Source organism: Rhodococcus sp. PD04, from assembly GCF_035918275.1.
Lineage (GTDB): Bacteria > Actinomycetota > Actinomycetes > Mycobacteriales > Mycobacteriaceae > Rhodococcus > Rhodococcus rhodochrous.
Map to the genome: position 1 here is coordinate 1,196,639 of NZ_CP142143.1, position 57,671 is coordinate 1,254,309.

33 protein-coding genes (2 of these 33 running past the window's edge) are annotated in these 57,671 nt (G+C 69.9%); 23 read left to right on the forward strand and 10 right to left on the reverse strand.

Features of this window, described 5'->3' with window-relative positions; translation table 11 throughout:
* Window positions 1-149, forward strand: partial view of a hypothetical protein gene (locus U9J23_RS05680; protein WP_167388353.1) — the 3' portion only. Its footprint begins 28 nt before the window's first position; 149 of the gene's 177 nt are visible here — the last part of the coding sequence; its start codon lies beyond the left edge, outside the window; it ends in the stop codon at window positions 147-149.
* 44 nt (window positions 150-193) lie between these two features.
* On the opposite strand, the gene U9J23_RS05685 is transcribed toward U9J23_RS05680, so the two are convergent.
* Entirely contained in the window at window positions 194-1,213 is a 1,020-nt protein-coding gene (locus U9J23_RS05685) for a magnesium transporter CorA family protein (RefSeq protein ID WP_085469010.1), read from the reverse strand.
* 57 nt (window positions 1,214-1,270) lie between these two features.
* On the reverse strand, window positions 1,271-4,771 hold the full coding sequence (locus tag U9J23_RS05690) for a serine/threonine-protein kinase (RefSeq protein WP_106200466.1): 3,501 nt from the start codon (window positions 4,769-4,771) through the stop codon (window positions 1,271-1,273).
* A 159-nt stretch (window positions 4,772-4,930) separates the two neighbouring features.
* Here U9J23_RS05690 and U9J23_RS05695 point away from each other — a divergent pair, with 159 nt between their 5' ends.
* The 9 genes from U9J23_RS05695 to U9J23_RS05735 all read left to right on the forward strand — a co-directional run bounded on the left by U9J23_RS05695 (window position 4,931) and on the right by U9J23_RS05735 (window position 14,509).
* Window positions 4,931-5,287 (forward strand): hypothetical protein, encoded by a 357-nt coding sequence (locus U9J23_RS05695; protein WP_059381592.1) that lies wholly within the window; start codon window positions 4,931-4,933, stop codon window positions 5,285-5,287.
* A 7-nt stretch (window positions 5,288-5,294) separates the two neighbouring features.
* Window positions 5,295-6,422, forward strand: coding sequence for a class I SAM-dependent methyltransferase (locus U9J23_RS05700; RefSeq protein ID WP_059381591.1), 1,128 nt, complete (start codon window positions 5,295-5,297; stop codon window positions 6,420-6,422).
* Between the two features lie 96 nt (window positions 6,423-6,518).
* On the forward strand, window positions 6,519-7,361 hold the full coding sequence (locus U9J23_RS05705) for a Bax inhibitor-1/YccA family protein (protein WP_059381590.1): 843 nt from the start codon (window positions 6,519-6,521) through the stop codon (window positions 7,359-7,361).
* 117 nt (window positions 7,362-7,478) lie between these two features.
* Window positions 7,479-8,864: a cystathionine beta-synthase gene (locus U9J23_RS05710; protein ID WP_016691267.1), complete on the forward strand. Its 1,386-nt coding sequence runs from the start codon at window positions 7,479-7,481 to the stop codon at window positions 8,862-8,864.
* Between the two features lie 13 nt (window positions 8,865-8,877).
* The gene (locus U9J23_RS05715) at window positions 8,878-10,029 is read left to right on the forward strand and encodes a cystathionine gamma-synthase (protein WP_059381589.1); all 1,152 of its coding nucleotides are present in this window, start codon (window positions 8,878-8,880) and stop codon (window positions 10,027-10,029) included.
* Between the two features lie 111 nt (window positions 10,030-10,140).
* Entirely contained in the window at window positions 10,141-10,551 is a 411-nt protein-coding gene (locus U9J23_RS05720) for an SDR family oxidoreductase (RefSeq protein ID WP_218775624.1), read from the forward strand.
* Complete coding sequence (locus U9J23_RS05725; protein ID WP_197700692.1) at window positions 10,488-11,015, forward strand: hypothetical protein; 528 nt, start codon at window positions 10,488-10,490, stop codon at window positions 11,013-11,015. Before U9J23_RS05720 ends, U9J23_RS05725 begins: the two co-directional genes overlap by 64 nt.
* A gap of 71 nt (window positions 11,016-11,086) precedes the next feature.
* The gene (locus U9J23_RS05730) at window positions 11,087-12,997 is read left to right on the forward strand and encodes an SEC-C domain-containing protein (protein ID WP_326601805.1); all 1,911 of its coding nucleotides are present in this window, start codon (window positions 11,087-11,089) and stop codon (window positions 12,995-12,997) included.
* 150 nt (window positions 12,998-13,147) lie between these two features.
* Window positions 13,148-14,509, forward strand: coding sequence for a C40 family peptidase (locus U9J23_RS05735; RefSeq protein WP_059381587.1), 1,362 nt, complete (start codon window positions 13,148-13,150; stop codon window positions 14,507-14,509).
* A gap of 92 nt (window positions 14,510-14,601) precedes the next feature.
* On the opposite strand, the gene greA is transcribed toward U9J23_RS05735, so the two are convergent.
* Complete coding sequence (gene greA / locus U9J23_RS05740) at window positions 14,602-15,096, reverse strand: transcription elongation factor GreA (RefSeq protein ID WP_006553878.1); 495 nt, start codon at window positions 15,094-15,096, stop codon at window positions 14,602-14,604.
* A 247-nt stretch (window positions 15,097-15,343) separates the two neighbouring features.
* On the reverse strand, window positions 15,344-15,772 hold the full coding sequence (locus U9J23_RS05745; RefSeq protein ID WP_272267770.1) for a DUF4307 domain-containing protein: 429 nt from the start codon (window positions 15,770-15,772) through the stop codon (window positions 15,344-15,346).
* A 180-nt stretch (window positions 15,773-15,952) separates the two neighbouring features.
* Between U9J23_RS05745 and mca the strand changes: the two genes are divergently transcribed.
* Genes mca through U9J23_RS05760 form a run of 3 tightly spaced genes read left to right on the forward strand, consistent with a single transcriptional unit; the run spans window position 15,953 to window position 19,171 of the window.
* Window positions 15,953-16,813: a mycothiol conjugate amidase Mca gene (mca, locus tag U9J23_RS05750; protein ID WP_016691272.1), complete on the forward strand. Its 861-nt coding sequence runs from the start codon at window positions 15,953-15,955 to the stop codon at window positions 16,811-16,813.
* Window positions 16,810-17,133 carry a hypothetical protein gene (locus tag U9J23_RS05755; protein WP_060651825.1) on the forward strand — a complete coding sequence of 108 codons (324 nt, stop codon included), beginning with the start codon at window positions 16,810-16,812 and terminating at the stop codon, window positions 17,131-17,133. Before mca ends, U9J23_RS05755 begins: the two co-directional genes overlap by 4 nt.
* Before the next feature lie 43 nt (window positions 17,134-17,176).
* Window positions 17,177-19,171 (forward strand): thioredoxin domain-containing protein, encoded by a 1,995-nt coding sequence (locus U9J23_RS05760; RefSeq protein WP_326601813.1) that lies wholly within the window; start codon window positions 17,177-17,179, stop codon window positions 19,169-19,171.
* A 4-nt stretch (window positions 19,172-19,175) separates the two neighbouring features.
* Here the strand turns inward: U9J23_RS05760 and U9J23_RS05765 are convergent, their stop codons facing one another.
* Entirely contained in the window at window positions 19,176-19,838 is a 663-nt protein-coding gene (locus tag U9J23_RS05765) for a TetR/AcrR family transcriptional regulator (RefSeq protein ID WP_016691275.1), read from the reverse strand.
* Between the two features lie 187 nt (window positions 19,839-20,025).
* On the opposite strand from U9J23_RS05765, the gene U9J23_RS05770 reads away from it, so the two are divergent.
* Window positions 20,026-22,134, forward strand: a complete 2,109-nt coding sequence (locus U9J23_RS05770; protein ID WP_283480223.1) for an ABC transporter permease — start codon at window positions 20,026-20,028, stop codon at window positions 22,132-22,134.
* Here U9J23_RS05770 and U9J23_RS05775 read toward each other — a convergent pair.
* Window positions 22,131-23,048: a mechanosensitive ion channel family protein gene (locus U9J23_RS05775; protein WP_283480224.1), complete on the reverse strand. Its 918-nt coding sequence runs from the start codon at window positions 23,046-23,048 to the stop codon at window positions 22,131-22,133. The two genes, U9J23_RS05770 and U9J23_RS05775, sit on opposite strands and share 4 nt — an antisense overlap.
* Before the next feature lie 74 nt (window positions 23,049-23,122).
* On the reverse strand, window positions 23,123-23,791 hold the full coding sequence (trhA, locus tag U9J23_RS05780) for a PAQR family membrane homeostasis protein TrhA (RefSeq protein ID WP_059381583.1): 669 nt from the start codon (window positions 23,789-23,791) through the stop codon (window positions 23,123-23,125).
* A gap of 157 nt (window positions 23,792-23,948) precedes the next feature.
* On the opposite strand from trhA, the gene U9J23_RS05785 reads away from it, so the two are divergent.
* Window positions 23,949-24,716 carry an isoprenyl transferase gene (locus tag U9J23_RS05785; RefSeq protein ID WP_059381582.1) on the forward strand — a complete coding sequence of 256 codons (768 nt, stop codon included), beginning with the start codon at window positions 23,949-23,951 and terminating at the stop codon, window positions 24,714-24,716.
* A gap of 73 nt (window positions 24,717-24,789) precedes the next feature.
* Here the strand turns inward: U9J23_RS05785 and coaA are convergent, their stop codons facing one another.
* Entirely contained in the window at window positions 24,790-25,722 is a 933-nt protein-coding gene (gene coaA, locus U9J23_RS05790; RefSeq protein WP_016691280.1) for a type I pantothenate kinase, read from the reverse strand.
* 151 nt (window positions 25,723-25,873) lie between these two features.
* Between coaA and U9J23_RS05795 the strand changes: the two genes are divergently transcribed.
* From U9J23_RS05795 to U9J23_RS05805, 3 genes are all read left to right on the forward strand, one after another.
* Window positions 25,874-27,064 (forward strand): DUF885 domain-containing protein, encoded by a 1,191-nt coding sequence (locus U9J23_RS05795; RefSeq protein WP_326601821.1) that lies wholly within the window; start codon window positions 25,874-25,876, stop codon window positions 27,062-27,064.
* Window positions 27,065-27,159: 95 nt separating this feature from the next.
* Window positions 27,160-28,455, forward strand: coding sequence for a serine hydroxymethyltransferase (gene glyA, locus U9J23_RS05800; RefSeq protein ID WP_071934514.1), 1,296 nt, complete (start codon window positions 27,160-27,162; stop codon window positions 28,453-28,455).
* Between the two features lie 161 nt (window positions 28,456-28,616).
* The gene (locus tag U9J23_RS05805) at window positions 28,617-29,303 is read left to right on the forward strand and encodes an isochorismatase family protein (RefSeq protein ID WP_085468921.1); all 687 of its coding nucleotides are present in this window, start codon (window positions 28,617-28,619) and stop codon (window positions 29,301-29,303) included.
* A gap of 66 nt (window positions 29,304-29,369) precedes the next feature.
* Here U9J23_RS05805 and U9J23_RS05810 read toward each other — a convergent pair whose 3' ends face one another.
* Complete coding sequence (locus tag U9J23_RS05810; protein ID WP_059381577.1) at window positions 29,370-30,245, reverse strand: siderophore-interacting protein; 876 nt, start codon at window positions 30,243-30,245, stop codon at window positions 29,370-29,372.
* Between the two features lie 136 nt (window positions 30,246-30,381).
* Between U9J23_RS05810 and U9J23_RS05815 the strand changes: the two genes are divergently transcribed.
* The 5 genes from U9J23_RS05815 to U9J23_RS05835 all read left to right on the forward strand — a co-directional run bounded on the left by U9J23_RS05815 (window position 30,382) and on the right by U9J23_RS05835 (window position 57,373).
* Complete coding sequence (locus U9J23_RS05815) at window positions 30,382-41,037, forward strand: non-ribosomal peptide synthetase (RefSeq protein WP_326601825.1); 10,656 nt, start codon at window positions 30,382-30,384, stop codon at window positions 41,035-41,037.
* 76 nt (window positions 41,038-41,113) lie between these two features.
* A complete protein-coding gene (locus tag U9J23_RS05820) occupies window positions 41,114-53,377 on the forward strand; it encodes a non-ribosomal peptide synthetase (protein ID WP_326601827.1) in 12,264 nt (4,087 codons plus the stop codon).
* A complete protein-coding gene (locus U9J23_RS05825; RefSeq protein ID WP_059381574.1) occupies window positions 53,374-54,417 on the forward strand; it encodes an ABC transporter substrate-binding protein in 1,044 nt (347 codons plus the stop codon). The genes U9J23_RS05820 and U9J23_RS05825 overlap by 4 nt, the downstream gene beginning before the upstream one ends.
* A gap of 10 nt (window positions 54,418-54,427) precedes the next feature.
* Window positions 54,428-55,681, forward strand: a complete 1,254-nt coding sequence (gene entS, locus U9J23_RS05830; protein WP_059381573.1) for an enterobactin transporter EntS — start codon at window positions 54,428-54,430, stop codon at window positions 55,679-55,681.
* Window positions 55,682-56,008: 327 nt separating this feature from the next.
* Window positions 56,009-57,373, forward strand: coding sequence for a PhoH family protein (locus U9J23_RS05835; RefSeq protein WP_174479589.1), 1,365 nt, complete (start codon window positions 56,009-56,011; stop codon window positions 57,371-57,373).
* Between the two features lie 55 nt (window positions 57,374-57,428).
* On the opposite strand, the gene U9J23_RS05840 is transcribed toward U9J23_RS05835, so the two are convergent.
* Window positions 57,429-57,671 carry the 3' portion of a carboxymuconolactone decarboxylase family protein gene (locus tag U9J23_RS05840; protein WP_059381615.1) on the reverse strand. The gene runs 186 nt beyond the window's last position, so the window shows 243 of its 429 coding nt (coding positions 187-429); the start codon falls outside the window, past its right edge; its stop codon occupies window positions 57,429-57,431.

Consider the following 57,671-nt stretch of genomic DNA (forward strand, 5'->3'; position numbering starts at 1 on the left):
AGAACAACGATCCGATCGGGGACGCTCCCGACGCCGATCCCGAGCTCGTCCGTGACGGGCCGGTGCAGCGCCGGCGTTCGGCAGGTGCGGTGATCGCCGCCGTCGCGGTGGTCGTCGTGATCGTCGTACTGCTCGTCGTCTTCCTCTGAGCAGCGTCTTCCTTCCGGCAGCGTTCCCCTGAACGGGGTGGGGATCACAACCAGTCGCGGCGCTTGAACAGCACGTACAGCACGATCGCAGACACCACCATGATCCCGACCCCGCTCATCAGTCCCCACCACTCGCCGACTCCGGGATAGGGCACGTTCATGCCGTACCAGCCGGTGACGGCGGTGGGGACCGCGATGATCGCGGCCCACCCCGTCAGTTTCTTCATGACGATGTTCAGGCGCGCGTCCTGCAGCGACAGGTTCGTCTCGAAGACGGTGTTCACCATCTCGCGCAGTGAGTCGGTCCACTCCGCGGCGCGCATCACGTGGTCGTAGAGGTCGTTGTAGGAGCTGTCGAGTTCGGGGTGGCGGTGGCTCTCGGCGCGGGTCCGCAGGACGGCGTTGACGACCTCGCGCATCGGCAACACGACCCGCCGGAGCTGCACGAGTTCCTTGCGGAGCCGGTAGACGCGTTGCTGGATCTGCCGGGTGGAGGCGCCGTCCTCGAAGAGGCAGTCCTCGAGGTCCTCTGCGGCGTCGTCGAGTTCCTGGATGGTCTCGAACTGCCCGTCGACGACCGTGTCGAGCAGTCCGTGGATCAGCGCGCCGGGCCCGTACTGCAGCAGGTCGGCGTTCTCGTCCCACCGGCGCACCACTTCGTCGATGTCGAACGGAGTGCCGCGGCGAACGGTGATGATGCCGCGAGGCAGGACGAAGGCGGAGATCCGCGTGGTGCGGAGCCGGGACTCGTGCGCCTGATCCTCGTCCTCGGAATCCGGGAACAGGTGTGTCGCGTAGACCGTCAGGAAGGTGTGGGTGGCGTAACGGGTGGCCTTCGTGCGCTCGCCGTGCGCGAGCGAATCCTCGACCGCATACGGGTCGAGGTTCCATTCCTCGGCGAGTTCGAGCAGAGCCGTGTGCTCGGGATCCCACAGATCCACCCAGACGAGGGCCTCGGGATCGGCGAGATGCTCCGGGACGGCGGAGAGCGGGAACCCCTCGTCGACGAGTTTCCCCTGGGTCCACCGCCGGGTCCGGATGGAGTTGTCGTATCGGTTCGTCACCTCGGCAGTGTCCCCGAAATCGGCGGGCTTCACACCACGTTCCCGTGACGACCGGGCTCACACGACCGGGCGATGCGGCGTCTCCACCAGTCGCAACGCCTCGCGGACGAACTCGACGTCGATCTGCGGCCGATGGGCCGGCCACCGGCCCTGTTCGATCCGTTCCCGGATCGATGCGAGCGTGGAGATCACGTGCGGTCCGCCGTCGGTCAGGTAGCGCACCATCCCGCGCGCCGCGCACGCGTCGATCACGACGGCCAGGGTGTCCTCGGCCTCGTCGATGCGTCCGGCCGCGTGCAGGCAGGACGCGAGCAGGCGGTGGGCCTGCAGGTGGGCGCGGGGACGCGAGGCGGTGCGCTGCACCCACATCCGCGCCCATTCGACGGCCTGTTCCGCCGCGCCGGGTTCACCGCTGTCGCTGAGCAGCCGGATCGCGGTGGCGTCCTCGATCTGGAGGGTGATCTCGACGGTTCCGTCCGGATGGGGTGTGGTTTCCTCCGGCATCGTGCGGGTCGGCGTTCCGGGTGCCATGAGCCCGAGCCGGACCTGCTCGTTCTCGAGGCGTGCCCGCAGGCGCGGCAGTCCGTGCAGGGCCGCGACCCGCAGTCCTTCGGCGAGCAGGGCGACGGCGGCATCCCGGTTTCCCTGCAGCATCTTCAGGCGGGCAGCGGTACCGAAACGGGCGATGAGGAAATCCGTTCCGCCGCCTTCTATTCCGAGCAGGTTGCTCTCGTCGAGCAGTGCCTCGGCCTCGGCGATCCGTCCCTGTTCGTAGAGCAGTTCCCCGAGCATGGCAGCGGCGAGGCGCCCTCCGTGGGTGTGGACCCCGCCGTTGCGCCGTGCTCGGCGCAGCGCTGTGCGGAAGTACTTCTCGGCCGCGGCGACGTCGAGTCGTTCGTTCGCGGCGATACCGCACAGGCACTGACCGTAGATCGACGCGAAGGGCCCGCGGGTCTCGCGGTGATAGGGCTCCGCCCATTCCTGCCGCCGGATCGCGGAGGCGAAATCGAAGCGGAAGATGTCGGCGTACGACGCGAAGTCGGCTGCGGCCGCCACCACCCACGGGTGCACGGACGTCGGATCCTCCAGACACGGCGCGATGAGTTCGTAGATACCGTCGATGCGGTCGGAGTTCATCAGGACCGACGCCTCGACAGCGTCCGCCTCGATGCGGAGTGCTTCGACGTCGTAGCCGTCCGGCACCCCACGATCGAGCAGTTCCCGCACTGCCGCGAGGGTTCTGCGGCACCGGTCCAGTCGCAGCAGCGCACTGTTCGCCCAGGCCTGCGCGAGCAGCAGGCGCGGATCGTTTACGACGGCCCTCGGCGGCAGTTTGTCGATCAGGGCGAGCAGCGTGGCGATGTGGCCGTGCTCCATCAGGTACATGCCGTCGTCGGCGAGCAGGTCGACGGCGAAGTCGGTGTCGTCGGCGGCGAGGGCGTGGTCGACGGCCTCCTGCAGCATGCGGTTGCGGGCGAACCAGTCGGCGGCGGTGCGGTGCAGGTCGGCGACCTTGTCGGGATGGTCGCGTTCGAGACGCCGCCGCAGGAAGTCGAGGAACAGGTGGTGATAGCGGAACCACACGCGTTCGTCGTCGACATGGCGTAGGAACAGGTCGCGTTCCTCCGCCTCCTCGAGCATCGCCTGGCTGTGCGGATCGCCCGTGAGTGCCGCGGCGAGTCCGCCGCTGATCGATTCGGTGATGCTGGTCGCGAGGAGGAACTCGTACATCCGGGGTTCGAGGCCGGCCAGGACGTTGTCGGCGAGGAACTCACCGATCGCGTGGTGCCGGCCGGTGATGTTCTCGATGAGCCACGACGGATCGTCGCTGTCGCGCAAGGACAACGATGCGAGTTGCAGGGCCGCGGCCCACCCTTCCGTGGTGCGAGTGAGATCCTCCACGTCCTCGGGGTCGAGGTCTATCCCGCCGATGTCGCGCAGGAAGGCGTCGGATTCGTCCACGCCGAATCGCAGTGCCGTCGAGTCGATCTCGACCAGTTCGTCGCGAACCCGCATGCGGCTGAGCGGAAGTCCCGAACGGTTGCGGCTCGTCACCACGATCTGCAGGTGATGGCATCCGCGGTCGAGCAGGAACTCGAGGGCGGCGACGGTCTCCTTCGACGTGACACGGTGCCAGTCGTCGATCACCAGTGTCGCCGCGGTGTCGGTGCGGTGCAGTTCGTCGATGAGGGTGCACAGCACGTACCGTTCGGCCTCGTCGCCGTGCGCGTCGAGGATCTGTCCGAGCTCGCGCGCGAGAACGGGCCGGATCTGTTTCATGGCCTCGACGAGGTGCGCGAGGAACCACAGGACATTGTTGTCGTCGCTGTCCACCGTCAACCACGCGACCGGCACTCCGTCGGCGGCGAGCACGTTGCGCCACTGCGCCGCGAGGGTGGACTTGCCGAAGCCGGTGGGGGCGTGGATGGCGATGAGGCGGCGTCGTCCCCCCGCCCGCAGGAACGAGATCAGACGGCTGCGTTCGATCAGGGGACGGGACGTCGAGGGCGGCCGGAACCTGGTCGACGGTGCGGTGGACGGACCGGTGCGTCCGGAGATCGTGGACGACGGGCCGGAGACCGTGGAGGCCGGCCCGGTGACCGGTGGCGCCGAACGTGGCGGGAACGGGCCGGACGGCGGTGACCCGGGCAGCGCCATCTCGTCGATCGGCAGGTTGTGGGCGCGCTGGACGTCGCGGAGCAGATCGCCGAACTCGGCGGCGGTCTGCGGCCGGTCCTCGGACTCGGTCGCCATGCCGCGCTCGAGGACCTCGCACACGTCGTCGGGGATGCCCTCGCCGCGCAGGTCGGGGACGGGCTCGGAGGTGATGCGCACGAACTGCGCGACGATCTTCTCGCCCTCCTTCCGCTCGAAGGCGGCGTGACCGGTGATCGCCGCGAACAGGGTCGCGGCGAGGCCGTAGACGTCGGCGGCCGGAGTCGGTGCGTGCCCGCGCAGCACCTCGGGTGCCGTGAACGCAGGGGAGCCGGTGATCTCACCGGCGGTGGTGCGGAAGCCGCCCCCGATGCGGGCGATCCCGAAGTCCGTCAGTTGAGGCTCGCCGTACTCGGTGAGCAGGATGTTGCCGGGCTTGATGTCGCGGTGCAGGACGTCGGAACGATGCGCCGTCTCGAGTGCACCGGCGACCTTCACCCCGATCCGGACGGCCTCCGGCCAGGTGATCGGTCCGTGCCGCCGGATACGGGTGTCGAGGGAGTCGTGTGGGTGGTAGTGCATCACCAGATAGGGCAGGCCCGTGTCCGTCGCGCCGGCCTGCAGCACGGTGACGATGTTGGGGTGGGCGGAGAGTCGTCCCATCGCGCGTTGCTCGCGCAGGAAGCGTTCGAGATCGGCGGGTTCGGGAGAGCGGCGCAGTACCTTCACCGCGACGTCGCGGTCGAGTTCTGCCTGCCGGCAACGATAGACGACACCGAAGCCGCCGCGGCCGATCTCCACAGCGTCGGTGAAGCCGGCATCGTGCAGCGCGCGCACGATGTCGGTCTCTGCGACGTCGACAATCGGCGCGCGCTGAGTGGCGGCCGGATCGTTCTCGGTCATCGGCGCAATCACCTCGGGAAGCCGTTTCCCCAGGATAGTCTCGAAATGTGCACGCCCGCTGCAGATCGTGCGTCGCCCCTGGTCTAACGTGGTCCGGCCGGACCACGGTGCCTCACCGGGAACGGACGAAACGACACTGCGACCAGAAGTGGGACATAGATGAAGAAGACTCTCGCGGCGCTGTTCGGTGCAGGTGTGGTCCTGCTTGCGGCGGCGTGTGGATCCTCGGACGGATCCGACTCGGCCGAGGAGACCACCACCACGACGACCACCTCGGCTTCGGCGGAGGCCGGCACCACGGGCACCAGCGTCGAACTCGGCAAGAGCTACGAGGAGAACTGCGAGGCTCTGCTGCCCTACCTCGACGAGCTCGAGGAGTGGGGCCAGGACCGCGCGGCAGCGGCCCAGGCCGTCGCCGACGCCCAGCAGCAGCTCCCGGCCTGGCAGGACCTCAGCGAGGAGGAGCAGGCCGACACCCTGCGTGCCATCGAGAACGCCGGAAAGGGCGAGTGCTGACGGTCGAGTGTTGATCGACGAGTTGTACGACAGGTTGAGGCGCTTCCCGGATGTGGAAGCGCCCAACCTGTTCGCCGTCGACGGGGCCGATCGTCTGCTCCTCGACGAAGCCGCCTCCGCGCTGGAATCCGCGGCGCCCGGCACGGTCGTGGTCGTCGACGACCAGTACGGCGCCCTCACACTGGGTGCGGCCGTCCGGTTCGGCGCGGAGCGGATCCGGGTGCACCAGGACTCGGTGGTGGCCGAACGTGCCCTGGCCGCGAACGCCGAACGCGAGGGTTTCACCGACCGCTACCGTTCCTGCGGACTCGACGCGGATCTGCTCGCCGGTACCCGGGTGGTGCTGCTGCGTCTTCCCCGCTCGCTCTCGGCGCTGACCGAGATCGCCGAGACCGTGGCCCGCCACGCCGACCCCGAGGTCGTCGTGTTCGCCGGTGGCCGCGACAAGCACATCGGCCTTGCGATGAACGACGTCCTCGCTGCGTCCTTCGCCGAGGTGCGCGCGTCGCGGGGACGGCAGAAATCGCGGGTGCTCACCGCGCGCGGAGCCACCCCCGGACCGGCCTCGTATCCCGTCCGCGAGCGGCTCGACGAACTCGACCTCACCGTCGTCGCGCACGGAGCTGCCTTCGCCGGCCCGCGCCTCGACATCGGCACCCGTTTCCTCCTCGAACACTTCCCGAACCTCGACGCGGACGCGCGGCTCGCGGTGGACCTCGGCTGCGGCACCGGCATCCTCGCCGCGATGCTCGCCCGGCAGCTGCCCGCCGTCCGGGTGATCGCGACCGATCAATCCGCCGCCGCCGTCGCCTCCGCCGCGGAGACGGCCGCCGCGAACGGGCTTGCCGACCGGATCGACACGCTCCGCGACGACGCTGCGAGCTCGGTCGCCGCCGGGTCGGTCGACCTCGTGGTGTGCAATCCGCCCTTCCACATCGGTGCCGCCGTGCACACCGGCGCGGCCCGCAAGATGTTCGACGCCGCGGCCCGGATCCTCCGCCCGGGAGGACAGATGTGGACGGTCTACAACCGGCACCTCGACTACCGCCCCGCGCTGGCGGGCATCGTCGGACCGACCCGCGTCGAGGGCCGCAACCGCAAGTTCACCGTGACCCGGTCGGTGCGGAGCCGGTAGAGTCCGTTTCGTCCGAGCTTTCTCGACGAAACGGGAACTCGTGAGGTCACTGCCTCGTTGAACGGACAGAAGCGACCACGAGAAGGGAAGTGCACGGTGCGCACCACCAGTAACCCGGTGTTCCGCAACCTGCCCAAGCAAGAGGGCGGCGGATACGCCACGTTCGGCTCTGCGACAGCGGGCGCCGCGCAGGTCACCCAGCAATTCGGTCAGCCGCAGACGGATCCGTGGGCACGCCCCACCGACCAGCGGACGATGACCATCGACGACGTCGTCACCAAGACCGGCATCACGCTCGGTGTGCTCACCGTGTCGGCACTCATCTCCTACGTGCTGGTCAACTCCAACGTCGGTCTGGCGGCTCCGTTCGTCATCGGCGGCGGTCTGATCGGTCTCGTCCTGGTGCTGGTCGCGACGTTCGGCCGCAAGATGGACAACCCGGCGATCGTCCTCGCCTACGCGGTGGCGGAAGGCTTCTTCCTCGGCGCGCTGTCGTTCATGTTCACCGACATCACGTTCGGTGGCGCAGGCGGCGCGACTCTGATCGCGCAGGCCGTCCTCGGTACCTTCGGTGTGTTCTTCGGCATGCTCGTCGTGTACCGCACCGGTGCCATCCGCGTCACGCCGCGCCTGACCCGCATGATCGTCGGCGCCCTCGTCGGTGTCCTGGTCCTGGCGCTGGGCAACCTGATCGCCGGCTTCTTCATCGACGGTGGCCTGGGTCTGCGCGACGGCGGCCCGATCGCCATCATCTTCAGCCTCGTGTGCATCGGCATCGCGGCGTTCAGCTTCCTGCTGGACTTCGACTCCGCCGATCAGCTGATCCGCGCACAGGCTCCGGAGAAGGCTGCCTGGGGCGTCGCCCTCGGCCTGACCGTCACCCTGGTGTGGCTGTACGTCGAGATCCTGCGACTGCTCAGCTACTTCCAGAACGACTAGCAGAACGCCACGAAGACCCCGGGCCACGGTCCGGGGTCTTCGTCGTTTCGCGGAGGTCGTTTCCCGGGGTGTACACCGTCACCCTGCCGGAAAGTCACGACGTGGGAACATGGAGTCATGCGCATTGCGGATTCCGTCATCGACCTCATCGGAAACACCCCCCTCGTCAAGCTCAACACGGTGGTGAAACCCGGATCGGGGCTCGTAGCGGCGAAGATCGAATACCTCAATCCCGGCGGCAGCTCCAAGGACCGCATCGCGGTGAAGATGATCGATGCGGCCGAAGCCTCGGGCGAACTGAAGCCGGGTGGGACGATCGTCGAGCCCACCTCCGGTAACACCGGCATCGGCCTGGCCCTGGTCGCGCAGCAGCGCGGCTACAAGTGCGTGTTCGTGTGTCCCGACAAGGTCGGCGAGGACAAGCGCAACGTGCTGCGGGCCTACGGCGCCGAGGTGGTCGTGTGCCCGACCGCCGTCCCGCCGGAGCACCCCGACAGCTACTACAGCGTCTCCGACCGTCTCGCCCGCGAGCTCCCCGGCGGCTGGAAGCCCAACCAGTACTCCAACCCGGGTGGCCCGGCGAGCCACTACGAGACCACCGGCCCGGAGATCTGGAACGACACCGACGGCAAGATCACGCACTTCGTCGCGGGCGTCGGCACCGGCGGCACCATCTCGGGCACCGGCCGGTACCTCAAGGAGGTCTCCAACGGTGCGGTGAAGGTCGTCGGCGTCGACCCCGAGGGCTCTGTGTACTCGGGCGGCACCGGCCGGCCGTACCTCGTCGAGGGTGTGGGTGAGGACTTCTGGCCCTCCGCCTACGACCCGTCGATTCCCGACGAGATCATCGCCGTCTCCGACGCCGACTCGTTCGAGATGACCCGTCGCCTCGCCCGCGAGGAGGGCCTGCTCGTCGGTGGCTCGTGCGGCATGGCCGTCGTCGCCGCGCTGCAGGTCGCCGAGCGTGAGGGCCCCGACGCGGTCGTCGTCGTGCTGCTGCCCGACGGTGGCCGCGGCTACATGTCGAAGATCTTCAACGACAAGTGGATGGCCAGCTACGGCTTCCTGCGCGCGCCGCTCGACGGCAAGCCCGACGACTCCACCGTCGGCGACGTGCTGCGCGGCAAGAGCGGCGACCTGCCCGACCTCGTGCACACGCACCCGTCCGAGACGGTGCGCGACGCCATCGAGATCCTCCGCGAATACGGCGTCTCGCAGATGCCGGTCGTGGGTGCCGAGCCGCCCGTCACCGCAGGTGAGGTGGCCGGTTCGGTCAGCGAGCGCGAACTGCTCAGCGCGGTCTTCGAGGGTCGCGCGCATCTCGCCGATCCGGTCGAGAAGCACATGAGCCCGCCGCTGCCGAACATCGGCGTGGGCGAGTCGATCGACGCCGCCACGAAGGCGTTCGGCGACACCGACGCGCTCATGGTGATCGACGACGGCAAGCCCGTCGGTGTAATCACCCGCCACGACCTGCTCGGATTCATCTCTCAAGGCCGATAGGACACAGATCTTCATGACAGACCAGAACCAGCACGGTTTCGCGACCCGCGCCATCCACGCCGGGTACGAGCCCGACCCCCAGACCGGTGCCGTCAACGTGCCGATCTACGCGTCCTCGACCTTCGCCCAGGACGGTGTCGGTGAGATGCGCAACGGCTTCGAGTACGCCCGCACCGGCAACCCCACCCGTCGTCCCCTCGAGGCGAACCTCGCCGCGCTCGAGAACGGCGCCTACGGCCGGGCGTTCGGCTCGGGCATGGCCGCCACCGACTGCCTGCTCCGTTCGGTGCTGCGTCCGGGCGACCACCTCGTCATCCCGAACGACGCCTACGGCGGCACCTTCCGTCTCATCGACAAGGTGTTCACGCAGTGGGGGATCGAGTACACCCCCGCCGCCGTCAACGACGCCGACGAGGTGCGCGCGGCCGTGCGCCCGAACACCAAGCTCGTGTGGGTCGAGACGCCCACCAACCCGCTGCTCAACATCGGCGACATCTCCGCGCTCGCCGACATCGCGCACGAAGGTGGTGCCAAGCTCGTCGTCGACAACACCTTCGCGTCGCCGTACCTGCAGCAGCCGCTCACCTTCGGCGCCGACGTCGTGCTGCACTCGACCACCAAGTACATCGGTGGTCACTCCGACGTCGTCGGTGGCGCACTGGTGACGAATGACGAGGAGCTCGACACCGCCTTCGCGTTCCTGCAGAACGGTGCGGGTGCCGTGCCGGGCCCGTTCGACGCCTTCCTCACGCTGCGCGGCATCAAGACGCTCGCGGTGCGGATGGAGAAGCACTCCGACAACGCCGAGAAGCTCGTCGACTTCCTGTCGGGCCACTCCGCCGTGAGCAAGGTGCTGTATCCGGGTCTCGAATCGCATCCGGGCCACGAGTACGCGGCCAAGCAGATGCGTCGCTTCGGCGGCATGATCTCCGTGCGCCTCGCCGGTGGCCGTCAGGCCGCGCTGGACTTCTGCAAGCGCACCGAGATCTTCACCCTCGCCGAGTCGCTCGGTGGTGTGGAGTCGCTCATCGAGCATCCGGGTGCGATGACCCACGCCTCCACCGCCGGGTCGCTGCTCGAGGTGCCCGAGGATCTCGTGCGGCTGTCGGTGGGCATCGAGGACGCCGCCGACCTGCTCGCCGACGTCGAACAGGCGCTCGGCTGACACACCGGCCGTAGAAGACACGAGAAGAAGGCGTCCGGGAGGGCGCCTTCTTCTCGTATCGATCGAGGAAAACATCGACGCATCGCCTTCCGTTTCGGGAGAGTCGGAGGCATGACCGTCGCCATCACCACACCGACCGGGAACGTCGGGCGCCACGTCGTACGGCTGGTCGTGCAGGCCGGACTCCGTCCCCGCGTCCTGCTCCGGCATCCGTCCGCCCTGCCCTCCGATGTGCGCGAGTACGTCGACGTCGTTCGCGTGGACCAACTGGATGCGAACTCGGTCGTCGACGCCACGGAGGGGATCGACGCCCTGTACTGGGTAGACCCGCCGACCTCCCTGCCCGACCCGCTCGACGGCTACCGGTCGGCCACCGAGAGCCTCGTCGCCGCCGTCCGAACCAACGGGATCCGCAGGGTCGTCTTCCAGTCGAGCGTCGGCGCCGAACGCAGACGGGGATGGGCGACATCGACGGTCTTGCCCTCACGGAGACCGCCCTCGACGAGCTGGGCATCGACGTGACCCACCTGCGCTGCGGGTACTTCTTCACCAATCTGCTCTTCGACCTCGAGTCGATCCTCGCGGGCACGCTCACGACGGCGATGGACGTCGACCGTCCGCTCCCGTGGGTGGCGCCCGAGGACATCGCCGCCGTCGCGACCGCCCGGTCGCTCTCCTCCGACTGGTACGGACGGCACGTCCAAGCGGTGCACGGTCCGGAGGACCTGTCGTTCCGGGAGGTCGCCGCCGTGCTCGGCGAAGCGCTGGATCGCTCCGTGGCGGTCCGTCAGGTCTCGGACGACGACGTCCGCGCCGAACTTAGGGCCGCCGGGCCGACTCCGCAGCAGGTGGCGTCGATCGTCGACATGACGGCCGGTATCCGGGACGGATTCGTGCCGGAGAACCCCCGCGAGTACACCACGACGACACCGACCACGCTGGCCGGTTGGGCCCGCACCCGACTGAAGGCCGTCTGCGATGCGTGATGCGTGACGACGAGGTGCGGAAGGAACCGCATAGCCCCCGGAAGCGCTGTCGGGGGCCGTACGATCACGTGGTGACGGACAGCGAACATCCCGAATCGGCCCTGTGGGACACCGTGCTCGACACGGTACGGCGCCACGGACCCATGACGATCGACGAGGTGGCAGATCATCTCGAGGAGCACGGATTCGGCTCCGCCGAGCAGGTGATGATCGATCTCGAACAGTCGGAGCCCCATCCGCTGCTGCTGTGGTTGTCCGACGACCGTGTCGCGGCGACGGATGCGCTGTTCGAGGGCAGGATGCTCACACACCGCCTCACCGCGGACGAACTCGACCGGCACGCGATCCCCGTCGACGACATCGAACCGCTCCTGTTGCTCGTCTCCGAGGACGACGAGTTCGATCTCGTGCAGCCCGGTGGATCCGAAGATGCTGCCACGCAGACCGATCCGGATTCGGATGGGGTCGCCGGCCGCGAGACGATCGTCCTTCCCGAAGGTGCCCTGTCGGGTTACCGGCCGGGAGGTCTGCTCGCGCTCACCGTGCGGGACGGTCGCCTGTCGTTCGCTGTGGTCGACGACGAAGTCCGGAGCGGTGAGAGCGAATTCGTGCATGCGCTCGAACAGGGCATCGCCCGCGAGCAGGTGGCGAGCCTCGAGGGCACCTTCCTCGACGTGCTCGCCGACGCTCCCGACGCGTTCTCCGCGCCGTCCCTGCCGCTCGGGGAACTGCTCGCCGAGGCCGGCCTGGTCCGCAGTGGAGACCTGGTGGCACCGAACGGATTCGACTTCGACGGCTACTCCGACCGGGCGATGTTCGAGACCTATGCCGAACAGCTCGGCATCCCCGTCGACGCCGTGCCCGGCGTGGCCCTGTTCGCATCGCTCGTCGAAGCCCTCGAACGCGGCGACGACACCGAACTCGACGAGCGTTTCGCCGTGGGCAAGTCGGGTCTGTACTCGGTGCTGTCCGATCCCGAGATCGCCGAGACCGTCTACGACGAACTGGTGGGGGAGAAGCTCGCGCCCGAGGCGATCGAGCAGGCCGCGTTGTGGTTGCTCGACCATGCGCCGCGACGCGCGGCGGGGGCGGCGCACTGGATCGCCGGTCGCGCGGCCGAATCGACCGGACGCATCGCGGAAGCCGAACGGCACTACGAACGTTCGGCCGATCTCGACTCCGCATTCGACCTGCCGTTGTTCGACCTCGCGCGCTTCGCCTCCGACCGTGGGGACGCGATCCGGGGACTGTCCCTGCTCGCCCGGGTGCCGGGTGGTGACGAGCATCCCCTCCGCGAACTGCTCGAACGGTACCGGCCGAAGGAGGTCCCGGGGCTCGGCCGCAACGACCGCTGCTGGTGCGGGTCGGGCCGCAAGTACAAGGCGTGCCATCTCGGGCGCGCCGAGCACTCGCTCGAGGAACGCTCCGACTGGCTGTACATGAAGGCGGCCATGCACGCCCTCGAACCCGGGTGGGCCGAACAGCGGGTCGCGTTGGCGGAGGCGCGTTCCGGTTACGGGGACGACGACGCGGTGGCCGAGGCCGTCACCGATCCTCTCGTCGAGGACGTCCTGCTCTTCGATGCCGGCGCGTTCGCGGATTTCGTCGAGCGTCGCGGTGAGTTGTTGCCCGAGGACGAGACCGAGCTCGCCCGTTCGTGGCTGGCGGTCGAGCGTTCGGTCTTCGAGGTCGAGGCGAGTGCGCCGGAGGAGTCGCTCACGCTGCGCGACGTGCGCAGCGATCGGGTGGTCGAGGTGTCCGCGCCCTGGCTCGCAGGTGAGGTGCCTGCCGGTACGTTGCTGTGCGCCCGCGTGATGCCGGTGGGTGAGGGCCGATGGGTGATGCCCGGCGGCTGCGAACCGGTGACGGAGGACCAGCGGGACACGCTCGTGGCGCTGCTCGCCGAGGGCACGGTCGATCCGGTGGACATCATGGACGTCCTGACCCATCCCGATGCTGCGGACTTCTATCCGGAACCGTAACTCTGGTCACTCGGGAAACACGGATCCCACTGGTCCCAGTACTAGAACGTGTTCCTGAATATATGTGATAAGAACATCCGGAAGCCGTACTGGTGATCGAACTCACAGCTACGGTGAGAGCGGTTTGATGGATGGATGTGGGGGTAGCGGATGTCGGTGGACCCGTCTGCGGTCATCGTGGCAGTGGCTACGGCAGCAAGTGCGCTCGTTCAGGGTGTGGACTTACCAGCAGAGATCAAGGATCAGATCAACGGGGCGATCGAGTCGTTCGAGGCAACTGCGGAGAACGCCGACACGGACGTGGCGAATTTCGTCGCGTCGTTGCCGGAGCCGATGCAGCAGGGAGCCCAACAGGCGGTCGCGGATGCGACGACGGCGGTCGCGGGGGCGATCGAGCCGCATCTGCCCGAGGAGGCGGCCGCGGCACTGCACCCCGCCGATCCGGAAGCGGCTCCGCCCGCGCTGGCGCCCGAACCGCCGGCCGCCCGGCCCGGGCCCTTCGGGATACCGGTCCAACCGCCGGCGAGCGGCGCGGTCGGGAACCCGCAACCGGGTCCCACGATCCCCGGCACCGGGATCGCACTGCCGTCGATCCCGGCGATCCTTCCCGGAACGCGACTCGCACCCATCGGTGCGATCGCCGTGTTCGCGCCGTGGCTGAAGAAGGCCGGGGAACTGTGCGACGGGATCTCCGCGCCGGTCCTCGCGGCCCTCTACTCCGCCGAGAACGGTTTCCGGTACGGCCCGACCGCGCCGGTCTCGCCGGTCGGCGCCCGCGGTCCGGGACAGTTCATGCCCGGCACCTGGGACCAGTACGGCAAGGACGCCGACGGTGACGGCAAGGCCGACGTCCTCGGTATCGCCGACCCGGTCATGGCATCGGGCAACCTCCTGTGCGACAACTACAAGCTCATCGACGACTGGAAGAAGCGCGGTCTGGTCGAGGGCGACACCCTCGATCTGACCCTCGCGGCCTACAACGCCGGCGTCGGCGCGGTGAAACGCTCGGGTGGCATGCCGTCCGGTCATCCCGACTACGAGAACCAGACGAAGCCCTACGTCGCGAAGATCCGCGCGACCGAGCACGTCTTCGCCCGCATGCTCTCGCCGTTCCTGGGTCTGGGCATCGGAGGCGGGGCCGGCGACATCGGCAATCGCATCGTCGACCTGGCGTTCAAGTACCTCGGCCTGCCGTACGTCTGGGGTGGCGGCAACATCAACGGGCCGTCCGGCGGCGGTTTCGACTGCTCCGGCCTGACGTCGTACGCGGTCTTCGCCGCGACGGGCATCACGCTGCCGCGCACGTCCGAGACACAGTGGCACATCGGCACCGAGGTGCCGCTGTACGCGGCGCGCCCCGGCGACCTGCTGTTCGGCAACTGGCAGGCCGGGGGACCGGGTCACGTCGCCATCTACATCGGCGGCGGGCAGATGGTGCACGCACCCACCACCGGCGACGTCGTGCGGGTGGGGCCGGTCTTCCCCGACATGAAGGCGCGGCGCATCTTCTGATACCTGCCGTGAACAAACGAAATGCCCGACCGGAGAATCCGGTCGGGCATTTCGGCTGCGGAGGGGATCAGCCGCGGTAGGGTACTCGGCGATCAGCCGCGGTACGGCTCCGCGCTCACCAGGGTCACCTTCATGGTGTTGCCGTTGGGCAGCGTGTACTCGCGGGTCTCGCCGACCTTCGCGTCGATCAGGGCGCCACCGAGGGGCGAGCTGGGGGAGTAGGTCTCGAGCTCGCTGTTGCGGGCGCCTTCTTCGCGGGTCGCGATCAAGAACGTCTCCGTGTCGGTCTCGTCGCCGGCGTAGTAGACGGTGACGACGGAACCGGGGAGGGCCACGCCCGACTCGGTCGGAGCGACGCCGACCTTGGCGGTGCCCAGCAGCTCCTGGAGCTGACGGATACGGGCTTCCTGCTGGCCCTGCTCCTCGCGGGCCGCGTGGTAGCCGCCGTTCTCCTTGAGGTCGCCTTCCTCGCGACGCTCGTTGATCTCGGCGGCGATGACAGGACGATTCGCGATGAGCTGGTCCAGCTCGGCCTTGAGTCGGTCGTACGACTCCTGCGTCAGCCAGGTCACCTGGGTCTCGGTCATCCTCGATCACTTCCTTCGGGTTGGAGCCCCCGGCTCCGTGGACAAGTCGTGCACATGCAACGACCGCGACAGCACGACCCCCGTCGTCCCCCCTGGTTGTCAGGCTGAACGGAAGTCGTACTGTCTGTTGATGCTCTTATGCAGCAATACACGGCCCCAAAGGGTGGAACCGTGTATCCGGCTATTTTAGCATCACTACCGTCGCTGCTCCGGAAAAGCGCAGGAAGCCGCTGGTCGCGGCAGTTTCCTAGGGTGCGCGGAGGTAGTCGGGAGCCTCGGTGCTGCAGCCGTAGGTATCGCCCATTCCGGGGCGTTGTGACGTCTTGACCGTGGAGGTCAGCACGACCGTCTGCGAATCGGACGCCGGGACGAGGACCTCGCGTCGTCCGGTCTCGCTGCCGTCCTTCGACCGTGCCCGGATGATGCAGACGGCATCCTCGGACGGATCGTCCCGCGTGACCTTGAGCTGGATGTCGATGGTGCTGTCGTCGATGATCTCGAAGGCGACGACCTCCGATTCGATCGGAGCCGAGTTGTTCTGGAACAGCACGAACGCCACGACGAGCCCCGCGAGCAGACCGGCGATGGTGAAACCCCAGCGCTTGCCGCGTGTCGACACGCGGGGTCCGGGGTACCGGGAGGAGGGGTACCGGTCGGTGGGCACGGTGTTGCTCATCACTTTGCTTTCACAGCGGAACGATGGATCGGGCGTCGCCGCAGGGTCACGGCTGACGTCGGAATTATCAGGTGGAACTATAGAGGACGGATCCGTAGCGACCGCGACGCGGGCGCAGGGTCGGTTCCGGCGAAGCAGACGACGTGAGGTGGAGGAATACACGTGAGCGGACTACGGCTCATGGCCGTGCACGCCCATCCCGACGACGAGTCGAGCAAGGGCGCGGCCACGATGGCCCGGTACTCGGCCGAGGGGCACGAGGTCCTGGTGGTCACGCTCACGGGCGGAGAGCGCGGCGACATCCTGAATCCCGCCATGGACGTGCCCGGCATCCGTGAGCGCATGAGTGAGGTGCGCCAGGAGGAGATGGCCGAGGCGGCCCGCATCCTCGGGGTGCGGCAGCAGTGGCTCGGCTTCGTCGACTCCGGACTGCCCGAGGGCGACCCCAAGCCCCCCCTGCCGGAGGGTTGCTTCGCGGCGATCCCGCTCGACGAACCGGTCCGCCGGCTCGTGCAGTCGGTGCGCGAGTTCCGCCCCCACGTCATGACCACCTACGACGAGAACGGCGGCTACCCGCATCCCGATCACATCCGGTGCCACGAGGTGTCGGTCGCGGCCTACGAAGCGGCTGCGGATCCGGATTTCCATCCTGAGCTGGGCGAGCCCTGGGCGGTGAGCAAGCTCTACTACTCGCACGGGTTCATCCGTAAGCGGCTCGAACTGTTCCGCGAGGAGTACGAGCGTCGCGGGGAGCCGTTCCCGATGGAGCAGTGGCTCAACAAGTGGCGCACCGAGCAGGGCGACATCATGGGGCGCGTGACCACCCAGATCACCTGTGGCGACTACTTCCCGAAGCGCGACGACGCGCTGCGGGCCCACGCCACCCAGATCGACCCCAACGGATCGTTCTTCGCGGTGCCGTTGGACATCCAGCAGAAGGTGTGGCCGACCGAGGAGTTCGAGTTGGCCAAGACCCGCGTGAGCACGGAGCTTCCCGAGACGGATCTGTTCGCGGGCATCGAGGACGGACAGGGCAAATGACGATAGGCACGCTCGCGGTCGATGTTCTGGCCGTCGAGATTCTGGCCCAGGAGCCGACCGGCCCCGAGTTCGGCAAGGCGTCCCCGCTCGGACTGGCCATCGTGGTGGTCCTGCTGGTCGCGACCGCTCTGCTGATCTGGAACATGAACAAGCGGCTGAAGAAGCTGCCCGAGAACTTCCAGCCGGAGCATCCCGAGCCCGACCAGGCCGTGGACGACGGCACGCTGCCGGGTGCGATCCCCGGGGGAGCCGAGGAGGAGAAGGCCGGCGGCACGAAGGCCACCGGTCCGGAACGTCCGGAACCCACCAAGGGAAGCTGACGACCGGCCGTCACCGACGGTGCTCCTTCCGTAGCGTGGGGGCATGGCGAACCGACTGGCCGACGCCCTGAGCCCTTATCTGAGGCAGCACGCCGACAATCCGGTCCACTGGCAGGAATGGGGCGACGACGCGCTCGCGGAGGCACGCGAGCGCGACGTGCCGATCCTGCTGTCGATCGGGTACGCGGCCTGCCACTGGTGTCACGTGATGGCACACGAGTCGTTCGAGGACGAGGCCACGGCCGCCGTCATGAACGAGAACTTCGTGTGCATCAAGGTCGACCGCGAGGAACGGCCGGACATCGATGCGGTCTACATGAACGCGACCGTCGCCATGACGGGTCAGGGTGGCTGGCCGATGACCTGCTTCCTCACTCCCGACGGTTCCCCCTTCTATTGCGGTACGTACTACCCGAGCACGCCGCGCGGTGGCATGCCGTCCTTCGTCCAACTGCTCGAGGCCATCACCGAGACCTGGCACAACCGTCGCGACGAGGTCTCGCAGGCCGCCGACGCCGTGACCACCGAACTCCGTCGCAGCAGCGGGGGACTGCCCGTCGGGGAGGCCGCCGTCGAGGCGGCCCTGCTCGACGCGGCGGCCGCCGCGATCGCCACCGACGAGGACCGCGAACACGGTGGCTTCGGGGGCGCACCCAAGTTCCCGCCGTCCAACCTGCTCGAGGGTCTGCTGCGCGGATACGAGCGCACAGGCTCCGCCGACACGCTCGGTCTCGTCGAACGCACGGCCGACGCGATGGCGCGGGGCGGGATCTACGACCAGCTCGGAGGCGGTTTCGCCCGCTACAGCGTCGACGTCGCCTGGACCGTGCCGCACTTCGAGAAGATGCTCTACGACAATGCGCTGCTCCTGCGGTTGTACGCGCACCTCGCGCGGGTGACCGGCGCGGGACTGCCGACGCGGATCACCCGGGAGACCGCTGAGTTCCTGCTGCGCGACCTGCTCACCGTCGACGGCGGATTCGCCTCGGCGCTCGACGCCGACACCGACGGGATCGAGGGTCTGACCTACGTGTGGACCCCCGGCCAGCTCGTCGAGGCGCTCGGCGCGGACGACGGCCGGTGGGCCGCGGAGGCCTTCACCGTCACTCCCGGCGGCACCTTCGAACACGGCACCTCGGTGTTGCAACTGCTCGACGAGCCCGACGATCCGGCCCGTCTCGCCGACGTGCGGGCCCGGCTGTTCGCGGCCCGGCAGGATCGCGCGCAGCCCGGGCGCGACGACAAGGTCGTCACCGCATGGAACGGCTTCGCGATCACCGCGCTGGCCGAGGCCGGCATCGCGCTCGGCGAACCCGCGTGGATCGACGCCGCGGCGAGGTGCGCGGAGTTCCTGCTCGACCGGCACCTCGTCGATGGTCGACTGCGCCGCGCGTCGCTCGGAGGTGTCGTCGGCTCTCCGGCGGGTGTGCTCGAGGACTACGGCGCTCTGGTCACCGCCCTGCTCGCCGTCCATCAGGGGACCGGGGACCGGGCCTGGATCGAGCGGGCGAGAGAACTCGCCGACGTCGCGCTCACGCAGTTCGCGGATCCGGAACGTCCCGGCAGCTGGTTCGACACCGCGCACGACGCCGAGTCGCTGGTCGCCCGGCCGCGCGATCCGGTCGACGGGGCGACGCCGTCGGGAGCGTCGCTGATCACCGAGGCGCTGCTCGGTCTGTCCGCGCTCGTGCATGACGACCCCCGCTACGCCGATGCCGCGGCGCTGTCGCTGTCGGCCGCATCGATCCTGCTCGAGAAGGCGCCACGCGCGGGAGGGCACTGGCTGACCGTCGCCGAGGCGTCGGTGCGCGGCCCGCTGCAGGTCGCCGTCGCGGGTGGCGGCGAACTCCTGGAACTTGCACGCCGGATCGCGCCGGGGGGAGCGATCGTGGTGGGCGGCGAACCCGACTCGTCGCCGCTGCTCGACGGTCGGCCGCTCGTCGACGGAGCGTCCGCGGCCTATGTGTGCAGGGGTTTCGTGTGCGATCGGCCGGTGACGACGGCGACGGAACTGCGCGAGGTCCTCGCCGCGGTCTGACCTGTCACGGCCATGCGGAGACGGTGCGCGAGCCGAGGAAATCGCCCACGCTCGTCACCGGCGCTTCGAGCATTCCGGCGATCGCATCGACGAGGAACAGGGCGAAACCCGTCCAGTCGGGTTCCACCCGTTCCCGTTCGAGGCGTGCCTCGTAGTCGGCGCACGCGTCCACGACGAGTTTCCCCAGCAGCCATGACCGACCGGTGATCACACCGTCGGGGATGTCGGCGACGCACGCCCTGGCCCGTTCGATCAGAGCGTCCAGATGGGGATCCTCGACGACGCTGCGGCCCACGATGTCGATCATCGAGGGGACCGTCCGGAGCTGTCGGAGGAACCGGGCGCGCCAACTGGGGACGGGCATCGATGCGAGCTGATCGGTGAACGGGACGACGAGGCAGCTCAGGTAGTCGCGCAGTCCCGGTTCGGGGCCGAGCAGGCCGACGAGTTCGGCTCGTCGTCGGCGGGTGTCCTCGGCGTAGCGGGTGACCATCGCGCGGACGAGTTCGTCCCTGCTCCCGAAGTGGTAGTTGACGGCCGAGTGGTTCGCGTTGCCCGCGTGCTCGGCGATGCGTCGGTTCGAGACCCCGTCGACGCCGTAGGTCGCGAACAGTTCCTCCGCGGAGTCGAGTAGTGCTCGCCGTGCCTGGTCGCCGTAGGTGCTCACGCTGGAACCCGCTGCTCTCTCGTTCTGCCGTACGGCTCATCGGTGGGTGGGACGAACGTCACCAGTGTCTCAGGTTGTCCACTTTAAGACACGCGGCGTAGCTTTTTAAGTCAGTCAGCGTATTTCCGAGTTGCCGGTACCGGCCGGGAAGCGTTCAGTCCATGACCGGATATCGAGGAGTTCGTCAGTGACCGACACCGCTACGACCGAGAAGAACGATCCACCGGGAGGTGACGGCCCGACCGAGGCCGAGCTCGCCCGCGCCCGCAAGGAACAGATCGGGCGTTACGTCGCGATCTTCGTGATGCCGCTGTTGATGGTCGGCATGATGATCACCGGCTATCTGTACGCGATGCACGCACCGGCCCCGCACGACATGCCGATCGCCGTCGCCGGATCGTCGCAGCAGCAGGCCTACGACTTCGCCCGCGCACTCGAGGGCGCCGATCCGGAGGCGGTCGACGTCCGCGTCGTCGGGACCGACGACCGGGCACGCGACCTCGTGCTCTCCCGGGAGGTCGCGGGCGCGGTCTCGCTGTCCGACGCGGGCACCGCCACCGTGTACACCGCCGGCGCCGCCGGGGCCTCGCAGTCGAACATGGTCACCGGTCTGGTGGCCGCGCCGATCATCGGATCGGGTCTCGACCTCACCGCCGAGGACCTGGCTCCGCTACCGGACCACGACATGGCCGGTCTGGGCGTGATGTTCATGGCGCAGGCATTGATGCTCGCGGGCTACATGCCGCTGAGCATCATGCTGTCCAACTCGCCCGAGCTGCTGCGCTTCCGTCGCATCGTGCCCCTGCTCGCAGGCTGGTCGGTGCTGATCGGCACCCTCGTGTGGCTCGTCGCCGGACCGATCCTCGGCGCGGTCGAGGGCCCCACCGCGACGCTGCTGGGAATCAGTTGGCTGTCCATCTTCGCCGTGGGCTCGGTGCAGTTGTTCCTCACCCGGATCCTCGGACCGATGGCGGTCCTGGTGGGCATGCTCTTCGTGATGGTCCTCGGCGTCCCCGCGTCGAATCTGGGTATGTCGGTATACGCACTGCCGTCGATCTACCCGTGGTTGCACGGCTTCCTGCCCACCGCGGCCGCCGGTGAGTCGCTGAGGTCGGTCGTCTACTTCGGCGGCGACGGGGTCGGTGGGCACCTCCTGGTGCTGGTGATCGGTGCGGTGCTTGCGCTCGCCGCGACCCTCGGAGTCGATGCCCTGAAGCGTCGCCGCAACCCCGACGCCGGTGATCCCGAGATCACGATGCCGTCGCTCACGCCCGGACCGCGTCCGGAGAGCAACCGCGTCCGGTACCTGACCCTCGCGTTCTTCCCGTTCGCGATGGTCGTGCTGATGCTGTCGATCATGCTCGGCGCGATGTACCAGCCGACGCCGCGCGACATGCCCGTCACCGTCGTCGCCGCGAGCACCGAACAGGCCGAGCAGACGGTCGCCGGGCTCGAGCAGAACATGTCCGGCCTGTTCGACCTGCGGACCTCGGATTCGATCGAGGCAGCGCGCGCCGACGTCCGGGATCGCGAGATCGTCGCGGCGTTCGTCCTGCCGTCCGCGGCGTCCCCGACCGCGACCCTCATCACCAACGAGGCTGCGGGCATGAGCCAGCAGCAGGTCGTGCAGCGGGTCTTCGAGCAGGTCGCGGGCGGCATGCAGCTGCCGCTCACCGTCGAGAACATGACGCCGCTGCCGGGCTCCGACACGATGGGCACGGTGACGCTCTACGTCGCGATGGGCTGGATCATGTCCGGCTTCATGGTGGTCGTCGTGGCCGGCGGCGCGCAGCCCGCCGCGATGGTCCTGCGCCGCTTCCTGCCGATCTCCGCGGGGTGGGCGCTGTTCATGCCGGCCGTCCTGTGGGTGATCGCCGACCCGATCACCGGAGCCGTCGACGGGCACTTCCTGCCCCTGTGGGGCGTGGGGATCGTGGCGACGTTCACGACCTCGATGTTCACGCTGGCGCTGCACCGTCTGTTCGGGCTGCTCGCCGTCATCCCCGCCGTCGGCATCTTGATGTTCCTCGGTGTGCCCGCCTCGAACGGGGCGATGTCGATGTACATGACGCCGGAGGCCTTCCGGTTCCTGCACGGTGTGCTGCCGATGCCGGCGGCCGTGGAATCGGTGCGCTCGATCCTCTACTTCGGGGGCGACACCGTCGGTCCGCACCTGGTCACGTTCGCGATCTGGGGCGCTGTCTCGTTGCTCTTCGTGATCGCCTTCGACCGGATCCGCGCCGGTCGGCGGACCGAGGCGGATCCGGTGGTGGAGCGCTCGCCGGAGCGGGTCTAGCTGCTCACGGGAGCTGCGACCGCGAGGTTCGGCGACTCGATGCCGTTCTGATCGAACGCCTCGAGCACCGCGCGGGTGAGGCTGCGGCGGATGGCCCACTGCTTGCCCGCGCGCACGCGCACGGTCAGCCGCAGCGTCACGGCACCCGCCGTCACGGAGTTGACCCCGAGCAGTTCGGGCTTCTCCAGGACGTCGGGTGCGATGTCCTCGCGTTCGACGCCGTCGAGCACGGCCCGCAGGGCGATCTGGCAGGCGCGGTCGACGTTGGAGGTCGGTGCGATGGGCACGTCGACCACGGAGACGGCGTGGCCCTGGCTCATGTTGCCGACGCGCAGGATCTCACCGTTGCGGCAGAACCACAGGGTGCCGTCGATGTCGCGGACGGTCGTCACGCGCAGGCCGACCGACTCGACGGTGCCCACCGCGTCGCCGAGGTCCACCACGTCGCCCACGCCGTACTGGTCCTCGAGCAGCATGAACATGCCCGAGATGAAGTCCCGCACGAGGTTCTGCGCACCGAAACCGAGCGCGACACCGGCGATACCGGCCGAGGCGATGAACGGCGCGACGTTGAAGCCGAGGGTGTCGAGCGTCTGCAGTACCACCCAGACGAGCACGACGACCGACACACCGGACTTGAACACCGAGCCGATCGTCTGGGCACGCTGGACCCGGCGTTCGCGCGCGTAGGGATCACCGATGGCGCGTTCGGCGCGTTCCTGCAGCGGCGCGAGGAACGATCGGCGCGGCTTGCCGGATCTCTCCCGCGGCTTCGTCATGCGGTCGATCAGGCGGTGGAGAACGAACCGGAGCGCGATCGCGACGACGATGTAACTCACGATCGCCAGCGGCCGGTGGATCAGCCAGTCCCGGTTGGTCTCGGTCAGTTCGAAGGCGAGCAACGGAATAGACATCCCTCGCGAGTCTACAAACGGGTGCCGGTTGCTTCAGGTGGTGTGAGAAGTTGCACGAAGCAGCTCGTGAGGTTTCAACCGAGAATCACGAGCCACACCGCTACCGCGTGACACAGGGCTGCGATCACCGTGGCGGCGTGGAAGAACTCGTGGTGCCCGAAGGTCGCGGGCCAGGGGTCGGGCCAACGGGTCGCGTAGAGGATCGCACCTCCGCTGTAGAACAGCCCGCCGACCAGCAGGAGCAGCATGGGGGCCAGACCGACCTCGACGCCCAGCTGTCCGGCGACGGGCACGATCGCCCATCCGAGCAACAGATACAGCGGCACACCGACCCAGCGCGGCGCCGTCGGCCACAGCATCTTCAGGGCCACGCCCGCCAGCGCGCCCGCCCACACGACGATCAACAGCGGCCGCCCGGATTCCGGAGGCAGGGCGAGCGTCGCGAAGGGGGTGTAGCTGCCGGCGATGAACACGAAGATCATCGAGTGGTCGGCGCGCTTCATCCACACGCGGGCCCGGGGGCCCCAGTTCAGGCGGTGGTAGAGGGCACTGACGCCGAACACACCGCACACGGTGAGGCTGTAGACCGTCGCGGGGAGTACGGCGTCCGGACGGTCGGCGAGGAAAGCCGCGGCCGAGACGAGCGCGGCACCGGCGACGACGGCCACGCCGAAGGCCCACGCGTGGATCCATCCGCGCATCCGCGGTTTGACGGGCAGTTCCTCGAGGCCGAAGGCCGTCATGCGTGCGCTCCTTCCGGTACCGAGCGGTAACCTACGCACCCGTAGGTTTGTTCCGTCGCTACGTTACAGTCTGTGAGGGCGCTCCGGGAGACTCTGTGACCACCGCCGCGACCGTCCGTACGCCTGGGCGTAATGTGACTCGCGTGGTGATGACGGGGTGAGCGTCCGCGGACTGCTGTACCGGCTCTACGAACGCCGGCTGCTGAAGGAACTCGAAGGAGCACGGAGTCCGCGACACGTCGCGGTGATGTGCGACGGCAATCGGCGCTGGGCGCGCGAGAACGGCTTCACCGACGTCAGTCACGGCCACCGAGAAGGCGCCAAGAAGATCGCCGAGTTGCTGGGCTGGTGCGACGCGGCCGGCATCGAGACGGCGACGATCTACCTGCTGTCCACCGAGAATCTCCGGCGCGACCCGGAGGAGCTCGATGCTCTGCTCGAGATCATCTCCGACGTGGTGGAGGAGATCTCCGCGCCCGGCCAGAACTGGAGCGTGAAGATCGTCGGCACCACCGACCTCCTCCCGTCCGACCACGCCAAGCGACTGCACGAGGCCGCGGCCGGCACTGCGGGCCGGACGGGCACGCACGTCAACGTCGCCGTCGGATACGGCGGTCGCCAGGAGATCGTCGACGCGGTGCAGTCGCTCCTGCGGGTGCGGTACGCGCAGGGGCTGCGCGGCGAGGAGCTCGTCCAGTCGGTGACGGTCGACGGCGTCGACAGTCACCTCTACACCTCCGGTCAGCCCGATCCGGACCTCGTGATCCGCACCTCCGGCGAGCAGCGACTTTCCGGATTCCTGCTCTGGCAGTCCGCCTACTCGGAGATCTGGTTCACCGAGGCGTACTGGCCCGAGTTCCGCCGGGTCGACTTCCTGCGCGCGCTGCGCGACTACGCCGCACGGCACCGCCGCTTCGGCGCCTGACAGCACCGCCGCTTCGGCGCCTGACGGCACCGCCGCTTCGGCGCTTGAATCGGGACCGGGCGGCGTAGTCGCGTCAGAGCTTGCGCAACCGGAGCCGGTTGATGGCGTGATCGGAGTCCTTGCGCAGGACCAGGGTCGCGCGCGGTCGCGTGGGCAGGATGTTCTCCACCAGGTTCGGCAGGTTGATCGAGTGCCAGATCTCCTTCGCGGCACTCATCGCGTCCCGGTCCGACAGGTTCGCGTAGTGGTGGAAGTGCGCCTCGGGATCGGCGAAGGACGTCTTGCGCAGCGCGAGAAAGCGTTCCACGTACCACTTCTCGATGTCCTCGATGCGCGCGTCGACGTAGATCGAGAAGTCGAACAGGTCGGAGACCATCAGCCGCGGACCGGTCTGCAGCACGTTCAGACCCTCGATGATGAGGATGTCCGGCTGCCGCACGATGTGGTACTGGCCCGGGATGATGTCGTACGAGATGTGGGAGTAGATCGGCGCCGCAACCTCTTTCGCTCCCGACTTGACCTCGGTGACGAACCGCAGCAGCTTGCGTCGATCGTAGCTCTCGGGAAAACCCTTGCGGTGCATGATGTTGCGCCGCACCAGTTCCTTGGTGGAGTAGAGGAACCCGTCGGTGGTCACGAGATCCACCCGCGGGTGGTGATCCCAGCGTGCCAGCAACGCCTGCAGCACACGTGCCGTGGTGGACTTGCCGACCGCCACCGAACCGGCCACACCGATCACGAACGGCACCTGCTGGTCGGGATGCTTCTCCCCGAGGAAGGTCGCGGTCGCGGCGAACAACCGCTGCTTCGCTGCGACCTGCAGGTGGATCAACCGGGCGAGGGGGAGGTACACCTCCGCGACCTCCGCGAGGTCGATCTGCTCGCCCAGGCCCCGAAGCCCGATGAGTTCGTCCTCGGTGAGGACGAGGGGAGTCGACTTCCGCAGCGTCCGCCACTGCTTGCGGTCGAACTCGACATACGGACTCGGTTCGTTCAGACGAGCCATCGGCACGGCTTCCCGGTGGCGCGGCGGATGCGGCGTTGCATGTCCATGTAACGGATTGTGCTCGCTGACACAGGCGGATGCCTCCCCGGGGTCCCCACTCCGGCGGGTTCTCCTGTGTCGGCTCGCCGACGAGCGACTAGGCTCGGCCGGTATGGGAGCCGACGACTTCGTGAACGAATATCTGCTGCTGGGCCTGGCTTTCGACCGGCTCGAGGAAGGGTTCGTCGACGCCTACACGGGCGATCCCGCGCTGCGGCGGAAGGTCGAGAACGCCCCGACTCCCGATCCCCGTGATCTATCACACACCGCGCGACGGCTGCGGGACGAACTGCCCGGTGCGGGACTGTCCGACGAGCGCACCCGTTTCCTCGACGTGCATCTGCGCGCCCTCGACTGCTCGGCCCGCAAGTTCGCGGGGGAGGAGATCGGTTTCGTCGACGAGGTCGAGGCATACTTCGACGTCCGCATCGAGCCCGGCGACGAGGACACCTACCGCGACGCGCACCGTCGCCTCGATGCGTTGCTGCCCGGCACCGGATCGCTCACCGAACGGATGCAGGCCCACCGCAAGTCCGAGGTGATCCCCGCCGATCGTCTCGCCGAATGCGTCGAGGCGTTCTCGAGCGCTCTGCGGGAGAAAGTGCGGGCGGTCTACCCGTTGCCCGACACCGAGCGTGTCGAGTACGAGGTCGTCGGCGACAAGCCGTGGTCGGGCTTCAACTACTACCTCGGCGACTACCGTTCGCGGGTCGCGATCAACTCCGATCTCGAACAGACGATGGCCCACCTGCCGCGGCTGATCGCGCACGAGGCGTATCCCGGGCACCACACCGAGCACTGCCGCAAGGAGGCCGGTCTCGTCGCCGGCGGTCAGGCCGAGCAGACGTTGTTCCTCGTCAACACCCCGCAGTGCCTCATGGCGGAAGGGCTCGCCGATCTCGCGCTCGAAGCGATCGTCGGCCCGGGTTGGGGGGCGTGGGCGCAGGAGATCTACGCCGATCTCGGGCTACGGTTCGACGGCGAACTGGCCGAACAACTGTCCGAGGCGTCCGAGCAGTTGCTCTCGGTGCGGCAGGACGCCGCGCTGCTGCTCCACGACCGCGGGCGCAGCCACGACGAGGTCGTGGAATTCCTGCAGCGCTGGTCGCTGTCGAGCCCCGAACGTGCCCGGCAGTCGCTGCGGTTCCTGTCGTCGCCGTTGTGGCGCGCCTACATCAGCACCTACGTCGAGGGTTACCGGCTTCTCGGCGGCTGGCTCGAACAGGTTCCGGCCGGAGCCGAGCGCGCCGACCGTTTCCGGCGCCTGCTCGACGAGCCCCTGGTGCCCAGCAGCCTGCGGTGAACCGCAGGTCGCTCGGGGACCGGCTTCCGGAGCGGTAGACGGCCTTCGTAGACTGGAGGTCGTATCCCTGACGCCCTCTGCTTGGAGAAACCTCGATGACCGCTGCGCCCGGCGCCGACGTGAACACTGCCGCACTGAACGACCTCGACCCCGAGGTCGCCGAGGCCATGGCCGGTGAGCTGTCGCGTCAGCGCGACACGCTCGAGATGATCGCGTCGGAGAACTTCGTGCCGCGCGCCGTCCTCCAGGCCCAGGGCAGCGTCCTGACCAACAAGTACGCCGAGGGTTACCCCGGCCGTCGCTACTACGGCGGCTGCGAGAACGTCGACGTCGTCGAGGACCTCGCCCGTAACCGCGCCAAGGAGCTCTTCGGCGCCGATTTCGCGAACGTCCAGCCGCACTCGGGTGCGCAGGCGAACGCGGCGGTGCTCATGGCGCTGATGACCCCCGGCGAGAAGCTGCTCGGTCTCGACCTCGCGCACGGCGGTCACCTCACGCACGGCATGAAGCTCAACTTCTCCGGCAAGCTGTACGACGTCGCGTCCTACGGGGTCAGCAAGGACGACCACCGCATCGACATGGACGAGGTCCGCGACATCGCGCTGCGCGAGAAGCCGAAGGTCATCGTCGCCGGCTGGTCCGCCTACCCGCGCCACGAGGACTTCGCCGCCTTCCGCTCCATCGCCGACGAGGTCGGTGCCTACCTGTGGGTCGACATGGCGCACTTCGCTGGTCTGGTCGCCGCGGGTCTGCACCCGTCGCCCGTGCCCTACGCCGACGTCGTCTCCACCACGGTGCACAAGACCCTCGGTGGCCCGCGTTCCGGCCTGATCCTCGCCAAGCAGGAATGGGCGAAGAAGATCAACTCGGCCGTCTTCCCCGGCCAGCAGGGCGGCCCGCTCATGCACGCGATCGCCGCGAAGGCCGTCGCGCTGAAGATCGCCGCGAGCGACGAGTTCAAGGACCGTCAGCAGCGCACTCTCTCCGGTGCCCGGATCATCGCCGATCGCCTGTCGCAGTCCGATGTCGCCGACAAGGGCATCTCGGTGCTCACCGGCGGCACCGACGTGCACCTGGTCCTCGTCGACCTGCGCAACTCGCAGCTCGACGGCCAGCAGGGTGAGGATGCTCTCCACGAGGTCGGCATCACTGTCAACCGCAACGCCGTGCCCTTCGATCCGCGTCCTCCGATGGTGACCTCGGGCCTGCGCATCGGCACCCCGGCGCTCGCGACCCGAGGTTTCGGCGACGAGCAGTTCACCGAGGTCGCCGAGATCATCGCGCAGACGCTCATCGGTGGCGCCGACGCCGAGTCGCTGCGCACCCGCGTGAGCGCCCTGGCGCAGTCCGTGCCGCTGTACGAGGGCCTCGAGGACTGGCGTCTGATCTGACGGTTCTTCTGCTGTCGCCGAGCGGCCCGCACCGATCTCCGGTGCGGGCCGCTCGCGTATCCGGGGACGAGACATCCCACCGCAGGGTTGGTTAGGGTAGCCTACGCATGCCGACGCTGTCGGTGACCGCACGCGTACCCCGAACCGCAGAAGGAAGTCGCATGGCCATCCCGAGCATCGATCCGTACGAGTTGCCCACCGGCGACGAGATTCCCGCTGCTCGGGTGGACTGGACGATCGATACGTCCCGCTGCGCACTGCTGATCCACGACATGCAGAAGTACTTCATCGACGCCTACCGGCGCGATGCCGAACCCATCGCGACCGTGGTGCCCAACATCGTCCGCCTCCGCGAGGCGTGCCTGGCCGCCGGTATCCCCGTCGTCTACACGATGCAGCCCGGCGACCAGCATCCGTCGCGTCGCGGCATCCTCGCCGACTTCTGGGGCGTCGGGCTGAGCACGGGTCGCGACACCGAGGTCATCGACGAACTGACCCCCGGCCCGGACGACATCCAGGTCACCAAGTGGCGCTACTCGGCGTTCCAGCGCACAGACTTCCGTCAGCTGCTCGCGCACAACGGCCGCGACCAGCTCATCGTCACCGGCGTCTACGCGCACATGGGCTGCATGCTCAGTGCCGCCGACGCCTTCATGAGCGACGTGGCGCCGTTCATGGCCCTCGACGCCACCGCCGACTTCTCCCGCGACGAACACCTGATGGCACTGCAGTACGTCGCCAAGCGGGTCGGCCGGGTCGAGACCACGGATGCACTGATCGAGTCGATCACCGCGTCAGCGCGTCGCCGCGACCGCGAGACCGAAGAACTCACCGCGTCGCTGCGCTGACCCGGATACGACTTCGGTGGATCGAGCCCCGCTCAGCGGGGACCGATCCACCGAAATCGTTTCTCGCTAGGTGGTGCCGCGACGGCGCGCCTCGAGGGTCTCGACGGCCTGCTCGCGCAGCAGCCGCAGGCGGGCCAGCGGGCGATCGGACTCGGGGCTGCGCCAGTAACCCGACGCGTCGAGCATCGGCTTGGCGATGCCGAGCCGCTTCGACACGGCGCGCAGTTCCTTAACGATCAATGCCTCACCGGCGATCCACATCCAGCCCTCACCGCCACGCGGCGCACCCGACTCGACGGCCTCGGCGAGCACGGTGGCGTCGGAGACCCCGGGTCGGCGGTGCACCCACGTCACACCCGCGAGATCGGACTGTTCCTCCTGCGGACCGTCGACCAGCGCGAAGACGTGCATCGGCACCGTGCCGCCGTAGGTCTCGACGAAGCGTCCCAGCGCGGGGAGCGCGGTCTCGTCGCCGGCGAGCAGCCACCAGTCGGCGCCCTGCGGCGGGATGATCGCGACCTTGGGTCCCGCGAGGTGGAGCACGCTGCCGGGTTCGGCGGTGCGGGCCCAGTTTCCGGCCGGGCCGTGGCCGTGCAGGACGAAGTCCAGATCGAGCTCCCCGGCGACGGGGTCGAACCGACGCACCGTGTAGGCACGGGCCACGGGCGCAGGTTTGCGGGGCCAGTGCAGGTGCCCGTCGTGCTGCTCGGGCAGGGCCGGGGTGTCGCTGCCGGGTTCGGGCAGGAAGATCTTGACGTAGTCGTCCGCGCCCTCGGTGGTGAATGCCGGGGCGTCGTAGTCGCCGCTGCGGAAGGCGCCGAGTTGCTCACCGCCCAGGGTGATCCGACGCATCCGCGGTGTCACGTCCACCGCGCGGAGCACGGTCAGGCGCCGCAGGACGATGGGCAGGGAGACGCGGGTCGGGGGCGTCGTCACCGGCATGGTGAGCTCCTTCCGGACGGGACCGGCCGGACTTTCGGGCGGGCGCGTCGCTGCTGGTATGGTTAGGCGGCCCTAACTATATCCGGACGGAGGGGTGGATCCGAGGGGGCGGGTCCAGGAATGTCGAGGAGTACCCGTGGAATCGATCGTGCCTCTGCCTCTGCCTCTGCCCCTGACCGCTGCCCAAGCGGGGATGTGGTTCGCGCAGACGATCGACCCGTCGAACCCGACTCTCGTCACCGGGCACTTCCTCGAGATCGACGGCGCAATCGATCCGGATGTCCTCGCCCGCGCCGTCCACACCGTCTTCACCGAGTCCCCCGAACTGCGCGCCCGGATCGCCGTCGTCGACGAGATGCCCGTCCAGTTCCCCGATGCCCATCCGGCGCCGGAGGTCGAGGTCACCGACCTCACCGCCGACGCCGACCCGCGGCGGACCGCCGTCGACACGATGCGCGCGATCCTGCGAGTACCGATGGATCCGGCGACCGGAGCCGGCATCGGAGCCCAGGTGTTCGTCCTCGGGCCGGGCCGCGTGCTGCTGTTCCTGCGCGCCCACCACGCACTGATCGACGTCTACGGCTACAGCCTGCTCGAACGCCGCATCGTCGCCGTGTACACCGCGATCCTCCGCGACGAGGACGTCCCGCCCGCGACCTTCGGTTCCATCGCGCAGGTCGTCGCCGAGGACGACGAATACCGCAGCAGCGACCGCATCACCGCCGACCGCGACTTCTGGACCGAGACGCTGCACGGCGCCCCGGACGCGCTGGGCTTCGCGGAGACCGCGGTGCCGGCCGCGTCCTCGCTCGCCCGCGCGGTGGTCACCGAATCGGTGCAGATCCCCGGGGACGTCGCCGAAGCACTCGACGCAGCGGCACGGCGCGCCGGAGTGGGTTGGCCCGATCTCGTCACCGCCGCGACCGCCGCCTATCTCACCCGCGTCACCGGCGTCCGCGACGTGGTGCTCGGCTTCCCGGCCATGAACCGGATGGGCAGCGTCGCCGCGAAGGTGCTCACCACCGCCGTCAACGTCGTGCCCCTCCGCCTCGAGGTCGCCCCGGAGGCGAGCCTCGCGGCGCTCGCCGCCGACGTGCGCGCCACCGTCGCTGCACAAGGGCGCCACAGCCGCTACCGGGGCGAGGACATCCTCCGCGACCTGCGTCTGCCCGCGACCGGTCCCGGACCGGTGGGCCCGACCGTCAACATCAAGCCGTTCGGCGACACCGTGCGGTTCGGTGACGCGACCGCCACCGTGCACTCGCTCGCCCGCGGTCCTGTCCACGACCTCGCAGTGGTCGCCCGTCGCGTCGACAGCACCCGCGCACTCGAACTGACCCTCGACGCCGACGCCGACAGATACACCCCCGAGGAGGTGGCCGGGCACGCCGCGGCCATCGCGCGACTGCTCGCCTTCGCCGCCCGTGAGGAGGCGGACGAACGCCCCCTCGCCCACGCGGACCTGCTCGACCCCGATTTCCGCGCCGAACTCGAAACCCGTTGGCACGGGGCCGTCTCCGAATCCGTCCTGCCCGACGCGATGGAACTGTTCGACGCGCAGGTGGCCGCGACCGGTGCCGCGCCCGCGCTCGTCGCCGGCGCCGAACGCCTCACGTACGCCGAACTCGACGCGCGCATCGGCTCCGTCGCGGACGAACTCGCGCGGGCCGGTGCGGGACGGGAGGTGACGGTCGCGCTCGCGCTGCCGCGCACCGCCGACATGGTGGTCGCACTTCTCGCCGTGCTGCGGACGGGCGCGGCGTACCTGCCGCTCGATCCGGCCTTCCCCGCCGAGCGACTCGAGTACATGCTCGACGACGCGCGACCGGCGATCCTGCTCACCACCGACGACTTCGCCGACCGTCTCGGCACGTCGACCCCGGCCGCCACGGCGATCTTCCGCGACGGCGCCCTGCACTGGCGCGACGACTCCCCCGTCGCCACCGCACCTGCCGGGCGGCCCACCCCCGGGCAGTCCGCCTACGTCATCTACACCTCGGGGTCGACCGGGCGGCCGAAGGGCGTCGTCCTCTCGCGCGGCGCACTCGCCCGCTTCGTCGACGCGGCGACCGATCTCGTCGGAATCGGCACGCACACCCGGCTTCTCGCCCTGACCACCCTGTCGTTCGACATCTCGGTGCTCGAACTGATCGTGCCGTTGTGCCGCGGCGGGGCCGTGGTGCTCGCGGGTGACGACGACGCGCGCGATCCGGCGGCCATCGCCGTGCTCGCCGGCACCGAGTCGGTGAACTGCATCCAGGCCACGCCGTCGCTGTGGGGCGCGATCGTCGAGCACGACGGTCCGGACCTCGCAGGTGCGGACGTGCTCGTCGGCGGCGAGGCCCTGCCCGCCGCCCTGGCGGGAACCCTCGCCGCGCGAGCGCGTTCGGTCGTCAACATGTACGGCCCCACCGAGGCGACGGTGTGGTGCACCTCCGCCCCGGTCGCGCCGGATCTTCCGTGGACGGGGTCGGTGGGACGCCCCTATCCGGGAACCGGTGTGCGCGTGCTCGACCGGCAGTTGCAGCCCGTGCCGGTCGGCGCGGCCGGTGAGCTGTACGTCGTGGGGCAGCAACTCGCGCGCGGCTACCGCGGCCGCCCCGGCCTCACCGCGACCCGCTTCGTCGCCGACCCCTTCGGCGCCGGCCGGATGTACCGCACGGGTGATCTCGTGCGCTGGACCGCCGACGGCACCCTGCAGTACCTCGGACGCGGAGACGACCAGGTCAAGGTTCGTGGCCACCGCATCGAACTCGGTGAGATCGAAACCGCTGCAACGCAATTCTCCGGTGTGACGCAGGCCGTCGTGGTCGCCCGGCCCGACGCCACCGGCGCGGCGCGCCTCGTGGGCTACGTGACCGGCACCGACGTCGATACCGCGGCGCTGCACGACTTCCTCCGCACGCGTCTGCCCGAGTACATGGTGCCGTCCGTGACGGTCGTGCTCGACGAGTTCCCGCTCACCGCGAATCTCAAGGTCGACCGCAAGGCCCTGCCCACCCCGGAGATCGGCGCCCCCGACACCGGCCGCGATCCCGAGACCGCCACCGAACACACCCTCGCGGGCGTCTTCGCCGACCTGCTCGGGCTCCCGGCCGTCGGTGTCGACGCCGACTTCTTCACCCTCGGCGGGACGTCGCTGTCCGCCACCCGTCTCGTCGCACGGATCCGCTCGGCGCTGGACGTCGAGGTATCGCTGCGCGACGTCTTCGACGCTCCCACCGTGGCCGGGCTGGCGGTGGTGGTCGACGGCGCGAGCCCGGCACGTCCCCGCTTCGTCGCAGGGCCGCGACCGGCGCGGATCCCGTTGTCGTCGGCCCAGCAACGCCTGTGGTTCCTCGACCGGGCCCAGGGGCCGTCGCCGACCTACAACATCCCCTTCGCCCTCGACCTGCGCGGTCGGCTCGACGCCGACCTGCTCGACCGCGCACTGGTGCACGTCGTCACCCGGCACGAAGTGCTGCGCACCGTCGTGGACGTCGTCGACGGTGAGCCCGTGCAGGTCGTCATCGACGCTCCGTCGACGATCCTGCAGGTCGCGGAGGCGCGCGACGGGAACGCCGAGGCGCTTCTCGACGCGGCCGCGCGGGCGCCCTTCGATCTTGCACAGGACCGTCCGTTCCGTGCGCATCTCGTGCGACGAGCACCGGACGACGCGGTGCTGCTGCTCGTCGTGCACCACATCGCCGGCGACGAGTGGTCGGCCGAGACGGTCTTCGCCGACCTCGCCGTCGCCTACGCCGATCTCGCGGAGGGGCGTGTGCCCGACGGAACGCCGCGCCCCCAGTACGCGGACTTCGCGGTGTGGCAGCGTGGTCTCGCCGACGACCCGGCCGCCGCCGCGCTGCGCGACCGCGACCTTGCGTTCTGGCGTTCCACCCTCGCCGGGGCGCCCGAGGAACTCGCCCTGCCGCACGACCGTCCGCGACCGGCGGTGCCGAGTCACCGCGGCGGCGAGGTGTACGTGCAGGTGGATTCGGAACTGTCTGCGGCCCTGAGGGATACGTGCGCCCGTTCCGGGGCGAGCATGTTCATGCTCACCCACGCCGCTGTGGCCGCCCTGTTCACCGCTCTCGGGGCGGGCGACGACATCGTGCTCGGCGCGCCCGTCGCGGGTCGTGCCGACAGCGGACTCGAGGACATCGTCGGCTTCTTCGTCGACACCGTCGCTCTGCGCACCGACCTGTCCGGTGATCCCGACACCGCCGAGATCCTGACACGTGTACGGCGCGCCGACCTCGCCGCGCTGGCCCACCAGGAAGTGCCCTTCGACGAGGTGGTCGACGCCGTCGGTGTCACCCCGTCGCTCGCCCGGCACCCGCTCTTCCAGACGATGGTGCAGTACCGCACCGAACCCGCCGTGCCGCAGATCGGGGACACCACCGCGACCGTGTCGTATCTGTCCACCGGCACGTCGAAGTTCGATCTCACCGTCGACTTCCTCGACGCCACCGACGGTCTGTCGATCCGCTTCGAGTACGCCGAGGACCTCTACGACCGTACGAGCGTACGGACCCTCGGGCAGCGTCTGCTGTCGGTGCTCGCGGCCTTCGCCGGCCCCGAACCGCGACAGCTCTCGGCGATCGACGTGCGCACCGACGACGAGCGCGCCGCCGACACCGCCGCCGCGGTGCCCGCCACCACGCAGCTGCTGCCGGACCTGCTCGAGGTGGCCTTCGCCGCCCACCCGGAGCGCTCGGCGCTCGTGTTCGGTACCGAGACCCTGAGCTATCGGGAATTCGGGGCGCGCGTACACCGTTCGGCTCGTGCACTCGCCGAGCGGGGCATCGGCCCCGGCAGTGTCGTCGCGGTCGCGGCGGCACGGTCCGGCGCCGCCGTGGTCGCCCTGGCCGCCGTCGTCGTCTCCGGTGCCGCCTACCTGCCCGTCGACCTGTCGTACCCGCCGGCGCGCATCGAGTTCATGCTCACCGACGCCGCACCCGATCTCGTCCTCGTCGATACGGACGGTGCCGTGCCCGGCGACGCACCGCAGTTCACCCTCACCGCACTGACCGAGGCGGCGCAGGGCCACTCCGACGCGCCGGTCACCGATCTCGACCGCACCCGGCCGCTGCACTCGGCGGACGGGTCGTACGTCGTCTACACCTCCGGCTCGACGGGTGTGCCCAAGGGTGTCGTGGGAACCGCTGCGGCGCTGGCGAACCGGTTGGCCTGGCAGGCGGCACGCGTCCGTCCGTCCGGCGACGACGTGCGCCTGGCCAAGAGCTCACTGAGCTTCATCGACGGATCCACCGAACTGTTCACCGGTCTGCTCTCCGGCGCGACGATGATCCTCGCCGGCGACGCGGCCTCCCGCGACGCCGAGGCCCTCGCCGATCTCGTCGTCCGGCATCGGGTCCGGATGCTCACCGCGGTGCCGAGCCTCGCCGAGACCCTCGCCGCCCTGCGCCCCGAGGCCGCAGAACTCGTCGACACGTGGTTCCTCAGCGGAGAACCGCTCGGCACGAGCGTGATCGCCTCGCTACCGGACGCGCGGGTGATCAACTCGTACGGCTCGTCGGAGGTCGCCGGCGACGTCACGATCTGGACGGCCCCGAGCGCCGATGTCGACCGGGTCCGCATCGGTGCCCCCGTCGACGGCGTGACCGCGCGCATCCTCGACCGGCACCTGCGTCCCGTCCCGGACGGAGTGACCGGCGAACTCCATGTGGGGGGAGTGCAATCCGCCCGCGGCTATCTCGGCCGTCCGGACCTGACCGCGGCGCGGTTCGTCGCCGACCCCGCCGGGAGCGGCACACGGCTCTTCCGCACCGGGGACCTGGTGCGGCGCAACCCCTCCGGAGAGCTCGAATTCGTCTCGCGCGCCGACCATCAGCTGAGCCTGCGCGGTTTCCGCATCGAACCCGGCGAGGTCGAGGCCGCATTGCTGCGGCACCCGGCGGTGACCGCGGCCCTGGTCACCGTGCGGTCGTCGGCGTCCGGGACCGATCTGCTCGTCGGTTACGTCGTCGCCGATCCGGCCGCGCCGCGTCCGTCGGCCACCGACCTGCAGGACCATCTGCGGACCGTGGTGCCGGACTACATGATTCCCACGGTCTTCGCCGTGCTCGATGCCATGCCGACCCTGCCCAACGGCAAGGTCGACCGCGCGGCCCTGCCCGATCCCGCACAGAGCCACAGCACGCGCGAGGCCACCGACGACGAACGCGTCGTGTGCGAGGTTCTCGCCGAACTCCTCGGAGTCCCGCACGTGGGCCCCGACGACGACTTCTTCGCCCTCGGCGGCAATTCGCTCCTCGCGACACGTCTGTCCGCGGCGCTGCGCGTGCGCACCGGCCGGAACCCGTCGATCCGGGACATCTTCGACCTGCGCACCCCCGCACGGCTCGCGGCGACCGTCCCGGCCACCCTCGCCGGACCGGAGCTGGTGCGCCGCGACCACGCCGAGCTCGTCCCGATGTCGGCGGCGCAGCGTCGGCTGTGGTTCCTCTTCCGCCTCGAAGGCGCGTCGGCGACCTACAACATCCCGTACACGATGCGGCTGCGCGGCGCGCTCGACGTCGACGCCCTGCGGGGTGCCCTGCAGCACCTGATCGCCGGGCACGACACGCTGCGCACGGTGTTCACCGAACCGGACGAGGACGACGTCGAACAGATCGGCTACCAGCGGGTGCTGCCCGCCGAGGACTGCACCGTCGACCTGCGGATCGTCGACGCCGCCCCGGCGGATCTCGACGCGCTGCTCGCCGAGGAGGCGGGCCTCCCGTTCGACCTCGCCCACGATCTGCCGATCCGCGCGACCCTCGTGCGCACCGCTCCCGACGACGCGCACCTGATGGTGCTCGTGCACCACATCGCCGCCGACGAGTGGTCCGCCACGCCGCTGGTCGCCGATCTGTCGGCCTGGTACGCGCACCTGACCACCGGGGCGCCCGCACCGGCGCCGCTGCCGGTGCAGTACCGGGACTTCACCCTCTGGCAGGACGAACGTCTCGGTACCGGGGACGAGTCTCTGCGTGAAGCCCAGACCGAGTACTGGGCGCGCGTCCTCGACGGCGCACCCGAGGAACTCGCCGTCCCGCACGACCGGCCGCGCGGCGCGGTCAGCAGCTACCGCGGCGGCGCCGTCCCGTTCACCGTCGACCCGCGGACCCGCGAAGCACTCGCCGACATTGCCGCCGGATCCGGCGCGACGATGTTCATGCTCACCCACGCCGTCGTCGCGGCACTGCTGCGCGCGCACGGCGCCGGCGACGACATCGTGGTCGGCACTCCCGTCGCGGGGCGTCCCGACGCCGCCCTCGACCGGATCGTCGGCTTCTTCGTCAACACGCTCGTGCTGCGCACCGACCTGTCCGGTGACCCCACGGTCCGCGACCTGCTCGCGCGGGTCCGGGAGGTGGATCTCGACGCCTACGCGCACCAGGACCTGCCGTTCGAGGTGCTCGTCGAACGACTCGCCCCGGCACGGTCGCTCGCGCGGCAGCCGCTGTTCCAGATCATGGTGCAATACCGCGACCGCCTCGACGAGATCCGCATGCCCGGACTCGACGCCGAACCGGTCTTCGTCGAGACCGGCACGTCGAAGTTCGACCTGACCTTCGACCTCGCCGAGACCGACGACGGCGGGATCCGCGGGCGCATCGAGTACGCGACCGATCTGTTCGACCGCGACACCGTCGACGGATTCGCGCAGCGGCTCACGGCCCTGCTCTCCGAGATCGCGGCGGATCCCGACACCTCGCTGTCGCAGTTGAGCGTGCTCACCGCCGACGATCGGAAGGCATTGGCTGCAGCGGAGATCGGCACGGTCCGCGGCAACGGTCCGGATCGCACGATCCCCGAGTTGTTCTCGCAGCAGGTCGCTGCGACACCGGACGGCCTCGCGCTCGTCGACGACACCACCGGAAGACGATGGAGCTACGCCGAACTCGACCGTGCCGTCGCCGCCCTGGCCGGACACCTGCGTGCGGTGCCCGGGGTCGGTATCGATGCCGTGGTGGCCGTGGCGATCCCGCGCAGCACCGCACTCGTGGTCGCCCTGCTCGCGATCCACCGAGTCGGCGCGGCCTATCTTCCGCTCGACGAGAACTACCCCGCCGAGCGACTCGCGTACATGCTCGCCGATGCGCAGCCCGTGGCGGTTGTCGCGGCGACCGGTACTGCCATGTCCTTCGGCTCCGGCGTGCCGGTGCTCGAGGTCGACGAATCCGGTTCCGCCGGTTTCGATCCCGAAGATCCGGTCACGCTACCGACCGCGATGCCGCTCGACCGCGCGGCGTATGTGCTCTACACCTCCGGATCCACCGGAACCCCGAAGGGTGTCGTGGTCGGTCATCGCGCCGTCGCGAACCGGCTGCGGTGGATGCAGGACGAATACGGCCTCACCGCCGAGGATCGGGTGCTGCAGAAGACCCCGTCCGGATTCGACGTGTCGGTGTGGGAGTTCTTCTGGCCGCTGATCACCGGTGCCACGCTCGTCGTCGCGACCGCCGACGGCCACCGCGACCCGCACTATCTGCGCGACGTGATCGCCCGGCAGTCGATCACCACGGTGCACTTCGTGCCGTCGATGCTCGCGGCGCTGCTCGACGTCCTCGCCGCCGAGCAGGACGGAACACTGCGCCCGAACCGGGTGATCTGCAGTGGTGAGGCGCTGACCGCCGACCACCGCGACCGCTTCCACACCCTCGTCGACGCCGAGTTGCACAACCTCTACGGCCCGACCGAGGCGGCCGTCGACGTCACCGCGGCACCGATCCCGGCGCAGGACATTCCGTGGGTCCCGATCGGACGGCCGATCGACAACACCCGCACCCTCGTCCTCGACGAACGGCTCCGGCCGGTGGCGCCGGGCGTCGTCGGCGAGCTGTATCTCGGCGGTGTCCAGCTCGCCCGCGGCTACCACCGGCGTGCGGGCCTCACGGCCGGCCGGTTCGTCGCCGACCCCTTCGGCGACGCGGGGGAGCGGCTCTACCGCACCGGCGACCTCGTGCGGTGGCGCGACCGAGGCGAAGGGCTCGAACTCGACTACATCGGCCGCGCCGACGGCCAGGTCAAGCTCCGCGGCCTGCGCATCGAACTCGGGGAGATCGAGGCGACGCTGGTCGCGCATCCGGACGTCGCGCAGAGCGCCGTCGTCGTGCGCGACGGCATGCTCGCCGGCTACGTGGTGCCCCTGTCCGGGCACACCGTCGAACCTGCGGATCTGCTCGCACACGCCGCGACGACCCTGCCCGACCACATGGTCCCGGTGACCGTGACCGTGCTCGAGGCGCTGCCGCTCGGACCGAACGGCAAACTCGACCGCAGGGCACTTCCCGACCCGCAACCGACCGCGACGACGCGCCGCGAACCGGAGACCCCCGCCGAGGCCGCGCTGTGCGAATTGTTCGCGCAGGCACTGCGTCTCGACTCCGTCGGACCGGACGACGACTTCTTCGCGCTCGGCGGCGACAGCATCGTCTCGATGCAGGTCGTCACGGCCGCGCGCCGCAAGGGCATCGAATTCGGCCCGCGCGAGATCTTCCGGTGGCGCACCCCGGCCGGTCTCGCCGCCGTCGCACAGTTCGCCGCGGCGGTCGAGCAACCGGCCGGTCCCGCGGACGAGCGGGAGCCCGGTCCCGTGCCCGTGCCGCCGTCCGTGCACGCGCTGCGGGAGACCGGCACCGACCCGGCCGGTGCGGCGATCGTGTTCGCCGTCGACACCCCGGCGGACGAGGAGCAGGTCGCCGGGGCCCTGCGCACGGTAGTTGCCGCGCACGACGCGCTGCGCATGCGGCTGACCCGCGTGGCGTCGGTGCTGTGGTCGCTCGACACCCGACCCGCCGACGAGGTTCCCGTGCGGGTCGTCGAGACCACCGATCTCGCTGCCGCCGAGCAGCGGGCCCGCATCGAGGCCGCCGCGACTCTCGACCCCGAGGCCGGACCGGTTCTCTCTGCCGTATGGCCGACCACCGGACAGACGGGTCGCCTCGTGGTGGCGGTCCACCCGATCGTCGCCGACGGTGTCTCCGTCGACGTGCTCGCCGCCGACCTCGTCGCGGCGATGACCGGGGGAGCGGTCGCCGTGCCCGCCGCCACCGCGCGGGGACTCGCGACCCGGATCAACGAGCGGGCGCAGGACCCGGCACTGCTCGGGGAACTGGCGCACTGGGCGCAGGTCCTCGCACCGGGGGCCGCGCTGAGCACAGCGGTGCTCCCTGTCGGTGAGCCGGTCGAACCAGTCGAGGTCACAGCAGTCGAGTTCACAGCCGAGGTCCCCGCCGGTCCGGCCGATGAGCAGGACCCCGCTGCCGCAGCGGTGACCGCACTGGCGATCGCCGTCGCACGCGTCCGCGAGACCGCACCGGCACAGTTGCTCGTCGAGGTCGAACGCGACGCGCGCCGGTTCTCCGACGGTGAGCCGGACTGCACCCGGACCGTCGGTCCGTTCGCTGTCGGTGTGCCCGTGCGGGTTCCCGTCACCGACGACCCGGACGCGGTGTCGGCCGGTGTGACCGCGGCCCTGGACGCCGTACCCGCCGACGGTTCCGGATACGCGCTGCTGCGGCACCTCAACGCCCAGGCCGCACCGGCCTTCATGGCGCTGGCCCGGCCCGACGTCCTCGTCCGGGTCGAGACGGTGCCGACGGAACGGCGGGTCCCGTGCGGGCACGCCCTCGAGCTGACGGTACGAATCGAGGAGCGGACGGACGGTCGTATGTTCGTGGCCACGATGCGTTCGGACGGACGAATTCCCTCCGAAGAAATCCGGGCGCTGTCCGAGGCCTGGGCGGCGGCGATGAACGCGCCGGTGGGAGCGGGTTTCAGTACCCCCACGAGCACCTAGTATGGTTAGCCTAACCATGAGCTGGTCGGTATGCGCCCGCGGCTCGTCGCGGCATCCGTGGGAGAGAGAAAATTCGATGCAGTCGGTGTACCCCGTCACGCGTGCGCAGCGGACCATCTATTTCGGTCATCAGCTCGACGCCACCGGGCACCTCTACAACACCGGCATGTACACCGAGACCATCGGTGACGACATCGACATCGACCGGATGATCACGGCGATCCACTCGGTGCTCGACGTCGCGGAGACCCTGCACGTCAACTTCGACGTCGACGCCGACGGCAACGTCGTCCAGATCCCGCGCGCGACCCGCGAGTGGGACCTGCCCGTCATCGACTTCCGCGGCGAGGACGACCCGGCGGCGGCGTCCGACCGCTGGATGCGCGAGACGATGAACGAACCGCAGGATCTCGCCCGCGACCTGCTGTTCCGATTCGCCATCCATCGCCTGGCCGACGACACGGTGCGGCTGTACCAGCAGTACCACCACATCGTGAACGACGGCTACGGCATCGGCCTCGCGACCACCGCGATGACCAAGGCGTACGTCGAAGGCAAGGGCCCCGACCGCGCCGCGGAATGGACCCTCGAACGGTACGTGCGCGTCGACGAGGAGTACGTCGCGAGCGAACAGCGCGAACTCGACCGTCGCTACTGGCTCGACGAACTCGCCGACCTCCCGCAGGTGACGCGTCTGCTCGGCTCGGGTCGCTTGTCGAGCCCCGGCGAACTCGTCGCCTGGTCACACATCGATGCCGACGGACGCGGCCGGCTCGAGCGGTACGCCAAGGCGCATGGGACCCGGCTCGCCACCGTGCTCATCGCACTGCTCGGCGCCTATCTGGCCCGGGCCACCCGACGCCGTGACGTGGTGATCAGCCTGCCCACGACCGCGCGCGGCACCCGCGAACTGCGCACCGTGCCCGCGATGGTCGCCAGCGTCCTGCCCCTGCGTTTCGATGTCCCCGACGACGCGCGCCTGGCCGACGTCGCCGAGGTGATCGACGGCAAACTGCTCGGCCTGCTCAAGCACGGCCGGTACCGCGGTGAGGATCTCGGTCGCGAACTCGCCGACATCGACCCGGACTGGCGACCCCCGACCGTGGGCGTGAACATCATGCCCGCCTCCGTCTCGCGGTACTCGGTCGGCCGGGAATCGCAGGCGCACATGCTGTCCTCCGGCCCGGTCGGCGAACTCGAATTCATCGTGGTGCTCGAGAAGGCCGGGCACCCGATCGAGATCGGACTGCGCGGCCACGCCGACGACGCACCGCTCGCGCAGCGCTGCGCCGCCGACCTCGACGACTTCCTCACCGCAATCCTCGCCGACCTCGACGCACCGCTCGGCACCTTCGACGTCGCCCCGGCACCGTCGATCACCGAGGGCCCCGAGGCCGATCACATCGGCGTTGCCGTCGGGCACGAGGACACCACCGCAGGTCCGCTCGCGCTCATGCCGGCCACCGTGCGGCGCCGCGACGCCGGACGCGCCGTGGACGCCGACCTGCGCGAATACCGCATCCCGGCTCCGGAGGACCTCACCGAGGACGCCGTGGTCGCCGCCGTCTCCGCCGTGGTCGAGCACCACCCGGCGCTGCGGACGACCCTCACAGCACCGGCTCCGGTGCTGTGGTTGCTGTCCGTGAACGACTCCGCTGCCGTCGACGCCCGGGCCCTCGTCGCAAGCGCCGCGCTGCCCGCGGGAACCGCGACTGCCGACCTGCCCCTGCGCCCTGATGCCACCGCCGGCCGGATCCTGACCGCGGTGCGGCTCACCGGTGCGGACGAGGCCGCCGGGGAACTGGTGTTCCTCGCTCCCGCCGGACTCGTCGACGAGACGTCCTGGTCGATCGTCACCGCCGATCTGCACCGCGCTCTGCGTGCCGCCCGGCGCGGTACGCCGATCGTGCTGCCGCCCGTGCCCACCTCACCCGCGACCCACGCCCGCGTCTTCACCGAGCAGGCCGCCTCGCCGCAGCGACTCGCCGAGCTTCCCGACTGGATGACCACCGTCGCCCCCGGCACCGAATTCGCTGCCGCGGTGGCCACCGGCCGCACACGGACTCCCGTGACCCTCACGCTGACCGACGACGAATTCGTCACGGCGACAACCTCGGTCGCCGGACTCGTCTCGGGCGACGCAACCGACGTGTGGACGGCGGTGACCGCAGCTGCGGTCGCGAACACCCGCGAGGGCGCCGACGGTGACCTGCTCGTCGACGTCGTCCGCGACGGCCGCATCGCCCTGACCCCCGACGCCGACCTCACCCGCACCGTCGGCGCACTCGACTGGACGACGCCGGTGCGGCTGACGCTCGCCACCGATCCCCTCGACGCCCTGCGTGCCGCGAAGGAACGCCTGCGCACCGCCCCCGATCGGGGCATCGGCTGGCCGATGCTGCGCTACGCCAACGTCCAGGCCGGGCCGGCCCTCGCGCCGCTCGGACAGCCGCAGGTGCTCGTGCGGAGCGGGGGAGACCGCATCGGCAACTACCTGCTCGACATCCACATCGAACGGAGAACCGACGGCGCCGCCGTGCATCTCACCGCCGACGAGGCGCTCGCCCCCGAACTCGTGGCCCGGCTCGCCGAGGCATGGCGGGCGGCGTTCGACGACCTGCTCGGCCGCGCCGACGCCGCCTCGGGGCGTACCTCCCTCACCCCGTCCGATCTCGAGCACGTCACGCTCACGCAGGCCGAGATCGACCGCGTCGCACGCACTGCGCCCGTGCGGATCGAGGACATCTGGCCGCTGTCGCCGCTGCAGCGCGGCCTGTACTTCCAGTCGGTCTTCGACTCGTCGAAGGACATCTACACCGCCCAGTTCTCGCTCGACTTCGGCCACCGTCTCGACGTCGCGCGCCTGCGCCGCGCCGCAGCACGGTTGCTCGCCGAGAACCCCACCGTGCGTGCCGGTTTCACCGACGACGGTCTGGCCGATCCGGTGCAGTTCATCGGCGCCGCGGATCTCGAGGTGCCGTTCACCGAGGTCGACCTCTCCGACCTCGACCCGGCCGAACAACAGGCCCGCGCCGAGAAACTGATCGAGGAGGATCGGCTGCAGCCGTTCGACCTCGCGTCCCCGCCGCTGTGGCGCATGCTGCTGCTGCACCTCGACGGCATCGACCGTCTCGTCGTCAACCGCGAATTCATCCTGTGGGACGGCTGGTCCGGCGCGCTGTTCGTCGATGAGCTTCTCGCCCGCTACGCCGGTGACGAGATCACCGCGTCCGAAGCGGGTTTCACCGACTACCTGCAGTGGCTCGCCGCCCGCGACCGCGTCGCCGCCGAGCAGGCCTGGCGCGACGAGTTCGCCGGCTTCGACAAGCCCACGCTGCTCGCCGGTTCCACCCGCGACCGCGCCGCCATCGTGCCGCTGCGCATCGAGTCGTACATCGACGAGACACTCGCCGCGGCACTGCGCGACCGGGCCCGCAGCACGGGCGTCACCCTCAACGCGCTGATGAACGCCGTCGTCGGCCTGCTGCTCGCCGCCGAGTCCGGCAGCACCGACGTCGTGTTCGGCTCCACCGTCGCCGGGCGGCCCACCGAGATCGTCGGACTCGACCGCGTGATCGGCATGTTCCTCAACACCGTCCCGGTGCGGGTACGCCTGTCCGGTGCCGAGACCGTCGCGGACCTGCTGCGCCGCATGCAGGACGAGTACGCCGACCGCATGGAGTTCGAATATCTCGGACTCGGCGACATCCTCCGCGCCGTCGGCCACTCCGAACTGTTCGACACCCTGTTCGTGCTGCAGAACTTCAAGGACGCCGACGAGATGGCCCGGCAGTCCGCGCGGCACGACATCGTCGCGGAGGACAGTCTCGACCACACGCACTATCCCCTCGCGATCGTCGTGTCGCCGGGACGGACGATGCACGTCAAGATCGACTACCGGCCCGACGTCGTCGACGGCTCGCGTGCCCGGGCCCTGCACGACCGCTTCGTGGCGTTGCTCGAGTTCGTCGCCCGCGGAGTGGATCTGCCGGTCGCGTCCGTGCCGGCACTGACGGCCGCCGAGCACGCCGTCACCGATGCCCGGCTGCGCGCCGAGATCCCCGAGGTCGAGGACGTCACCGTCGCCGAGATGCTCATCGCGCGCGCCGCGACCGACGCCGACCGCATCGCCCTCGTCTCCGGTGAACAGAGCTGCACCTACGGCGAACTCGCCGGCCGCGTCGAAGCGCTCGCCCGCACCCTCATCGCCGGGGGAGCGGGGCCCGAGACCATCGTGTGCCTCGGCCTGCCCCGCAGCATCGACACCGTCGTCGCGCTCTTCGCGATCCTGCGCACCGGTGCCGCCTACCTGCCGCTCGAACTCGACCAGCCCGACGAGCGTCTGCGCACCGTCATCGACGACGCGCAGCCGGCGCTGTTCCTCACCACGACCGCGGTGCAGAACCGTCTCGGCCTGCCCGCCGACCGCAGCATCCGCCTGGACGAAGCGGTCGCGATGGAACTCGGCACCGCCGACACCGCGCCGCTGACCGACGCCGAACTCGGCGCGTTCGCCCCGGGCCGTCCGGGCCGGCTCGAGCACCCCGCCTACGTCATCTACACCTCCGGGTCCACCGGCAAGCCGAAGGGTGTGGTCACCCCCTATCGGGGCCTGACCAACATGCAGCGCAACCACCAGGACGAGATCTTCGATCCGGTGGTCTCGTCGGTGGACGGACGCCGGATGCGGGTCGCGCACACCGTGTCGTTCGCCTTCGACATGTCGTGGGAGGAACTGCTCTGGCTCGTCGAGGGTCACGAGGTGCACGTCTGCGACGAGGACCTGCGTCGCGACGCCACCGCGCTCGTCGAGTACTGCAACACCCACGCCATCGACGTCGTGAACGTCACCCCCACCTACGCGACGCAGCTGATCGCGGACGGCATGCTAGACGAGGGGCCGGGACAGCACCGCCCGCCGCTCGTCCTGCTCGGCGGTGAGGCCGTGTCGGATTCGGTGTGGACGCGCCTGCGCGAGACCGACGGCACCCTCGGGTACAACCTCTACGGCCCCACCGAGTACACGATCAACACCCTCGGCGGTGGCACCGACGACAGCGCGACCCCCACGGTCGGCGTCCCGATCCGCGCGACCCGCGCCTACATCCTCGACCCGTGGCTGCGGCCCGTCGTCGACGGTGTCGTCGGCGAGTTGTACATCGCCGGTGTGGGTCTCGCACGCGGCTATCTGAACCGTTTCGGGCTCACCGCCGACCGGTTCGTCGCCGATCCGTGGTCGGCCGGTGGCCGCATGTACCGCACGGGCGACCTCATGCGCCTACGTCCGGACGGCAACCTCGACTATCTCGGCCGTGTCGACGACCAGGTCAAGATCCGCGGCTACCGCGTCGAACTGCACGAGATCGCCGCCGTGCTCGAGGAGCACCCCGAGGTCGGCACCGCAGCGGTGATCGCCGTCGACGACCCGCTCGTGCCCGGAGCGAAAAGACTTGCTGCCTATGCGGTTCCGGCTGGCGACGGTGATCCGTCCGACCTGTCGTCGCGGCTCGTCGCACACCTGCGCGCCCAACTGCCCGACTACATGGTCCCGGCCGGGGTGCAGCTCATCGACTCCGTGCCGATGACCGTCAACGGTAAGCTCGACACCCGCGCCCTGCCCGAACCGCAGGCCGCCACGGGCCTCGGTGGACGCGCCCCGCGCACCGAGACCGAGAAGGTCCTGTGCGAGGTCTTCGCCGACGTCCTCGGCATCGACGAGGTCGGCGCCGACGACGACTTCTTCGAACTCGGCGGGCACTCGATGATCGCCATGCGGATCGTCGGCCGCATCCGCTCCGAACTCGGCGTGGACGTCACCATCCGCGACCTGTTCGAGGCCCGCAGCGTCGAGGAACTCGCCCGCCGCATCCCTGGTGCCGCAGCGGCGCTCCCGCCGGTCACCGCGCGGACGCGCCCCGACCGGGTGCCGCTGTCGGCCGCCCAGGAACGCCTGTGGCTGCTGCAGCAACTGCAGGACGACAGCCTCGCCTACCACTACGCGCACGTCGCCCGCCTCGACGGTGAGGTGGACGCCGATGCCCTCGCTGCGGCGGTCGCCGACGTCGTGGAACGTCACGAGAGCCTGCGCACCGTCGTCGAGTCCGAGGACGGCGCGCCCTACCAGCGGATCCTGTCCACGCCCGAGGCCGTGCGCTTCGAACTGCACGAGACGGAATCCGAGGATGCCGTCCGGGCGTTGCTCACCGAGCGGCTCACCGCGTCGTTCGATCTGCGCACCGACCCGCCGCTGCGGGTCGTGCTGGTGCGCGTCGCACCCGACCGGCACGTCCTCGCGGTGGTGCTGCACCACATCGCGACCGACGAATGGTCGGACGCCCCGCTGCTCGGCGACCTCACCCGCGCCTACCTCGCCCGGTCGGCCGGTGCGGCACCCGAGTGGTCGCCGCTGCCCGTCCAGTACGCCGACTACACGCTGTGGCAGCGCGAACTGATCGAGGCCGGCCGGATCGACACCCAGATCGACTACTGGACCGACACTCTCGCGCAGCTGCCCGACGAGATCGTCCTGCCCACCGACCGGCCCCGCCCCGCGCGGCCGACCGGCGCGGCGGGCAACACCACCGCGACGGTCCCCGCCGACATCGCCGCCCGCCTGCGTGCGGTCGCGGATGCCCGCGGCGGCACGATGTTCATGGCTTTGCACGCGGCCGTCGCGGCACTGCTCTCGCGTCTCGGCGCGGGCGACGACATCGTCGTCGGCACCCCGGTCTCGGGCCGGTCCGACACCGCCCTCGACGAACTCGTCGGTTTCTTCGTCAACACCCTCGTGCTGCGCACCGACCTGTCCGGCGAACCCACCTTCGCCGATCTCCTCGACCGGGTGCGCGAAACCGATCTCGCGGCGATGGCGCACCAGGAGGTGCCCTTCCAGCAGCTCGTCGAGCGACTCGCACCGCCGCGCGTCGAGGGACGGAACCCGCTGTTCCAGGTGATGGTGAGCTACCTGCAGCGCCCCGCGCAGCTGCCCGACCTGCTCGGTGTGCCCACCCGCTGGGAGCCGCTGAGCAACGTCCGCGCCAAGTTCGACCTCAATCTCACCTTCGTCGACGCCCCGGACACCGGTGAGGTCGCCGTGTCGGTGGAGTACGCGACCGACCTGTTCGACGCCACCACGGCCGATACGTTGCTCGCCGCGCTGCTCACGCTGCTCGATCAGGTCGCGAGCACACCCGAGACCAGGATCGGTGACGTCGCGATCCTCGACGCCGACGAGGCCGCGGGGCAGCTCGCCGTCGGCACCGGCGAGCGCGTCGACTTCGCTCTCGTCCCGCTGAGTCAGGCACTCGCGCGCAGTGCCGCCGAGCACGCCCGACGACCGGCTCTCGTCGCGGCCGACCGCACCCTCACCCACGCCGCGCTCGACGCCGCCTCGAACCGCCTCGCCCGCGAACTCGTCGCGCTCGGTGCCGGACCGGGTGCGATCGTCGCGGTCGCGGTGCCCCGCTCCGTGGAGCAGGTCGTCGCGATCCACGCCGTCGTGAAGTCCGGTGCGGCCTACCAGCCGATCGACACGACGCTTCCCGAAGCGCGCATCGAGTACCTGCTCGGTGACGCACGTCCGCGAGTCGTGCTGACGCGCAGCGACATCGAACTGCCCGGCGAGCATCCGCGACTCGACCTCGACGACGCCGACGTGCGTGCCCGCATCGACGCCCGCAGCCCGGACCCCGTCACCGACACCGACCGGATCGCGCCGCTCACCCTCGACCACCCGCTCTACGTCATCTACACCTCGGGGTCGACGGGTCTGCCCAAGGGCGTCGCCGTGTCGCACCGCGCCGTGGCGAACCGGCTCGAATGGGTGCGCCGCGAACTGCCGCTCTCGCCCGACGACCGGGTGCTGCTGCGCACGCCCGCGACCTTCGACGTGTCGGTGTGGGAGTTGTTCGCGCCGTTCGTCGACGGTGCGAGTGTCGTCGTCGGCGGACCCGACGCGCATCGCGATCCCGTCGAATCGGCGACCTTGCTGCGCGACGGGAACATCACCGTCGCCCACTTCGTGCCGTCGATGCTCGAGGAGACCCTCGCCGTGCCCGCCACCGCGGACGCCGCGAACCTGCGCCGCATCGTGTGCAGCGGAGAAGCACTGTCGCCCCGCACCGTCGAACGCGCGGCGAAGGTGCTGCCACAGGTGAAGGTCCACAACCTGTACGGCCCGACCGAAGCCGCCGTCGAGGTGACCCTCGACGCCGACCCGGGTGCCCGCATCGGTTCGCCCACCCGCGGTTCCGTCATCGGCCGGCCGGGCGCGAACGTGTGCCTGTACGTGCTCGACCGGTATCTGCGCCCCGTGCCGGCCGGCACCCCCGGTGAGCTGTACATCGGGGGAGCGCAGGTCGCGCAGGGCTACCTGCGGCGCCCGGCACTCACCGCGCAGCGGTTCGTCGCCGACCCCTACGGCGATCCCGGTGAGAGGCTCTACCGCACCGGCGACCTCGCGCGCTGGGACGCCCGCGGCGACCTCGAATTTCTCGGGCGCGGCGACGACCAGATCAAGCTGCGCGGTCTGCGCATCGAACTCGGCGAACTCGAGGCGGCTCTCGATGCCGTCGACGGTGTCGCCCGTGCCGTAGCGGCGCTCAAACCCGGTCCCGCAGGCGATTCGGTGCTCGTCGGATATGTCGTTCCCGCAGCGGAAGTCGCGGTGGACCCGGTGGCGGTCCGTGAGGCGCTCGTCGGACGTGTGCCCGATTACCTGCTGCCCGCGCGGATTCTCGTGATCGACGCGGTCCCGACGACCTTCAACGGCAAACTCGATCGCAGTGCCCTGCCGGCACCGGAATTCGACACCGGATCCGGACGGCAGCCGCGTACCGAGCTCGAAGCGACGATCGCGACACTGTTCGCGGATGCGCTGGGACTCGACGAGGTCGGCATCGACGACGACTTCTTCGCGCTCGGTGGGCATTCGCTCGCTGCGATCCGGCTCGTGAACGCGATCCGCTCGGAGCTCGGCGCCGATCTGGCCCTGCGCACGGTCTTCGACGCCCCGACGGTGGAGTCGCTCGCGCAGCGGTGCGCGGCGGCGGGTCAGGCGTCGCCGCGACCCGCGCTGGTTGCGGCCGACCCGCGACCTGCGATGGTGCCGCTGTCGTACGCGCAGCAACGCCTCTGGATCCTCGACCAGCTCGGGGCCCGCGGCGGCGTGTACAACGTGCCGGTCACGTGGCGGGTGCACGGACGCGTCGACGTCCCGGCACTCGAAGCGGCCGTGCGCGACGTCGTCCTGCGTCACGAGGCGCTGCGCACCGTCTTCCCGAGCGTGGACGGACAGGCCTACCAGCAGGTGCTCGCGCCCGACGAGGTCCGCGTGATCGCCGACCACCGCTCGGTCGCCGCGGCCGATGTCCGCGATGCGCTGGCCGAGGCGATCGATCACCGCTTCGATCTGTCGGCCGAGCTGCCGGTACGGCTGTCGGTCCTCGACGCCGGGGACGACACCGTCGTGGCGCTTGTGATCCACCACATCGCCGTCGACGAGTGGTCGACCAAGGCGCTGCTCACCGATCTGGCGACCGCCTATGCGCTGCGGCAGGTGGGGCAGGCACCCGACTGGACACAGCCCGCCGTCCAGTACGCCGATTTCACGCTGTGGCAACGCGACCTGCTCGGCGACCCGGCGGATGCGGAGTCGCTCGCCGCTCGTCAGCGCGCCTACTGGCGCGATGCCCTCGCCGGACTGCCCGAGGAACTGCCGCTGCCGGCCGATCGGACCCGTCCGGCCCGCACCTCCTATCGCGGTGGTGCGGTGCCGTTCGCGCTGGACCCGGAGATCGTGCGGGCACTGCGAGAAGTCGCACGCGCACACGACGTCTCGATGTTCATGGTCGTGCAGGCCGCCGTGGCGGTGCTGCTCGCGGCCTACGGTGGTGGCGAGGACATCCCCCTCGGCACCCCGGTCTCCGGACGCGGCGACGCACAACTCGAGGATCTCGTCGGTTTCTTCCTCAACACCCTCGTACTGCGCACCGACCTGTCCGGCGACCCCACCGTCGCCGAACTGCTCGACCGCATCCGCCGCACCGACCTCGAGGCGTTCGACCACCAGGACCTGCCGTTCGAGCAGGTCGTCGACGCGGTGCTCGGCTCCGACCGATCCGTCTCGCGCGCGCTGCACCCGCTGTTCCAGGTGATGATCGTCTATCTCGTCGAACCCGATCCGCGCAGTGCGGGCGGGCTCATGGCGGGTGTCACCCCCGAACCGCACCCGATGGAGACCTCGAAGTTCGACCTGTCCTTCGACCTCGTCGAATATGCGGGAACCGACACCGTCGTCGGTGTCGTCGAGTACAGCTCGGACCTGTACGACCGCCGCACCGTCGAACGTCTCGCCGCCGGACTCGACCGGGTGCTGCGCACGCTGGCCGGGGGAGAGGCGCACCGGCGCCTGTCCGCCATCGACGTGCTGCCGGCCGACGAACGCGCACAACTCGAACGATGGCGGGCCACACCGGCACAGGCCACCGAGGCGGTCACCGTCGCGGACCTGTTCGACGAGGCGGTCGCCCGCCATCCGCACGAGACCGCGCTCGTAGCAGGCGATCTCGACCGGACCTTCGCCGACCTCGCGTCCAGGGTCCGCCGGTGGGCGCGCCTGCTCGTCGACCACGGTGTCGCTCCCGAGACCCGCGTCGCACTCGTGCTGCCCCGCACGGCCGACACGATCGCGGCGATGCTCGCAGTGCTCGTCTCCGGCGGCGCCTACGTCGCACTCGAACCGCGCACACCCACCGAGCGGCTCGCGACGATCCTCGACACAGCCGAGCCGGTCGTCGTGCTCACCACCGGAGAACTCGCGTCGTCGCTGCCCGCGGTGGACGCGCCGGTGCTCGCGCTCGACGACGAGGCGCTCGCCGAGCGGGTTGCCGGCTACGACGACGCCCCGCTGACCGACGCCGACCGGCTCGCACCGCTGCGCGCCGATCACCCGGCCTACGTCGTGTACACCTCCGGGTCCACCGGCACACCCAAGGCGGTCCTCGCCCTGCACCGCGGCCTGACCGCGCTGTTCCACAGTCACCGTGCCGACCTCTACGAGCCGACGCAGGCGCGGACCGGACGCGACCGGCTCCGGGTCGGTCACGCGTGGTCGTTCGCCTTCGACGCATCGTGGCAGCCGCAACTGTGGCTCTTCGACGGGCACGCCGTGCACGTCGTCGACGAGAAGGTCCAGCGCGACCCGGCCGAGATGGTCCGCGTCGCCCACGAATCCCGCTGGGACTTCGTCGAGGTCACCCCGTCGCACCTCGCGCAGCTGCTCGATCACGGACTCGCGGACGACGGACGGTGCCCCGCCTCGCTCGGTTTCGGTGGCGAGGCCGTCTCGCAGCCCATGTGGGATCGACTGCGCGGCCTGGACGGCGTGACCGCGTACAACCTCTACGGGCCGAGCGAGAGCACCGTCGACGCACTCGTCGCACGGTCCTCGGACGCCGAGACGCCCGTGGCGGGCCGACCGGTGGCCGGCACCCGGGCCTACATCCTCGACCGGTGGATGCGTCCCGCGCCGATCGGCGTGGAGGGCGAGCTCTACCTCGCCGGTCGAGGACTGGCCCGCGGCTATCTCGCCGATCCGGGCCGCACCGCCGACCGCTTCGTCGCGGACACGATCGATCCGGAGTTCCCCGGCGACCGCATGTACCGCACGGGTGACCGGGCCCTGTGGATGCCCGACGGACACATCCGGTACCGCGGACGCGGCGACGACCAGGTCAAGATCCGCGGGTACCGGATCGAACCGGCCGAGATCGAGACCGTGCTCTCGTCGCGACCGGATGTCGCGACCGCCGTGGTTCTCGCCCGCACCGATCTCGGTGCGACGGCGCGCCTCGTCGCCTACGTCGTCCCGGCCGCCGGGCACACCCTCGACGCCGAGACCCTGCGACGCGCGGTCGCGCGGGTGCTGCCCGACTACATGGTGCCGTCGGCGACGGTCGTGCTCGACGCCCTGCCCACGCTCGCCAACGGCAAGATCGACCGCGCCGCGCTGCCGCGACCGGAACTCGCCCCGCGAGCGCACCGCGCACCGTCCACACCGGCCGAAGAACTGCTGTGCGCCCTCGCCTCCGAGGCCACCGGCGTCGAACAGGTCGGCGTCGACGACGATCTGCTCGAACTCGGATGCGACAGCATCTCGGTGATGCGGATCCTGGGCGGACTGCGCGCGGCCGGATACGTGATCGACGCGGAGTCGATCTTCACCGCCGGGTCGATCGGCGAACTCGCCGCGACCCTCCACGAGACCGAGATCCGCGACGCCGGGAACGGAGACCCGACCGACGGACCCACGAAGTGTTCTACAGCAGAGGAGAATCGATGAGGATCCACAAGCGACTGCGCCGGATCGGCGTCGCCCTCGCCGCCACCGCCATGCTGGTCGGTGTCACGGCGTGTGGCTCGGACACCGACAGCGGCAGCTCGTCCGGTAGTGCGACGGCGTCGGACGGGGAGTTCCCGGTCACCGTCTCCGGCAAGTTCGGTGAGGCGACCGTCGAGTCCGCCCCGACCCGCGCCCTGCCGCTGTCGCCGCAGGACGCCGACATCCTGCTGTCGCTGGGCGTCACCCCGCTCGCGCTCCCCGTCGATGCCCAGAACCTCGCCGCCACCGGCGGCACCGGTGTGTGGCCGTGGGAGGCCGAAGCGCTCGGCGCCGACGTCCCGCCGCTGCTGAACATGGACGGCGGTGCGACGGTGATCGCCGAGCAGATCGCCGCGCTGCAGCCCGACATCATCGTCTCCACCGGGTTCTGGGGACTCGAGCAGAACACCTACGACCAGCTCGCCGAGCAGTTCCCCGTCGTGCACTTCGACTACCGCGCCAACGGTGAGCCGTGGCAGGATTCCACCCGCAAGATCGCAGCGGCCCTCGGCATCCCCGAGAAGGCCGAGGAGGTCATCGAGCAGGCCGAGGTCGATCTCGACGCCGCCAAGGAGCAGTACCCCGCGCTCGAGGGCGCGACCTACAACGCGATCATCGGCGACACCGGTGGTCAGCTGTCGGTGCTCGCCGCCGACGACCGCGGCATCGGGCAGTTCCTGAACTCGCTCGGCCTCGAGCTCAGCGAGTACGCGAGCACACTGCAGGTCGATGCCGACGGACGCGGTGTGCTGTCCTACGAGGAGATCTCACAGCTCGACGCCGACCTGCTCGTCGTCGTCTCGCCCACGGGCGATCTCGGATACCTGACCAAGTTCGAGGCCTGGAACCGTCTTCCGGCCGTCGAGCGCGGCGCGGTCGTCTCGCTCGCCCGCAACACCGGCATGCCGAACGCTGTGGGCTTCCCGTCGGCGCTGTCGCTGAAGTGGGCCACCGACGAGATCGCCCCGATGCTTGCCGACGCCGCCGCGAAGTCCGAGTGACGGACCGGCAATGAGCAACGGCGCCCTCTTCGATCTGCGGCCGCTGCGCGAGAGCGCGGCCTTCCGCCGGATCTTCATCGCTCGCACCATCTCGATCTTCGGTATCGGGATGCTCATGGTCGGTGTGCCGATCCAGGTCTATGACCTGACCGGATCGTCGCCGATGGTGGGTCTGGTCTCCGCGCTCGAAGGGGGCGCTGCGATCGGCGGCATGCTGCTCGGCGGCATGCTCGCCGATCGCTACAACCGCAAGTTCCTGATCCTGTTCGCCCGCACCGTCTCCGGTCTCACCTTCGTCGGACTGGCCGTCAACGCCGGTCTGTCGTCACCCTCGGTGCCGGCGATCATCGCGCTGACGGTCGTCAACGGACTGATCGGGTCGATCAGCATCGCCGCTCTGCTCGCGGTCGTGCCCACGCTCGTCCCGAAGGGCCAGCTCGTCGCCGTCGGCGCGCTCAACGTCCTCAGCGCCCGCGCCGGAGCCGTCCTGTCCCCGGCGCTCGGTGGTCTCGTGATTGCCACGTTCTCGGTCGCATGGAACTACTGGGTGGCCGCGATCGGCACCGCCGTGACCGTCACCCTGCTCTCGGGACTGCCCGCGCTGAACCCGCCGAAGGCGGACGCCGGGCACGACGCCGACACGCCCGCCGAGACGGTGGCCGGCTTCCTGCGTCGCGAACACGTCGTCGGTGGCGTGATGATCGCCGGTGTCGTCGCGATGCTCGGCGGCGGTGTGCTCGTGCTCGTGCCGGCCTTCGCCGACGCGCGTTTCGAGGGCAACGCGGTCGCCATCGGCGTCATGTACGCGGCGATCGCGCTCGGTGCCGCCGCCGCCACGGTCACCAGTGGATGGCTCGGTCGTTCGGTGCGGCCCGGCCGCGTGCTGCTCACCGCCCTGGTCCTCGGATTCGTCGTCCAGGCACTGGTCGGCTTCACGTCCGTCCTGGCGCTCACCGCGGTGCTGCTCGTGATCGTCGGGGTCTTCGGGGCCGTGCAGGAGGTGCTGCGCTACTCGCTGATCCAGACGCACACGCCCCACACGCTGCTCGGCCGGGTGAACGGCCTGTGGTCCGCACAGGAGGTCGCGGGCATGTCGGTCGGTGCGCTCGTCGCGGGCCTGTTCGGCGGGATCTTCGACGCCCCGGACGCGGTCGTCGGGTACAGCGCCGCGATGGCAGTCCTCGCGCTGCTCGTGACCCTGCTGCTGCGGCGCCTGCGCGGCGCGACGGTGGAACCGAGCGCGCATCCGGTCGCGGTCGAGTGACCGTCCGTCGCGCGTTTCACGGGCTCGCGGCCCGGTAGCGGACGCGGAGACGAGGGGGAGTGCTGAGGTTCAGGAGTGGTTACGAGGTGCGGTTAACGCAATCTTCACCGACACGCTTCCTCCCTGCCGAGCGAATAGTCCGTATCGGGGTTAGCGTCGGGGGTGTAGGCGGCGCAGGTGCCGACTACACGGGAGGTCCCTGATCGTGTGGCTGACACAGTCCGAGCGAGGGGGCCGGCACCGGGCCTCCGTGGTCGTGACGACACCGGGGACCCACCGGCCCACCGAATACGTCCGGGCGGTGCCGTCCGGGCCGAGGAGCCCCACGTGAACGCAACACGCTCCGTCCCCACCCGCTCCGGCGACGCCTCCGGTACCGCCGCTGCGAAAGAATCCGCTGTACGCACCTATGTGCTGGACACTTCAGTGTTGCTCTCCGACCCTTGGGCGGTCACCAGGTTCGCCGAGCACGAAGTCGTCCTTCCGCTGGTCGTGATCGGCGAACTCGAAGGGAAACGGCACCACCACGAACTCGGCTGGTTCGCCCGCGAATCGCTGCGGCTGCTCGACGACCTGCGGCAGCGGCACGGCCGCCTCGACCAGCCCATCCCCATCGGGGACGAGGGCGGCACCCTCCACGTGGAGCTCAATCACACCGACCCCATGATCCTGCCCGCGGGATTCCGCACCGACACCAACGACTCCCGCATCCTCGCGTGCGCCCTGAACCTGGCCACCGAGGGACGCGACGTGGTGCTCGTCAGCAAGGACATCCCGTTGCGCGTCAAGGCCGGTGCCGTCGGCCTCGACGCCGACGAATACCACGCCCAGGACGTGGTGACCTCGGGATGGACGGGCATGACCGAACTCGAGGTCGACCGCGCCCTCATCGACGAGATGTTCACCGAGGGCATCGTCGACATCGACGACGCGCGGGATCTACCGTGCCACACGGGGATCAGGCTCCTAGGGGGTTCGTCCAGCGCGCTCGGCCGGGTCACCGCCGACAAGCGAGTGCAGCTCGTCCGCGGCGACCGGGAGGCGTTCGGACTGCACGGGCGCTCCGCCGAACAGCGCGTCGCGCTCGACCTGCTGCTCGACGAATCCGTCGGCATCGTCTCCCTCGGCGGCAAGGCCGGAACCGGAAAGTCCGCGCTGGCACTGACGGCCGGACTCGAGGCCGTCCTGGAAAGACGCACCCACCGCAAGGTGGTGGTCTTCCGGCCGCTCTACGCGGTGGGCGGGCAGGAACTCGGCTACCTGCCGGGTACCGAGGCCGAGAAGATGAATCCGTGGGGGCAGGCGGTCTTCGACACCCTCGAAGGACTCGCCAGCCCGGCGGTGCTCGAGGAGGTGCTCAGCCGCGGGATGCTGGAAGTGCTGCCGCTCACGCACATTCGCGGCCGGTCGCTGCACGATTCGTTCGTCATCGTCGACGAGGCGCAGTCGCTCGAACGCAACGTGCTGCTCACCGTCCTGTCGCGGCTCGGTGCGGGATCGCGGGTCGTGCTCACCCACGACGTCGCCCAGCGCGACAACCTGCGTGTCGGTCGGCACGACGGTGTCGCGGCGGTCATCGAGAAGCTCAAGGGGCATCCGTTGTTCGCGCACGTCACGCTCACCCGCAGTGAGCGGTCGCCGATCGCGGCACTGGTGACGGAGATGCTCGAGGAGTTCGCTCCGGGCGCCTGAGCCCCGAGCACGGCCGACACGGCGCGTCCGGCATCCGCCGGGCGCGCCGTCGTCGTCACGCCCCGTCGGAGGTGTCGGTGTCCTCGGAGAGGGGGCCGAGTTCGGCCTCGAGCACTTCCTGGACCACGCGCATCGCAGCGAGTCCGGCGGGGGCGCCACAGTACGCCGAGCAGTGGATGACGGATTCGACGATCTCCGTGCGTCCGAGCCCGTTGCGCAGGGCTCCTCGGACGTGTCCGCGCAGTTCGTTCTCGGCGCGCAGCGCGATGAGCATTCCGAGATTGAGCAGGCTGCGGCT

Bases quoted from the DNA above. Each gene is read 5' to 3' on its own strand.
- U9J23_RS05690 (WP_106200466.1), bottom strand. From the start codon at position 4,771: ATGACCGAGAACGATCCGGCCGCCACTCAGCGCGCGCCGATTGTCGAC.
- U9J23_RS05695 (WP_059381592.1), top strand. From the start codon at position 4,931: ATGAAGAAGACTCTCGCGGCGCTGTTCGGTGCAGGTGTGGTCCTGCTT.
- U9J23_RS05710 (WP_016691267.1), top strand. From the start codon at position 7,479: ATGCGCATTGCGGATTCCGTCATCGACCTCATCGGAAACACCCCCCTC.
- U9J23_RS05715 (WP_059381589.1), top strand. From the start codon at position 8,878: ATGACAGACCAGAACCAGCACGGTTTCGCGACCCGCGCCATCCACGCC.
- U9J23_RS05720 (WP_218775624.1), top strand. From the start codon at position 10,141: ATGACCGTCGCCATCACCACACCGACCGGGAACGTCGGGCGCCACGTC.
- U9J23_RS05725 (WP_197700692.1), top strand. From the start codon at position 10,488: ATGGGCGACATCGACGGTCTTGCCCTCACGGAGACCGCCCTCGACGAG.
- U9J23_RS05735 (WP_059381587.1), top strand. From the start codon at position 13,148: ATGTCGGTGGACCCGTCTGCGGTCATCGTGGCAGTGGCTACGGCAGCA.
- greA (WP_006553878.1), bottom strand. From the start codon at position 15,096: ATGACCGAGACCCAGGTGACCTGGCTGACGCAGGAGTCGTACGACCGA.
- U9J23_RS05745 (WP_272267770.1), bottom strand. From the start codon at position 15,772: ATGAGCAACACCGTGCCCACCGACCGGTACCCCTCCTCCCGGTACCCC.
- mca (WP_016691272.1), top strand. From the start codon at position 15,953: ATGGCCGTGCACGCCCATCCCGACGACGAGTCGAGCAAGGGCGCGGCC.
- U9J23_RS05755 (WP_060651825.1), top strand. From the start codon at position 16,810: ATGACGATAGGCACGCTCGCGGTCGATGTTCTGGCCGTCGAGATTCTG.
- U9J23_RS05760 (WP_326601813.1), top strand. From the start codon at position 17,177: ATGGCGAACCGACTGGCCGACGCCCTGAGCCCTTATCTGAGGCAGCAC.
- U9J23_RS05775 (WP_283480224.1), bottom strand. From the start codon at position 23,048: ATGTCTATTCCGTTGCTCGCCTTCGAACTGACCGAGACCAACCGGGAC.
- trhA (WP_059381583.1), bottom strand. From the start codon at position 23,791: ATGACGGCCTTCGGCCTCGAGGAACTGCCCGTCAAACCGCGGATGCGC.
- coaA (WP_016691280.1), bottom strand. From the start codon at position 25,722: ATGGCTCGTCTGAACGAACCGAGTCCGTATGTCGAGTTCGACCGCAAG.
- U9J23_RS05795 (WP_326601821.1), top strand. From the start codon at position 25,874: ATGGGAGCCGACGACTTCGTGAACGAATATCTGCTGCTGGGCCTGGCT.
- glyA (WP_071934514.1), top strand. From the start codon at position 27,160: ATGACCGCTGCGCCCGGCGCCGACGTGAACACTGCCGCACTGAACGAC.
- U9J23_RS05805 (WP_085468921.1), top strand. From the start codon at position 28,617: ATGGCCATCCCGAGCATCGATCCGTACGAGTTGCCCACCGGCGACGAG.
- U9J23_RS05810 (WP_059381577.1), bottom strand. From the start codon at position 30,245: ATGCCGGTGACGACGCCCCCGACCCGCGTCTCCCTGCCCATCGTCCTG.
- U9J23_RS05820 (WP_326601827.1), top strand. From the start codon at position 41,114: ATGCAGTCGGTGTACCCCGTCACGCGTGCGCAGCGGACCATCTATTTC.
- U9J23_RS05825 (WP_059381574.1), top strand. From the start codon at position 53,374: ATGAGGATCCACAAGCGACTGCGCCGGATCGGCGTCGCCCTCGCCGCC.
- entS (WP_059381573.1), top strand. From the start codon at position 54,428: ATGAGCAACGGCGCCCTCTTCGATCTGCGGCCGCTGCGCGAGAGCGCG.